Annotated in this window: 56 protein-coding genes and 1 tRNA gene (2 of these 57 cut by a window edge); 35 read left to right on the top strand and 22 right to left on the bottom strand. The window is 54.5% G+C overall.

All coding sequences use genetic code 11. The annotated features are described in order from the left end of the window. The 7 genes from uvrA to Q8O73_RS07505 form a co-directional block, all read right to left on the bottom strand. Nucleotides 1-1,050, bottom strand: the 5' end (the start) of a protein-coding gene (gene uvrA, locus Q8O73_RS07535) for an excinuclease ABC subunit UvrA (protein WP_305557044.1). The gene continues 1,779 nt to the left of window position 1, outside the view; only the first 1,050 of its 2,829 coding nucleotides appear in the window; it begins with the start codon at nt 1,048-1,050; its stop codon lies beyond the left edge, outside the window. Between the two features lie 200 nt (nt 1,051-1,250). After that, a complete protein-coding gene (gene fbaA / locus Q8O73_RS07530) occupies nt 1,251-2,330 on the bottom strand; it encodes a class II fructose-bisphosphate aldolase (RefSeq protein ID WP_305557043.1) in 1,080 nt (359 codons plus the stop codon). A gap of 20 nt (nt 2,331-2,350) precedes the next feature. After that, nucleotides 2,351-3,421: a Gfo/Idh/MocA family protein gene (locus tag Q8O73_RS07525; protein WP_305557042.1), complete on the bottom strand. Its 1,071-nt coding sequence runs from the start codon at nt 3,419-3,421 to the stop codon at nt 2,351-2,353. A gap of 42 nt (nt 3,422-3,463) precedes the next feature. After that, nucleotides 3,464-4,600, bottom strand: coding sequence for an N-acetylglucosamine-6-phosphate deacetylase (gene nagA, locus Q8O73_RS07520; RefSeq protein ID WP_305557041.1), 1,137 nt, complete (start codon nt 4,598-4,600; stop codon nt 3,464-3,466). Beyond that, on the bottom strand, nt 4,600-5,643 hold the full coding sequence (locus Q8O73_RS07515) for an SIS domain-containing protein (RefSeq protein WP_305557040.1): 1,044 nt from the start codon (nt 5,641-5,643) through the stop codon (nt 4,600-4,602). Before Q8O73_RS07515 ends, nagA begins: the two co-directional genes overlap by 1 nt. A 23-nt stretch (nt 5,644-5,666) precedes the next feature. Then, nucleotides 5,667-6,428 (bottom strand): GntR family transcriptional regulator, encoded by a 762-nt coding sequence (locus Q8O73_RS07510; RefSeq protein ID WP_305557039.1) that lies wholly within the window; start codon nt 6,426-6,428, stop codon nt 5,667-5,669. Further along, on the bottom strand, nt 6,425-7,315 hold the full coding sequence (locus Q8O73_RS07505; protein WP_305557038.1) for a BadF/BadG/BcrA/BcrD ATPase family protein: 891 nt from the start codon (nt 7,313-7,315) through the stop codon (nt 6,425-6,427). The genes Q8O73_RS07510 and Q8O73_RS07505 overlap by 4 nt, the downstream gene beginning before the upstream one ends. A 266-nt stretch (nt 7,316-7,581) precedes the next feature. On the opposite strand from Q8O73_RS07505, the gene Q8O73_RS07500 reads away from it, so the two are divergent. The 16 genes from Q8O73_RS07500 to Q8O73_RS07425 all read left to right on the top strand — a co-directional run bounded on the left by Q8O73_RS07500 (nt 7,582) and on the right by Q8O73_RS07425 (nt 23,994). After that, a complete protein-coding gene (locus Q8O73_RS07500; RefSeq protein WP_305557037.1) occupies nt 7,582-8,469 on the top strand; it encodes an N-acetylmuramic acid 6-phosphate etherase in 888 nt (295 codons plus the stop codon). Nucleotides 8,470-8,513: 44 nt separating this feature from the next. After that, on the top strand, nt 8,514-9,776 hold the full coding sequence (locus Q8O73_RS07495) for an ABC transporter substrate-binding protein (RefSeq protein WP_305557036.1): 1,263 nt from the start codon (nt 8,514-8,516) through the stop codon (nt 9,774-9,776). Between the two features lie 99 nt (nt 9,777-9,875). Then, nucleotides 9,876-10,817, top strand: coding sequence for a carbohydrate ABC transporter permease (locus tag Q8O73_RS07490; RefSeq protein ID WP_305557035.1), 942 nt, complete (start codon nt 9,876-9,878; stop codon nt 10,815-10,817). Between the two features lie 10 nt (nt 10,818-10,827). After that, nucleotides 10,828-11,673 carry a carbohydrate ABC transporter permease gene (locus Q8O73_RS07485; RefSeq protein WP_305557033.1) on the top strand — a complete coding sequence of 282 codons (846 nt, stop codon included), beginning with the start codon at nt 10,828-10,830 and terminating at the stop codon, nt 11,671-11,673. 25 nt (nt 11,674-11,698) lie between these two features. Further along, nucleotides 11,699-12,817, top strand: coding sequence for an ABC transporter ATP-binding protein (locus Q8O73_RS07480; RefSeq protein ID WP_305557032.1), 1,119 nt, complete (start codon nt 11,699-11,701; stop codon nt 12,815-12,817). A gap of 292 nt (nt 12,818-13,109) precedes the next feature. Beyond that, on the top strand, nt 13,110-14,192 hold the full coding sequence (locus Q8O73_RS07475) for an extracellular solute-binding protein (RefSeq protein WP_305557031.1): 1,083 nt from the start codon (nt 13,110-13,112) through the stop codon (nt 14,190-14,192). An 86-nt stretch (nt 14,193-14,278) separates the two neighbouring features. Next, complete coding sequence (locus tag Q8O73_RS07470; RefSeq protein ID WP_305557014.1) at nt 14,279-15,418, top strand: ABC transporter ATP-binding protein; 1,140 nt, start codon at nt 14,279-14,281, stop codon at nt 15,416-15,418. Further along, the gene (locus tag Q8O73_RS07465; RefSeq protein ID WP_305557012.1) at nt 15,415-16,296 is read left to right on the top strand and encodes an ABC transporter permease; all 882 of its coding nucleotides are present in this window, start codon (nt 15,415-15,417) and stop codon (nt 16,294-16,296) included. Before Q8O73_RS07470 ends, Q8O73_RS07465 begins: the two co-directional genes overlap by 4 nt. 15 nt (nt 16,297-16,311) lie before the next feature. Beyond that, entirely contained in the window at nt 16,312-17,178 is an 867-nt protein-coding gene (locus Q8O73_RS07460; RefSeq protein WP_305557010.1) for an ABC transporter permease, read from the top strand. Nucleotides 17,179-17,574: 396 nt separating this feature from the next. Continuing rightward, complete coding sequence (gene ugpB, locus Q8O73_RS07455) at nt 17,575-18,873, top strand: sn-glycerol-3-phosphate ABC transporter substrate-binding protein UgpB (RefSeq protein WP_305557008.1); 1,299 nt, start codon at nt 17,575-17,577, stop codon at nt 18,871-18,873. Between the two features lie 80 nt (nt 18,874-18,953). Next, nucleotides 18,954-19,832: an ABC transporter permease subunit gene (locus tag Q8O73_RS07450; protein ID WP_305557006.1), complete on the top strand. Its 879-nt coding sequence runs from the start codon at nt 18,954-18,956 to the stop codon at nt 19,830-19,832. A 12-nt stretch (nt 19,833-19,844) separates the two neighbouring features. Then, nucleotides 19,845-20,699: an ABC transporter permease subunit gene (locus tag Q8O73_RS07445; RefSeq protein ID WP_305557004.1), complete on the top strand. Its 855-nt coding sequence runs from the start codon at nt 19,845-19,847 to the stop codon at nt 20,697-20,699. A gap of 49 nt (nt 20,700-20,748) precedes the next feature. Continuing rightward, nucleotides 20,749-21,819 carry a sn-glycerol-3-phosphate import ATP-binding protein UgpC gene (locus tag Q8O73_RS07440; protein WP_305557001.1) on the top strand — a complete coding sequence of 357 codons (1,071 nt, stop codon included), beginning with the start codon at nt 20,749-20,751 and terminating at the stop codon, nt 21,817-21,819. A 153-nt stretch (nt 21,820-21,972) separates the two neighbouring features. After that, the gene (locus Q8O73_RS07435; RefSeq protein WP_305556998.1) at nt 21,973-22,449 is read left to right on the top strand and encodes a GAF domain-containing protein; all 477 of its coding nucleotides are present in this window, start codon (nt 21,973-21,975) and stop codon (nt 22,447-22,449) included. 56 nt (nt 22,450-22,505) lie between these two features. Then, nucleotides 22,506-23,036 (top strand): single-stranded DNA-binding protein, encoded by a 531-nt coding sequence (gene ssb / locus Q8O73_RS07430; protein WP_305556996.1) that lies wholly within the window; start codon nt 22,506-22,508, stop codon nt 23,034-23,036. Between the two features lie 82 nt (nt 23,037-23,118). Continuing rightward, on the top strand, nt 23,119-23,994 hold the full coding sequence (locus Q8O73_RS07425; protein ID WP_305556994.1) for a hypothetical protein: 876 nt from the start codon (nt 23,119-23,121) through the stop codon (nt 23,992-23,994). A 30-nt stretch (nt 23,995-24,024) separates the two neighbouring features. On the opposite strand, the gene Q8O73_RS07420 is transcribed toward Q8O73_RS07425, so the two are convergent. Both Q8O73_RS07420 and Q8O73_RS07415 read right to left on the bottom strand, forming a co-directional pair. After that, a complete protein-coding gene (locus Q8O73_RS07420) occupies nt 24,025-25,008 on the bottom strand; it encodes a hypothetical protein (RefSeq protein WP_305556992.1) in 984 nt (327 codons plus the stop codon). A 161-nt stretch (nt 25,009-25,169) separates the two neighbouring features. Beyond that, nucleotides 25,170-25,658, bottom strand: coding sequence for a YchJ family protein (locus Q8O73_RS07415; protein WP_305556990.1), 489 nt, complete (start codon nt 25,656-25,658; stop codon nt 25,170-25,172). A gap of 604 nt (nt 25,659-26,262) precedes the next feature. Here Q8O73_RS07415 and rpoH point away from each other — a divergent pair. Continuing rightward, on the top strand, nt 26,263-27,132 hold the full coding sequence (gene rpoH / locus Q8O73_RS07410; RefSeq protein ID WP_305556987.1) for an RNA polymerase sigma factor RpoH: 870 nt from the start codon (nt 26,263-26,265) through the stop codon (nt 27,130-27,132). 52 nt (nt 27,133-27,184) lie between these two features. Here rpoH and Q8O73_RS07405 read toward each other — a convergent pair whose 3' ends face one another. Beyond that, complete coding sequence (locus Q8O73_RS07405) at nt 27,185-27,634, bottom strand: NUDIX hydrolase (protein ID WP_305556985.1); 450 nt, start codon at nt 27,632-27,634, stop codon at nt 27,185-27,187. A 16-nt stretch (nt 27,635-27,650) separates the two neighbouring features. Then, a complete protein-coding gene (locus Q8O73_RS07400) occupies nt 27,651-27,914 on the bottom strand; it encodes a hypothetical protein (protein ID WP_305556983.1) in 264 nt (87 codons plus the stop codon). A 157-nt stretch (nt 27,915-28,071) separates the two neighbouring features. On the opposite strand from Q8O73_RS07400, the gene Q8O73_RS07395 reads away from it, so the two are divergent. Next, nucleotides 28,072-28,893 carry a DUF502 domain-containing protein gene (locus Q8O73_RS07395; protein ID WP_305556981.1) on the top strand — a complete coding sequence of 274 codons (822 nt, stop codon included), beginning with the start codon at nt 28,072-28,074 and terminating at the stop codon, nt 28,891-28,893. Here Q8O73_RS07395 and recG read toward each other — a convergent pair. Beyond that, nucleotides 28,890-30,977, bottom strand: a complete 2,088-nt coding sequence (gene recG, locus Q8O73_RS07390; RefSeq protein ID WP_305556979.1) for an ATP-dependent DNA helicase RecG — start codon at nt 30,975-30,977, stop codon at nt 28,890-28,892. The two genes, Q8O73_RS07395 and recG, sit on opposite strands and share 4 nt — an antisense overlap. A gap of 234 nt (nt 30,978-31,211) precedes the next feature. On the opposite strand from recG, the gene Q8O73_RS07385 reads away from it, so the two are divergent. Both Q8O73_RS07385 and mfd read left to right on the top strand, forming a co-directional pair. After that, the gene (locus Q8O73_RS07385) at nt 31,212-31,484 is read left to right on the top strand and encodes a succinate dehydrogenase assembly factor 2 (protein WP_305556977.1); all 273 of its coding nucleotides are present in this window, start codon (nt 31,212-31,214) and stop codon (nt 31,482-31,484) included. A gap of 7 nt (nt 31,485-31,491) precedes the next feature. Beyond that, complete coding sequence (gene mfd / locus Q8O73_RS07380) at nt 31,492-34,989, top strand: transcription-repair coupling factor (RefSeq protein WP_305556975.1); 3,498 nt, start codon at nt 31,492-31,494, stop codon at nt 34,987-34,989. 22 nt (nt 34,990-35,011) lie between these two features. Here the strand turns inward: mfd and Q8O73_RS07375 are convergent, their stop codons facing one another. The 8 genes from Q8O73_RS07375 to Q8O73_RS07340 all read right to left on the bottom strand — a co-directional run bounded on the left by Q8O73_RS07375 (nt 35,012) and on the right by Q8O73_RS07340 (nt 41,884). Beyond that, the gene (locus tag Q8O73_RS07375; RefSeq protein ID WP_305556972.1) at nt 35,012-35,674 is read right to left on the bottom strand and encodes a DsbA family oxidoreductase; all 663 of its coding nucleotides are present in this window, start codon (nt 35,672-35,674) and stop codon (nt 35,012-35,014) included. A gap of 27 nt (nt 35,675-35,701) precedes the next feature. After that, nucleotides 35,702-36,925, bottom strand: a complete 1,224-nt coding sequence (locus Q8O73_RS07370; RefSeq protein WP_305556969.1) for a phosphopentomutase — start codon at nt 36,923-36,925, stop codon at nt 35,702-35,704. A gap of 80 nt (nt 36,926-37,005) precedes the next feature. Then, nucleotides 37,006-38,148, bottom strand: coding sequence for a succinylglutamate desuccinylase/aspartoacylase family protein (locus tag Q8O73_RS07365; RefSeq protein WP_305556966.1), 1,143 nt, complete (start codon nt 38,146-38,148; stop codon nt 37,006-37,008). A 90-nt stretch (nt 38,149-38,238) separates the two neighbouring features. Then, nucleotides 38,239-38,985, bottom strand: a complete 747-nt coding sequence (locus Q8O73_RS07360) for an ABC transporter permease (protein WP_305556964.1) — start codon at nt 38,983-38,985, stop codon at nt 38,239-38,241. Nucleotides 38,986-38,988: 3 nt separating this feature from the next. Next, nucleotides 38,989-39,681, bottom strand: a complete 693-nt coding sequence (locus Q8O73_RS07355; RefSeq protein ID WP_305556962.1) for an ABC transporter permease — start codon at nt 39,679-39,681, stop codon at nt 38,989-38,991. Nucleotides 39,682-39,768: 87 nt separating this feature from the next. After that, nucleotides 39,769-40,566 carry a transporter substrate-binding domain-containing protein gene (locus Q8O73_RS07350; protein WP_305556960.1) on the bottom strand — a complete coding sequence of 266 codons (798 nt, stop codon included), beginning with the start codon at nt 40,564-40,566 and terminating at the stop codon, nt 39,769-39,771. 85 nt (nt 40,567-40,651) lie between these two features. Further along, nucleotides 40,652-41,413 (bottom strand): ABC transporter ATP-binding protein, encoded by a 762-nt coding sequence (locus Q8O73_RS07345; protein ID WP_371135069.1) that lies wholly within the window; start codon nt 41,411-41,413, stop codon nt 40,652-40,654. 381 nt (nt 41,414-41,794) lie between these two features. Further along, nucleotides 41,795-41,884, bottom strand: a tRNA-Ser gene (locus tag Q8O73_RS07340). 84 nt (nt 41,885-41,968) lie between these two features. On the opposite strand from Q8O73_RS07340, the gene Q8O73_RS07335 reads away from it, so the two are divergent. From Q8O73_RS07335 to Q8O73_RS07290, 10 genes are all read left to right on the top strand, one after another. Beyond that, a complete protein-coding gene (locus Q8O73_RS07335) occupies nt 41,969-42,142 on the top strand; it encodes a hypothetical protein (protein WP_305556956.1) in 174 nt (57 codons plus the stop codon). Next, complete coding sequence (locus tag Q8O73_RS07330) at nt 42,139-43,146, top strand: lytic transglycosylase domain-containing protein (RefSeq protein ID WP_305556954.1); 1,008 nt, start codon at nt 42,139-42,141, stop codon at nt 43,144-43,146. The genes Q8O73_RS07335 and Q8O73_RS07330 overlap by 4 nt, the downstream gene beginning before the upstream one ends. A gap of 42 nt (nt 43,147-43,188) precedes the next feature. Continuing rightward, nucleotides 43,189-44,226, top strand: coding sequence for a septal ring lytic transglycosylase RlpA family protein (locus Q8O73_RS07325; protein ID WP_305556951.1), 1,038 nt, complete (start codon nt 43,189-43,191; stop codon nt 44,224-44,226). A gap of 66 nt (nt 44,227-44,292) precedes the next feature. Next, nucleotides 44,293-45,465, top strand: coding sequence for a D-alanyl-D-alanine carboxypeptidase family protein (locus tag Q8O73_RS07320; RefSeq protein WP_305556949.1), 1,173 nt, complete (start codon nt 44,293-44,295; stop codon nt 45,463-45,465). Beyond that, nucleotides 45,462-46,124, top strand: a complete 663-nt coding sequence (gene tmk, locus Q8O73_RS07315) for a dTMP kinase (RefSeq protein WP_305556947.1) — start codon at nt 45,462-45,464, stop codon at nt 46,122-46,124. Before Q8O73_RS07320 ends, tmk begins: the two co-directional genes overlap by 4 nt. Next, the gene (locus tag Q8O73_RS07310) at nt 46,121-47,227 is read left to right on the top strand and encodes a DNA polymerase III subunit delta' (protein ID WP_305556945.1); all 1,107 of its coding nucleotides are present in this window, start codon (nt 46,121-46,123) and stop codon (nt 47,225-47,227) included. Before tmk ends, Q8O73_RS07310 begins: the two co-directional genes overlap by 4 nt. Nucleotides 47,228-47,310: 83 nt before the next feature. Further along, nucleotides 47,311-48,876 carry a methionine--tRNA ligase gene (gene metG / locus Q8O73_RS07305; RefSeq protein ID WP_305556943.1) on the top strand — a complete coding sequence of 522 codons (1,566 nt, stop codon included), beginning with the start codon at nt 47,311-47,313 and terminating at the stop codon, nt 48,874-48,876. Next, nucleotides 48,873-49,688, top strand: a complete 816-nt coding sequence (locus Q8O73_RS07300) for a TatD family hydrolase (protein WP_305556941.1) — start codon at nt 48,873-48,875, stop codon at nt 49,686-49,688. Before metG ends, Q8O73_RS07300 begins: the two co-directional genes overlap by 4 nt. Beyond that, a complete protein-coding gene (locus Q8O73_RS07295; protein WP_305556939.1) occupies nt 49,685-50,458 on the top strand; it encodes an MBL fold metallo-hydrolase in 774 nt (257 codons plus the stop codon). Before Q8O73_RS07300 ends, Q8O73_RS07295 begins: the two co-directional genes overlap by 4 nt. Nucleotides 50,459-50,684: 226 nt before the next feature. Then, nucleotides 50,685-51,518, top strand: a complete 834-nt coding sequence (locus tag Q8O73_RS07290; protein ID WP_305556937.1) for a cytochrome c — start codon at nt 50,685-50,687, stop codon at nt 51,516-51,518. A gap of 39 nt (nt 51,519-51,557) precedes the next feature. Here Q8O73_RS07290 and Q8O73_RS07285 read toward each other — a convergent pair whose 3' ends face one another. Further along, the gene (locus Q8O73_RS07285; protein ID WP_305556935.1) at nt 51,558-52,052 is read right to left on the bottom strand and encodes a MarR family winged helix-turn-helix transcriptional regulator; all 495 of its coding nucleotides are present in this window, start codon (nt 52,050-52,052) and stop codon (nt 51,558-51,560) included. 312 nt (nt 52,053-52,364) lie between these two features. Here Q8O73_RS07285 and ectA point away from each other — a divergent pair, with 312 nt between their 5' ends. From ectA to mazG, 5 genes are all read left to right on the top strand, one after another. Next, on the top strand, nt 52,365-52,913 hold the full coding sequence (ectA, locus tag Q8O73_RS07280; RefSeq protein ID WP_305556933.1) for a diaminobutyrate acetyltransferase: 549 nt from the start codon (nt 52,365-52,367) through the stop codon (nt 52,911-52,913). A gap of 116 nt (nt 52,914-53,029) precedes the next feature. Beyond that, a complete protein-coding gene (gene ectB / locus Q8O73_RS07275; protein WP_305556931.1) occupies nt 53,030-54,313 on the top strand; it encodes a diaminobutyrate--2-oxoglutarate transaminase in 1,284 nt (427 codons plus the stop codon). A gap of 48 nt (nt 54,314-54,361) precedes the next feature. Further along, nucleotides 54,362-54,763, top strand: coding sequence for an ectoine synthase (locus tag Q8O73_RS07270; RefSeq protein WP_305556929.1), 402 nt, complete (start codon nt 54,362-54,364; stop codon nt 54,761-54,763). A 92-nt stretch (nt 54,764-54,855) separates the two neighbouring features. Beyond that, on the top strand, nt 54,856-56,352 hold the full coding sequence (locus Q8O73_RS07265; protein ID WP_305556928.1) for an aspartate kinase: 1,497 nt from the start codon (nt 54,856-54,858) through the stop codon (nt 56,350-56,352). Nucleotides 56,353-56,427: 75 nt separating this feature from the next. After that, entirely contained in the window at nt 56,428-57,252 is an 825-nt protein-coding gene (gene mazG, locus Q8O73_RS07260; RefSeq protein WP_305556927.1) for a nucleoside triphosphate pyrophosphohydrolase, read from the top strand. Nucleotides 57,253-57,265: 13 nt separating this feature from the next. On the opposite strand, the gene Q8O73_RS07255 is transcribed toward mazG, so the two are convergent. Continuing rightward, a protein-coding gene (locus tag Q8O73_RS07255) for an inositol monophosphatase (protein WP_305556925.1) crosses the window boundary here: on the bottom strand, nt 57,266-57,671 show its end. The gene runs 416 nt beyond the window's last position; the window shows 406 of its 822 coding nt (coding positions 417-822); its start codon lies beyond the right edge, outside the window — the gene reads right to left on this strand; the stop codon is at nt 57,266-57,268.

Genomic DNA, 57,671 nt, shown 5'->3' with positions numbered 1-57,671 from the left:
CCCGTGCAAAATAATGTCCCGCGCCGATTGCGGCAGTTTTTCCCACGCCACATTGGTTTTAAAGCCAAAATGCTTGGCGACCGAGCGCAGGGTTTGCAGATAATATTTCGATGTGCTGCTGGCCCAGGGTGCAACGGCACCATCATCCAGCGATTTGCCTTCGTCGGGGATGATCAGTTCGGCGTCAAATTCCATCTTGGTGCCCAGACCATCACAGGCCGGGCAGGCGCCAAACGGATTGTTGAACGAAAACAGGCGCGGTTCGATTTCCTCGATGGTGAAACCCGAAACCGGGCAGGCGAATTTGGCGGAAAAAACCGTGGTTTCGCCGGTTTTGGCGTCTTCGGCCAGAACAATACCATCGGTCAGTTCAAGGGCGGTTTCAAAACTGTCGGCAAGGCGGGTTCCCAGACCGGGTTTGACAACCAGCCGGTCCACCACCACTGAAATATCGTGTTTCAGTTTTTTATTCAGATCAGGCGCATCATCGATGTCATACATTTCGCCATCGATCTTGACCCGCTGAAACCCCCGCGTGCGCAGGTCTTTCAGTTCCTTTTTATATTCGCCCTTGCGACCGCGCACAAACGGGGCCAGCAAATACAGCCTTGTGCCTTCTTCCATTTCCATCACCCGGTCCACCATCTGGGAGACCGTCTGACTGACAATCGGAAGACCGGTGGCCGGGGAATAGGGAGTGCCGACCCGCGCCCAGAGCAGACGCATATAGTCGTAAATTTCGGTGACAGTCCCCACCGTGGAGCGCGGATTACGCGAGGTGGTTTTCTGTTCAATCGAAATTGCCGGGGACAGCCCGTCGATATATTCGACATCGGGCTTTTGCATAAGTTCGAGAAACTGCCGCGCATAGGCCGACAGGCTTTCGACATAGCGGCGCTGGCCTTCGGCATAAATCGTGTCAAACGCCAGCGAACTTTTGCCTGATCCCGACAGGCCGGTAATAACCACCAGTGCGTCGCGGGGCAGTTCGACATCAATGTTTTGAAGATTGTGTTCCTTGGCACCGCGAACGGAAATTTTTGTCAGCATGACCGGCCTTTTGTTCCTGTATTGTTCGGAAGATGTATAGAGGAGGCATTGTCTGTACGCAAGCATCCCCCTGACAGTTCCTGTCAGGATGTGTCAGGAGAGTGCCGGACGCGCAAGCCCCGGGGCTGTTTTATCCGTCTGCCGCATAAAAAACCCGCCGGGCAGGAGGCGCGGCGGGTTTGGATATTGGTTTGGCGCGATCAGCCTTTGGTGACCGTCCGACCGGTGGCCCCCAAATCCCTGAAGGCTTCTTCGAGGCGGGCGGCCATCGACAGTTCGGCCTCACGGACCCAGACGCGCGGGTCGTAGTATTTTTTGTAGGGCGCATCTGTCTGGGGATCGACCTGATATTTAAAAGCCTTGTCATGGGCTTCGACGTATTTGCCAACCGCTGTTGCATAGGCAAATTGCGTGTCGGTATCGATGTTCATTTTGAACACACCATACCCGACGGCTTCTTCGATCTTTTCCTTTTCCGAACCCGAACCGCCATGGAACACGAAATCAAGCGGACGGTCGCCAAGGCCATGTTTTTCGGAAACATATTTCTGCGATTCCCGGAGAATTTCGGGGCGCAGACGGACATTGCCCGGCTTGTAAACGCCATGAACGTTGCCAAAGGATGCCGCCACCGAAAAATGGCCCAGCGGGGCCAGACGGCGATAGGCTTCCTCGACGTCTTCGGGGCGGGTGTAAAGGCGGGAATCGATTTCGGTGCTGCTGGTATCAAGCTCCGATCCGATGCCGTCTTCTTCACCGCCGGTAACGCCCAGTTCGATTTCCAGGCTCATCTCGACGGCGGCAAGGCGTTTGAGGAATTCCTCGCAGGTGGCGATATTGTCTTCCAGCGGTTCTTCTGAAAGATCAAGCATGTGCGAGCTATAAAGCGGCGAGCCGGTTTCCTTGAACGATTTCTCGCTCCATTTCAGCATTTCGTCCACCCAAGGCACAAATTTGCGGTTGGCATGGTCGGTATGCATGACAACGGCGACGCCATAATACTCAGCCATCAGCTGGGCATGACGGGCCGCGGAAACAGCGCCAATAACACGGGCTGCTGCGGCATCCTTGATGCCTTTGCCGGCATAGAACTGCGCACCACCATTCGAAAGCTGGATGATGATGTCAGAACCGGCATTGGCGGCGGCCTCAAGGGCGGCATTCATCGTGCTGGAAGAGGTAATATTAACAGCGGGAAGGGCATAGCCGTCGTGCTTGCAGGCAGCGACCAGATCCCGATAGGCCGATCCGGTAACAACACCGGGTTTAACGGAAGGCATGTGGGTACTCCTCCTGGGGGTCAGAGTAGTTTAATGGTTTCCCCCGTGCGCACCGCCTGGTCCGCAGCAAGGGCAATCCGTAAGGAGCCCAATGCATCTTCCATATGCTGCGCAAGGTCAAGATTTTCTCGTATAGACTTTAGGAAAAACTGCTGTTCGCGCAGGCATAATTCATCATGGTCGGGCTCGTCGTCGGTCCGGATGATTTCATCCAATTGTGTGAATTTTCCGGTCGCATCTGTGGCAGCATGATGAAGTTTCAAGGCATTCGTTTTGGTGTGGGTATCGATATCGGCCGATTTCGATCCTTTTTCCTCGACATCGACAATCGAAACGCAGCCTTTCGGCCCAATCACATCCTTGATGAAAAAGGCGGTTTCGCTGATCATCGGGCCCCAGCCCGCCTCGTACCAACCGACCGATCCGTCATCGAAACGCACCTGCAATTGCCCGTAATTATACATATCGGGCGCAACGTCATCGGACAGGCGCACGCCAATCGCACTGACCGAGACCGGTTTGGCGCGGGTCATCAGGCACATCATATCGAGATAATGCACACCGCAATCGACAATCGGCGACACGCTGTTGAGCAACCGTTTGTGGGTTTCCCAAAAGGCACCGCTGCTTTGCTGGTTCAAATTCATCCGCATCACCAACGGTTTGCCCAGCGTTCCGGCCAGTTCGACAAACCGGGCCCAGGACGGATGATGGCGCAGGATATAGCCGATCACCAGTTTGCGGTCATGGCGGATTGCGGCATCGACAACGCGCTGTGCATCTTCGGCGGTTGCGGCCAGCGGTTTTTCAACAAAGACATGCGCCCCGGCTTCAAAGGCGGCGACCGCATAATCGGCGTGGGTTTCGGTATAGGTGCAAATCGACACGGCATCGGGCCGGGTCGCTGCCAGTGCGATATCATAATCATCAAAGGCCGGGTAGGCGGCAAAGCCATCGGGCAGCGTGTCGGCAGAGGGCATTGACCGGGCACACAACCCGACAATTTCGAAACCGTCCAGCCCGTGATAGGCCTTGGCATGGGACATCCCCATATTGCCAAGACCGACGACCAGAATGCGAACCGGTTTCATGTTGTGCCTCCGTTATGTTTTTTAAAGTTCTGTTTTAACTGATTATTCTACGCCGTTGATCCATGTGCGCATCACGGTATAGGCCGCGTCAAACAGCACCAGATCGGCGTTATAGCCCGGTGCAATGCGGCCCATCTGATGGTCAAGGCGCAGAAATTCTGCCGGGTAAAGCGATGCCATCCGCAAGGCTTCGCCCAGATCGACCCCGGCCATGGCGACGGTATTTTTGACCGCAGACATCATATCCAGGTCCGATCCGGCCAGGGTGCCATCGGGAAGCGCACAGCGACCTTCGCTGGCGATGATTTTCTCGCCACCAAGGACAAAGCTTTTATCCGTGGCCCCGACGGTTGGCATGGCATCGGTGACCAGCATGATCTTGCCGCGTGCCTTGGCACGAACGGCGATTTTGACCACGGCCGGATGGACGTGATATCCATCGACAATCAGCCCGCACCAGCTTTGATCATCGGCGATTGCCGCCCCGGCAACGCCCGGTTCGCGGTGTGCCAGCGGGCTCATGGCGTTAAACAGATGGGTAAAGCCCCGCAATCCTTCGCCAAGGGCGGCCTGAATATCGTCATAGGTGCCCGCCGTATGCCCGGCACAGACCAGAACGCCACGTTCTGTCAGTTTTGCAATTGTGCCTTTGGCGGCTTTTTCCGGGGCCATCGTGACCAGAATGCGGCCATTGGGCAGGCGCGATAACAATTCAATCGCGTCATCTTCCATCGGGCGGATGATGTTGGCATCATGCACGCCCTTGCGGGCCGGGTTCAGATAGGGGCCTTCGAGATGAATGCCGACAATGCCCGGCACCTGTTGCGTTATGGCATCGGTTACGGCCGCAATTGCCTGTTCCATCTTTTCCCGATGGTCGGTGATCAGGGTCGGCAGCATGGCCGTGGTGCCATATTGGCGATGGGCGGCCATCATCGCCCGGATACCCGCCACCGATGTCTGATCATTCAGCAAGACACCGCCGCCGCCATTGACCTGAATATCGATAAAGCCGGGGGCCAGAATTTGCCCGCCGCCATCAATGGTCCGGGTATTGGCGGGGATATCGTCACGGGCGCACAGCCCGGTGATTTTACCGCCCCCGATCAGGACAGCCTTGCCATCCTGAAAGATTTCCCCGTCAAAAATGCGGGCATTGGCAATGGCGAAATCGTGCATTAACGGGTCTCCGTAACTTTGGACAGGTGGGGCGGTGCATCCGGATTGCAGCCCCGCGCCAGGGCGACTGATTCCGCCAGGGTATAGAAACTCTGGATCATCGTAATCGGAGCCAGCAGCGGGTGGATATCCTCGACAACCGGCAAATGCCCCCGGATATCGCGATGGCCGGTTTCGGCGGCAAAAACATGGTCGGTCTTGGCACGCATTTCGGTCAGGAAAGTTTCGACACTGTCGCGCGACGCATCCTGTTGCGAAAACACCAGCATCGGGAATTCCCGCGTCACCAGTGCCATCGGCCCGTGTTTGACCTCGGCGGCACTGAAGGCTTCGGCATGCAGGCTGGCGGTTTCCTTGAATTTCAGGGCGGCTTCCTGTGCAATGGCAAAGGCCGGGCCGCGCCCGATGACATACAGGCTTTGCGATGCGGCAATCACATCGACGGCATCCTGCCAGTCCATATCAAGGGCGGCCTGCAAAAGACTGGGCAGGCGGTCAATCCCGGCATTCAATTTTGCATCGCCCGTCCATGCCCCCACCAGTTGCGCAATTGCCGACAGGGTGGCGATATAGGATTTGGTCGCCGCCACACTGGTTTCAGGCCCGGCCATCAGGGGAATGACATGATCGACCATATCGGCCAGCGGGGAATCTGTGACATTGACCATCGCAACCGTGCGCGCCCCGGAATTTTTTGCGGCCTCGGCGCTGCGGACCAGATCGGGGCTTTTGCCCGATTGCGATACCGCCAAAAACAGCGCCCCCCTGACCGCCAGCGACTTGCCATAAATCGAAATGATCGACGGGGCGGCCGATACCACCGGAATGCCCAGCTGGCTTTCAATCAGATATTTGGCATACAGGGTGGCATGGTCCGAACTGCCGCGCCCGCAGGTGACAACAAAGCGGGGCGGTTCGGCGCGCAGGGTGGCGACCAGTTCCGCAATGGCGGCATGGTTTGTGGCCAGTTGTCCTTTTACGACGGACGGGGCCTGGGCAAGTTCGCGTCCCATCTGGGTCTTGGGGCTCCAACGTGTCGTCATGTCATGTCTTTCCCTGATATCGATCAGCGGGCATCCACCTGCATCTCGGCGATAAAATCATAGCTGTCACCACGGTAATAGGATCGGGTGAATTCAACCGGCGTCCCGTTTGCCAAAAACGACCGCCGTTCGATGTAAAGGGCCGCACTGCCTTCGGGGACGCCCAGAATTTTGGCGGTTTCGGCATCAAAAAGTTCGGCGCGCAGCCGTTGCAGGGCGCGATCCGGCTTTTTGCCATGCCGGGCAAGGGCATCATAAAGCGATTTGTCGACGTCTTCGGGGCTGGGCAAAAAGGCCCGGGGCAAAACCGCAAATTCCAGCGCCATCGGTTTGTCATTGGCGGTCCGCAAGCGGCGCAAGCGGCTGACCTCGGTGCCGGGTGACAGGTTCAGCGCCATGGCTTCTTCGGGCGAGGCATGGCCGACCGATTTTTCCAGCCAGATTGCGCCCGGTTGCAAACCGCGTGTTGTCATATCCTCGGTAAAGGAGGTCAGGCGCGACAGGGCCTGTTCGACACGGGGGGCAACAAAGGTGCCGGCACCATGACGCTGTACCAGTACGCCGTCTTCGACCAGGGCGCGGACCGCATTTCGGACCGTGACCCGTGAAATATTGAGTTCGGTTGCCAGATCCCGTTCGCTGGGCAGGGCATCCTGAACCTTGAGAACCCCATCATCAATGATCGCTTTCAGGGCGACCTGCAAACGCCGGTAAAGCGGGCCGTGGCCGGTATTTTCAATATCGCGGGCCCGCAGGCTGGCAATCACATCGGCAGCATTGATCATGATCCGTTCCCCCTGTGGCGTTTCGCCAGCAAAATCGCCCCGTCCAGCGCGTCGCCCGTCGCCGGAACCAGCAAATCGCGCATATTGGCACTGATCAAAGCTGCCATGCGGTCGGCCAGCCCGCCCATCAGGGTCAGGCGTTGCGCGCCAAAGGCATTCAGGCGGCGCAGGATCGTATCATTGGCTGTTGCAGCGCGATGAATGATGGCGGCTGCAACCGGGTCCCTGGCATCGGCGGCGTCAAACACCAGCGGGCAGAATGCGCCATAATCCGCGGGGCGGGCCTTTTCGGCAAAAATCACGATGTTTTCGGGATTGTTGTCAAACTGCGTCATCAGGGCGGCGGTCAGATCGCTGGACGGTGATAATCCTTCGTGGGCGAGCAGGGCCTGTTCAATCGCGCGTTTGCCAATGCGAGCGCCGCTGCCGATATCGGAAATCTCGAATCCCCAACCGCCCAGTGACAATTGCCGGTCGCCAAGAATCGCCTGTCCGCAAGTTCCGGTGCCGATAATCAGGATCGCGCCATCCTTGCCCGCATGTGCGCCCAGACAGGCAGTATAGGCATCGGTTTCAAATGTCGCGCTGGCAAAAGGATGGGGGTGGGTGCGGGCAAGGTCGCGTTCGCGTTGCAACGGCAATCCGGCAAGGCCCAGCCCGGCATGCAATTGCGCAATGGTTTCGGCGGGTAAACCGGCCTTTGACAGGGCTTCGCGGGTGGCATCAATGATTTCGTGGAAAACAGAATCCAGCCCCAGGCGGGTATTGGCACCGCCCCGAACGGCTTCGCCAAGGATTGCGCCCGCCGCATCGCTGATTCGCACGCGGCAGCGCGTGCCACCGCCGTCAACGCCCAAAAAAAGCTGATTTTCTTGTCTGTTTTTCATTATTGACCATCCCTAGCTGCGATGATCATAGCAGAGTGGTATCTTAAAAATCAATACCAATATAAATCCACTTGTCACGCCTATGGTCTGGCTTTGGACTCATTGTATCTGATTGTTATGCAGAGGGATATCGTGAAAATACAAAGATAATATGCTGATTTAAAATAATAATTATGGTGATTTGGTGTGGTGATGTTGATGCTTTGATCAAACGGCTTGCGTTGCTGGTATCATAATGGTATTTAATTGGTGAGGGAGATTGGAAAATGGCATCAAGCACCGAAGAATTTGATTTGCGCTTTGCCGGGTTGGACCAGTGGTCTGACGCCGATTTCCTGACAGCATTATGGGAAGGCCAGATGCGGGCCGTGGCCGCCGTCGGCCCGGCGATTGAGGCGATTGCCCTTGCCGCAGACGGGGTGGCGCGGTGTCTTGCCGGGGGCGGACGTCTTGTTTATGTCGGGGCAGGAACATCGGGTACGGTGGCGTGGCAGGATGCCAAGGAACTGGCGGGTACTTTTGGCTGGCCCGAAGATTTGACCCTTGTTTTGCTGGCCGGTGGTCTTGACAGTGCGTCCGGCGTATTTGGGTCAGCCGAGGATGATATTGACGCCGTAGCCGCCGAAATACGTCGCCATAATATTGGCGCAGGCGATGCGGTGATTGCCGTCGCCGCCAGCGGATCAACCCCCTATACCCTTAAAGCCGTCGAACTGGCCCGTGCCAATGGAGCCTTTTGCGTTGGTCTGTGCAACAATATGGATGGCAAGCTGTTAAGTGTCGCCGAATGCGGGATTTATCTGGCCAGTGCGCCCGAAGTCATTGCCGGTTCAACCCGCATGGGGGCCGGAACGGCGCAAAAGGCGGCCATCAATATGTTGTCGTCGCTGGTGATGAACAAGCTGGGACGGTTGTATGACAATCTGATGGTTGGCATGCGGGCGGAAAACATCAAATTGCAGGGGCGGGCGACCCGCATCGTGCAATATGTTGCCAATTGCGATGCCGCGCAGGCCGGATCGGCCCTGACGGCAACCGGTTTTGATATTCGCCGTGCCGTTTTGGTCGTGCACGGCCATTCTGTTGAAAAATCACAAGAAATTCTTGAGGCGGTGAACGGAAATCTCCGGGCTGCTCTCAAGCATATGGGTTGATATCTGTGATATCCGCCCGCCGACATTGATCAGAGGAGGCATAAATGTCGAAAAAAGTGTTAGCAAAAGGCTTTGCCGGAATCCTGGCGGCTGGTGTCGCTCTGGTTCCGATGATGGCATCGGCTGGCGAACTGGTGATCGAAAGCTGGCGCAACGATGACAGCGATATCTGGAATGAGAAAATCATTCCGGCTTTCAACGAAAAACACCCCGATATCAAGGTGATGTTCAAGCCGATTCCGCCAACCGAATATAATGCCAGCCTGAATGCAAAGCTGGCCGGTGGCACCGCAGGCGACCTGATCACCTGCCGTCCGTTTGATGCCTCGCTTGAACTTTACAAACAGGGTGATCTTGCCGCCCTTGATGATTTGCCGGGCATGGACAGTTTCTCGGACGTTGCCAAATCGGCATGGCAGACCGATGATGGATCGGCCACGTTCTGCGTGCCGATGGCGTCCGTTATTCACGGTTATATCTATAACAAAGATGCCTTTGAAGAAGTCGGTGTCGAAGTGCCGAAAACATCGGCTGAATTCTATGCCGCCCTTGATAAATTCAAGGAAGATGGCAGCTATATCCCGATGGCAATGGGAACGGCGGATCAGTGGGAAGCCGCGACCATGGGCTTTCAGAATATCGGCCCGAATTACTGGAAAGGTGAAGAAGGCCGCAAAGCTTTGATTGATGGCAGCCAGAAATTCACCGATGCCCCCTATGTCGCGACCTTTACCGAACTGGCAAGCTGGGCGCAATATTTGCCCGATGGGTTCGAGGCGATTTCCTATCCGGATGCCCAGAACCTGTTCAGCCTTGGCCGTGCGGCCATTTATCCGGCGGGTTCGTGGGATATTTCCCTGTTTAACAGCCAGGCCGATTTTGCCTTTGGCGGTTTCCCGCCGCCCCCGGCTGCTGCCGGTGATACCTGCTATATCAGTGATCACACCGATATTGCCCTTGGTCTGAACACCGCATCAGAAAACGCCGAAGAAGCCCGGATTTTCCTTGAATGGATGACCGGTTCTGAATTCGCCACCCTGTATTCAAACGCCTTGCCGGGGTTCTTCTCGCTTTCGAGCCATGCAGTTGAAATCGCAGACCCGGTTGCCAACGAATTTGTCAGCTGGCGTCAGGATTGCGAGTCAACCATTCGCAATTCCTATCAGATTCTGTCACGCGGGACCCCGAACCTTGAAAACGAACTGTGGAACCTTTCCGCGCAGGTGATCAATGGCACGATAACCGCCGAAGAAGCCGCCAAAACGGCAGAAGACGGTCTGAAACAGTGGTATGCACCGCACCAGTAAGCCTGATATCAAAGGCAGGCGTAGCTTTATACGCCTGCCTTTTTCTGTAGTGACGGGGCAGGCCCCGAAACCGAAATCATCAAAAAGACAGGACAGGGTATGGCGCATTCCACCAGGCCCATGACCGATTGGCGCAAGGCAAAACTGCCTGTGTTCGCCTTTCTGGCTCCCGCGACGATCATTTACACCGTCTTTATGATCTATCCGTTGCTGGATTCGATCCGGCTGAGTTTTTATACCTCGGTCAGTGGCGGCGACCTGACATTTGTCGGGCTGGATAATTACCGGACCATTCTGGGTGATCCCGGCTGGTCGGCGACGTTCTGGAATGCCTTCTGGAACAATATGAAATTTTTCGCTGTTCATATGCTGGTGCAAAATCCGATCGGCATTGCGCTGGCAGCGGTTCTCAGCCTGCCGCAACTGAAATTGCGCAATACCTATCGCACCCTGATTTTCATGCCGACCATGTTGTCGGTGGTGGTTGTCGGGTTCATCTGGCAATTGATCCTTAGCCCGGTCTGGGGTGTGGGGCCGGAAATTCTTGATATTTTCGGGTTGAAATCACTGTTTGGGCCGTGGCTTGGCAAGGAAGGCAGCGCGTTGATTACACTGGCGCTGATTTCGGTCTGGCAGTGGGTTGGTATTCCGATGATGCTGATTTACGCGGCCTTGCTGGCGATCCCCGAAGATCTGGTTGATGCCGCCGTGGTTGATGGTGCCAGCCATTTTGAAGTGTTTCTGCACATCAAACTGCCGCTGGTTTTACCGACCATTGCGATGGTATCGATCCTGACCTTTGTCAGCAATTTCAATGCATTTGACCTGATTTATTCGGTAAAGGGTGCGCTGGCCGGGCCTAATTTTTCGACCGATATCATGGGGACGCTGTTTTACCGGACCTTCTTTGGGTATCAGTTGCAGCTTGGCAGTCCGACCCTTGGCGCGACCGTGGCGTCGTTGATGTTCATCATCATTCTGGTTGGCGTGCTGTTTTATCTGTTTGTCGTGCAGCGCCGCCTGTCGCGCTATCAGTTGTAAGGGGCGGAACATGTATAAAAATATCCGCAAGGATGATGCGTCCCGTGCTGTGATCGTGCATGCGGTGTTGCTGAGCTATACCTTGCTGGCGCTTTATCCGGTCTTTTTGATCGTGATTAACGCTTTCAAGACCCGCAAAGGGATTTTTAGCGATCCGATGGGGCTTCCGGGGCCGAAAACCTTCAGTCTTGAAGGGTTTACCAAGGTTCTCGCCAAGTCTGATTTTGAAGTTTATTTCTTTAACAGCATCTCGGTGACGGTGATCACGATTGGTATTGTCCTGTTGCTGGCCGCGATGGCGGCATGGGCGATTTCCGAATATGAATTTCCCGGCAATACGGTTCTGGCGCTGTATCTGGCGATTGGCATCATGGTGCCGATCCGTCTGGGGTCGGTGTCCATTTTGGGCCTGATTGTCGATCTGGGGTTGGTCAATACCCTGACGGCGCTGGTGCTGGTGTATGTGGCGCAAGGATTGCCCTTGGCGATTTTCATCCTGACCGAATTCATGCACCAGATCCCCAAGGATTTGAAAGAAGCCGCCCGGTGTGACGGGGTGGGGGAATTTACCATTTTCTTTGCCATCATCCTGCCGCTGATCCGCCCGGCGGTGGCGACGGTGGCGGTCTTTACCATGATCCCGATCTGGAATGATTTGTGGTTCCCGCTGATTTTGGCACCGGGCGATGGCAAACAGACCATCACGCTGGGGGTTCAGCAATTCATCGGGCAATATGTCACCGACTGGAACGCCGTTCTGGCGTCGCTGACACTCGCCATCATTCCGATCCTGATCCTTTATCTGATTTTCTCACGGCAACTTATTCGCGGCCTGACGTCTGGCGCGGTGAAATAAGTGCAGGTGCTTGGGAGCATACCAAATGGCTGATTTGAAACTGGACCAGATCCGCAAAAGCTATGGCGCGGTTGATGTGCTGCATGGCGTTGATCTGGACGTGAAGGACGGGGAATTTGTGGTGTTTGTCGGCCCGTCGGGCTGTGGCAAATCAACCCTGTTGCGGATCATTGCCGGTCTGGAAGACATTACCGGCGGCGATTTGATGATTGATGGTGACATCGTCAATACCAAAAGCCCGCGGGATCGCGGCATTGCGATGGTGTTTCAGTCCTATGCGCTGTATCCGCATATGAGTGTTTATAAGAACATGGCCTTTGGCCTGAAACTGGCAAAAACCAACAAGGCAGAACTTGATGAACGGGTCCGCAATGCGGCAAAAATCCTTCAGCTTGATGCTCTTTTGGATCGTCGCCCGGCGGAATTGTCCGGCGGACAGCGCCAGCGTGTGGCGATTGGCCGCGCCATTGTCCGCCAGCCCAAGGTTTTCCTGTTTGACGAACCGCTGTCAAATCTTGATGCGGCCTTGCGGGTTCAGACCCGCATTGAAATCGCCAAACTGCACCAGAAACTGAAATCGACGATCATTTACGTCACCCATGACCAGATCGAAGCCATGACACTGGCCGACAAGATTGTCGTGCTGAATGCCGGGAATGTCGAACAGGTCGGATCGCCGATGGAACTGTATCATCATCCGAAAACCCGGTTTGTTGCCGGGTTTATCGGGTCGCCTGCGATGAATTTTACCCGCGTGACCATCACCGCAGTTGAACCGGGGCGTGTGACGGTCCAAACACCGGGTGGGAAATCTGCGGTTTTGCCGTTTGAAGTTACCACCGATCATATCGGGACCGAAGTCGAACTGGGCATACGCCCCGAACATATGGGGCTGGACCGTGCCGGGGAACTGGGGGTCGATGGCGAGGTCGAGGTTGTCGAAAAACTGGGCGACTCCGTTTATCTGTATGTTCGGCTTGCCAATGGGGACCGGGTGACATTGCGTGCACCGGGTCATTGCCGGATCAAAATTGGCGAAGCCGTTTCGGCGCGGGCCGATGCGGCGGCGGCGCATTTGTTTGACCGCAATGGCCAGGCCTTTGCCAAACTCGATTGCCCCGAAGAATATAGCGCAATGGAATAACACCCGATTTACAAGGCTTCAAACCACGGGGGGCGATCTGATGGATCGCCCCCTGGTGTTTTTGTCAACGGCGATAATCCAAATTGTTGCAGAACTTTAACTTGCCGTTTGTGTCTTTTCGTGGCGATTCTTGTAACGAAAAGTTCAATAGAAAACGAAATTGTTGTTTTTGGTTTCGTTTCAACAAAACTTTTTGCGATAATGTCATCAGACGGTCAGAGGGGCGCGGCATGAACGTCCCGGCACCGCTCACCGCCAAGGTGACGTCACGTCAACAGAGAGGTTATTGAAAATGGCTAGGAAGAATGGCGCAGTTCGGGCATCCATGCTGGGTGTGACGGCAATCGCAGGGATGATGATGCTGGGCGCGGCGGCACAGGCCGCAGAATTGCGCCTGCTGACCTGGGGCGGTTATGCACCGGATGAAGTGATCGATTTGTTTGAAAAGGAAACCGGCATTGATGTTCAGGTGACCTTGTCGAACAACGAAGACATGATTTCCAAATTGCGGGCAACCGGTGGTGGCGGATTTGATCTGGCGCAGCCTTCGCAGGATCGTATTGCCGGGCCGCAACAGGAATATGGCATCTACAAGCCGCTGGATCTGTCGAAAATCGACGGTGCCCAGTTCATTGCGTCGATGTTTGAAGCCACCAAGGCCAACACCACGGTTGATGGTGCCGTTTACGGCGTGCCGCATGTCTGGGGCACCGATGGTCTGGTTCTTGATACCAGCAAGGCCCCGAATGTGAAGGATTACCTTGATCTGTGCAGCGACGAAGTTGCCGGCAAGGTTTCCTATCGTCTGCGTCGTCCGACCCTGATTGCCTTTGCCTTCTCGATGGGTCTTGACCCGTTTGCCGCCTATGGCGACGAAGCCAAATATCAGGAAATTCTGGATGCCGTCGAAGCCAAGCTGATCGAATGCAAACCCAATGTCAAAACCTATTGGGAAGGTTCGGACGGGCTGGTGAATTTGCTTTTGTCGGGCGAAATTGTGGCCGCAATGGCATGGGATACCGGCGGATGGCGTTTGAATAACGATAATCCGGCCATGAATTTTGTGGCCCCGACATCGGGCGCGCTGGGCTGGATCGATACCTTTGCCATGCCGGCCAAGGCCGACAATGAAGATGAAGCCTATCAGTGGATCAATTTTGTCATGAAGCCGGAAATTGCGGCAATGATTACGGCAAGTGCGGGCAACTTCACCGCATCGAAGGGGGCAGATGCCTTTGCCGAAGACAAGCTGAAAGAACAGTTCCAGGCAAGTTTCCCGCAGGAAGCCCTTGATAACATTAACTGGTATCCGCCGGTCCCGGCCGGTCTGGAAACGCTGGAAGGCAAAACCCTTGATCGTATCAAGGCAAACTGACCAGACGTAAATACCGTTGATACCGTCCCCGGTGCAGAAACCGGGGACGCTGTTTTACATAAATATAATGCCGGTGCAGGGGTGTAATGGCGGATCAGTTTGACCTTGAATGTCGGAATGTTGGCAAGAATTTCGACCGCTTTGTCGCGGTTGATAATGTATCGTTGACCATTCCGAAAGGATCGTTTTTTTCCATTCTTGGCCCCAGCGGCTGTGGCAAGACAACGCTTTTGCGGATGCTGGCCGGGTTTCAGGAACCGACATCGGGCGATATCCTGATCAAGGGGAAATCGGTGCTGGGAGTTCCGCCCAACCGGCGACCAGTCAATATGGTGTTTCAGCATCTGGCGCTGTTTCCGATGATGAATGTTGCCGACAATGTTGCCTATGGCCTGCGCCGTCGCGGTGTGGACAAGGCGACGATCAACCGCAAGGTTGCCGAAACACTGGCGCGGGTGGGATTGCCTGATTCAGGTCCCAAACAAATCAGCCAGCTTTCGGGCGGGCAGAAACAGCGCATTGCGATTGCGCGTTGTCTGGTGCTGGAACCGGCTGTGTTGTTGCTCGATGAACCGTTGGGCGCACTGGACCTTAAGCTACGCGAACATATGAAGGTTGAACTGAAACAGCTTCAACATGAAATCGGCACCACCTTTGTCTATATCACTCATGACCAGTCCGAAGCCCTGGTGATGTCTGATCAGGTGGCGGTGATGAATGCCGGAAAGTTTGAACAGGTCGGCACACCGCAGGATTTGTATTACAACCCGCAAACCGCCTTTGTCGCCAGCTTTGTCGGCGAAAGCAACCGCTGGCGCGGCACTGTTGGTGAAACGACCGGCGATTATGTGGCGATCAATCTGGACAAGGGCGGGGTGATCCTTGCTGACAAGGCCGCCCATGCCAGTTTGCCGACCGGGCAGGATGTTGAAATTTTCGTGCGACCCGAAGCCATTGCGATTGGCCGCAGCGATGCCGCCCCTGATCCTGTTCCGGGCAACAACAGCCTGACCGGTACGGTGGAAAATGTTCTGTTTAATGGTGCGGCCAGCAGTGTGCAAATCCGCGAAACAGCCACCGGCCATGAAATGAGCGTGGCCTTGCCGCAAACCGGTGCTTTTGCCAATTTGCGGGCCGGGGATGTGATCAATCTGGCATGGCATGCCAGCCAGACCAGATGTTTTGCCGGTGTGCTTCCTTCGGGGATTGAGGGGGGGCAGTCATGACGGCGGCATCTTCGACCGGGCAGGGCAATGGCGTGCGTCTTGGGGTTGTCTTGCTGGCGACGCCCTTGCTGTTATGGCTGTTGGTGCTGGTGATCCTGCCGCATGTCGATTTGTTGCTGGTATCGTTGCGTGAACGGATCGCCTTTCGCCAGTATGAATTCAGCTTTGCCAACTATATCGCGTTTTTTGTCGAGCCGCTTTATTGGAACACCTATGTCCGTACTGCGGTCATGTCGATCATGGCGACCGTTCTGACCCTGATCATCGGGTTTCCGGTTTCCTATTACATCGCCAAAATCATGCGTGGGCGCGGCAAGAATGTTTTGTTCATGATGTGCCTGATTCCGTTTTGGGTCAGTGAACTGGTCCGGACATTCGGCTGGATGATCCTGCTGCGCGAAAGTGGCGTGATCAGCAGTTTTCTGCAATGGGCCGGGCTGGTCGATGGGCCGGTTGAAATGCTGTATAACGATGTCACCATCATGGTCGGGCTGGTTTATACATCGATGCTGTTTATGGTGGTGCCGCTGGTCTCGGTTCTTGACAGTCTGGACGACAGCCTGATCGAAGCCGGATATGACCTTGGCGGCAATGCCTTTACCGTGACACGCGATATTGTCATCCCCCATGCCATGCCGGGCATTGCATCGGGCTGTATTGTGGTTTTCATGCTGACCCTTGGCAATTACCTGACGCCGAACCTTTTGGGTGGCAAGGACAGCCTGTGGTTTACCGAACAGATTTATACCCAGTTTATCACCCGCTTTAACTGGGAATCCGGTTCGGCCTTTGGCTTTTTGCTGCTGGTGCTGTCATCGCTGATTGTCTGGATCGGGCTTAAACTCAGCCGTCAGACTCTTGCCGATACGGTCAGGTAAAGGAAGGGCACAGACATGATCCCCAGCATTCCCCAGCCGCGTTTTTACAAGGGTCTTTATACAGCCTATGTCGCGGTGTTTTTTGTCTATCTGGCGGCCCCGCTGATTGTGGTGGGCGTTTTTGCCTTTAATGACAGCCAGTTTCCCTCGATGCCGTGGAACGGGGCCACCCTGAAATGGTTTTTTGGCGATACCCGCCCGGCGATTGGTATTTTTAATGACCGGCAATTGTTACGCAGTATCGGCACATCGGGGTTTGTGGCGATCTGGGTGACGGCGCTTGCGGTGTTTGTCGGCACCTGCAATGCCTTTTTGTTTGAACGCACCCATTTTCCCGGCAAGAATCTGCTGTATGTCGTGGCCCTGTCGCCGCTGGTGATTCCCGGCGTTATTCTGGGCATTTCGATTTTGGTGTTCTCCAACGCCATTGCCAATAATGTCGAGGAAACCTTTGGCTGGGATCTCGCATTTTTGCGGCCGGGGCTGTTTCTGGTGATTATCGGACAGTTCGCCTTTGTTACCACGATCACGACCCTGGTGATTTCAGCACGCTTGAGGAAATTTGATTTCAGCCTTGAAGAAGCCGCCCTTAACCTTGGCGCGACACGGGCGGCGGCCATTCGGACCATCACGATCCCGTTTCTGAAACCGGCCCTGATCGGGGCGTCGATTATCGCCTTTTTGATGTCGTTTGAAAATTTCAACACGACCCTGATGCTGGTCGGGTCGGATGCGCCGCTGACCATCACCATGTTCGATCGCCTCAAACAGGGATCAACACCGGCGCTGAATGCCCTGTCGCTGATGCTGATGGTGGTATCAGGTGCGTTGGCGTTGCTGGCGGTCTTTGCGCAGCGGGGCGGGCAGGGCGACAAGACCTGATTTGAGAGAATGTTCATTTGCGAATGCACAAAAGGCGATCTGAAGGGATCGCCTTTTGTGTGTCGTCATGATGGTTGTTGCTGTTTGATGGTGATGAAATATTTTTGTAACAATTTGATTTCAAGTAATTATTCTCGACAATCAGGAGTCGTTCAAATGTGATTTTTCGCAAAGAGAGGGTGATTAAATTGATTAAATGATCATAATTTTTTGTTTGTTTGATCATCCATCGGGATGAAAACGGCTGATTTATGTATCGTTTCGCGCATCAAAAGTAGATTTCCGAAAACTGTAACTTGAGGAAATGTGATCCCCACAGGAAAAGCAACCCGTTGAGCTTCGCCGTTAACAGGGTGGCGAACGCAGACAAGTTTTTCTTTGGGAGATAGAGTTATCATGTTTCGCAAAACGTTAATGGCTGCGGCCGCTTTGCTGGCGATGGCGCATTCCGCCCATGCCCAGACCGAAATTACCTGGTGGCATGCCATGGATGGCGCGCTGGGCGGTGTCGTGGACCAGATTGCCGAAGATTTCAATGCCAGCCAGTCGGAATACAAGGTTATTGCGATCAACAAGGGTGGCTATGAAGACACCATGACGGCCGGGATTGCGGCTTTTCGCGCCAAGAACCAGCCCCATATCATCCAGATTTTTGATGCCGGTGCCGCCACCATCATCAATGCCAAGGGCGCGGTTTTCCCGGTCGAAGACCTTTTGAACAAACATGGTGTCGGTTTTGACATCAATGATTACATCCCGGGCGTTCGGTATTTCTATGCCGATTCCGACGACAAGATGATCGGCATGCCGTTCAACAGTTCGACCCCGCTTTTGTATTTCAACAAGGATGCCTTTGCCAAAGCCGGTATCACGGCAGCCCCGAAAACCTGGCAGGAATTTGAAGCAATCGCGCCGAAGCTGAAAGAAGCCGGTTACGAAGGTTTCGCCCATTCGCACGGCCCCTGGATTTTCTTTGAAAACTTCATGTCACGCCACAATCTTCAGATGGCGACCGCCAATAACGGTTACGACAGCACCGATGCCAAGTTGCTTTACAATAATGACGAGTTGAAAGCCCATTGGCAGAAAATGAAGGAATGGAAGGACGCCGGTTATCATGGCTATTATGGCCGTGCATGGGGTGCCAACCAGGATGCCTTCCTGCAACAGAAAGTCGCCATGTGGATCGGTTCGAGCGGATCGTTCGGTGGCCTGCGCCAGTCCGCCCAGTTTGATTTCGGTACATCGACCCTGCCTTATTGGGAAGGCGTGGGCGAAGCCCCGAAAAGCACCTTTATCGGTGGCGGTTCGCTGTTTGCCTTTGCCGGTCACAAGGATGAAGAATATGCCGGTGTTGCAAAGTTCTTTGAATTCCTGACCAAACCGGAAACCCAGTTTTACTGGCACAAGGAAACCGGCTATGTGCCGATTACCAATGCGGCTTATGAACTGGCGAAGAAAGAAGGCTATTATAAGGAAAGCCCGGATGCGGAAATCGGTATCCAGCAGCTTTCGGAAGAAGGCGGCGACTGGACCAAGGGCTATCGTCTTGGGTTCTATGTCCAGATACGTGAAGTGATTTATCGCGAAATCGACCGCATGATGAATGGCGAAGCCACGATTGATCAGGCTTTCGATACCATTGAATCAGAAGGTAATGATTTGCTGGTGCGTTTCCACGACACCTATAAATAAACCCTTCGTCTGGTACAGGGCGACCCGTATTTCGGGTCGCCCTGTCGCCATTTTGATGATCTTCAAGGCAGGCTTTGGCAATGAAGCGCGTACAATTCGGGCATAGCCCGGTGCCATATCTGTTTGTGGCACCCCAGATTCTGATCATCCTGATCTTCTTTTTATGGCCGGCCGGGCAGGCGGTCTATCAGTCATTTTTGCTGGAAGACGCCTTTGGCCTGTCTTCGCAATTTGTCTGGTTCCGCAATTTTGAAGATGTGCTGTCGAGCGATAGCTGGGCGAAATCGGCAGTTTTCACCATTGTTTTTTCTTTTATCGTGGCCTTTCTGTCGATTGCGATTTCGCTGTTTCTGGCGGTGCGCGCCGACGAGATCATTCGCGGTGCCAAAAGTTATAAAACCCTTCTGATGTGGGGCTATGCCATTGCGCCGCCGGTCGCAGGCCTTTTGGGCAGCATGCTGTTTAACCCGCTGATGGGGGATCTTTATATCCTGCTGAACAGCATGGGGTTCGAGTTCAATCACATCCAGAACGGCAATGACGCCGCCTTTGTCGTTATCCTGATTGCCGTCTGGAAACAGATCAGCGTCAATTTCATCTTTTTCCTGTCGGGCCTGCAAGGCATCCCCAAATCGGTGACCGAGGCGGCGACCCTTGATTGCAAAAGTGCCGAACGCCGGTTCTGGACCATTACATTTCCGCTGCTGGCCCCGACCACGTTTTTCCTGATGGTGATCAATCTGACCTATGCGTTTTTTGAAACTTTCGGGATCATCGATGTTTCGACCAAGGGATCGCCGGGCGGTACGACGGCGACACTGGTTTACAAGGTCTATGTCGATGGATTTCTGGGGGCGGATATGGGCAGCAGTGCCGCCCAGTCGGTCATTCTGATGTTTATGGTCAGTATCCTGACGATTTTCCAATTCCGCTTTATCGAACGCAAAGTCCATTATTAGGGAGGGATCAGGATGTATCAGTCCAAATTACGTATCATTACCAATCACCTGATCCTCATTCTTGGATCGGCTTTCATGATTGCCCCGGTCTGGATCGCGTTGGCATCTTCGACCCATACCCGTGAATATCTGTTTCAGAACGGGCTGCAAATGTGGTTCGGCGGGCATTTTCTTGAAAATTACGGGGCCATCCTGTTTGATCCGGCGGCGACCAAGGGGCGCGTTACCGCCCTTGAAATGCTGTTTAACAGCATGGTTCTGGGCTTGGGTTTTGCCATTGGCAAAGTGGTGATTTCGATGATGGCGGCCTATGCCATTGTCTATTTCCGGTTCAAACTGGCGGTGCCGCTATTCTGGGTGATTTTCGCCACCCTGTTGCTGCCGCTTGAAGTGCGCATAGTGCCGTCTTACGAAGTGGTTTCAAGCCTGGGCCTGCTCAATACCTATACCGGCCTGATTTTGCCGCTGATTGCATCGGCCACCGGGACATTCTTTTTCCGGCAGTTTTACCGTTCCGTCCCCGATGAATTGCTGGAAGCTGCCCGTCTTGACGGAGCGGGACCCTTGCGGTTTTTCGTCGATATTCTGGTGCCGCTTTCGGTCACCATGATTGCTGCAATCTTCATCATCATGTTTGTGGTGGGCTGGAACCAGTATCTGTGGCCGCTTTTGATGACCACCGATGATCAGCTTTATACCATCGTGATCGGTATCAAGCAGGTCTACAACTCGCTGTATGAAGGCGGTCAGATCCCGCAATTCCCCAAGGCATTTGCCCTGACCATCATGGCGACCATTCCGCCGGTTCTGGTCGTGGTGATTTTCCAGCGCATGTTCATCAAGGGGCTGGTGGAAACCGAAAAATAACGGTCCCGGTCCCGACATAAACACACTGATCCGCAAACAGGATACCAAAATGGCAACACTGAGTTTAAGGCAGACCGAAAAAACCTATGAAAACGGGTTCAAGGCGCTGCATGGCATCAATCTGGAAATTGCCGATGGCGAACTGGCCGTTCTGGTCGGGCCATCGGGATGTGGCAAATCAACGCTTTTGCGGATGATTGCCGGTCTGGAAACCATCACCGGTGGCGAGATTATGATCGGTGATACGGTGGTCAATAAAATTGCCCCGGCCGACCGTGACATTGCGATGGTGTTTCAGAATTATGCGCTTTATCCGCATATGACCAATTATGCCAATATGGCCTATGGCCTTAAAAATCGCGGTTACAGCAAGGCCGAAATTGATGCCCGCGTGCGCGAGGCCGCAGCCATCCTGCAATTGAATGACCATCTGGACCGCAAACCCCGGCAATTATCGGGCGGGCAGCGCCAGCGTGTGGCAATGGGCCGCGCCATTGTACGCGAACCCAAGGTGTTTTTGTTTGACGAACCGCTGTCAAACCTTGATGCCAAATTGCGTGTTGATATGCGTCTTGAAATCAAGAACCTGCAACAGCGCCTTGGCACCACATCGGTCTATGTCACCCATGATCAGGTGGAGGCCATGACGCTGGCCGACCGCCTGATTGTAATGAATGGCGGGGTGGCGGAGCAGGTGGGCAGCCCGATTGAAATTTATGAAAAACCGGCGACCCTGTTTGTCGCCGGTTTCATCGGGTCACCATCGATGAATTTCCTGCCGGGCCGGGTGGCCGATGATCGTAGCCATGCGATGTTTTCGGATGGTACCTGTCTGGCGCTGGATCATGATGTCGAGGCCGGGCGTGATGTGATTGTCGGCATTCGCCCGGAACATTTCACCTTGCAGCAGGATGGCAATGGCCCGTTAAAGGCCAAGGTCCGCATGGTCGAATCGCTGGGGGCGGAAACGCTGGTTTATCTGGATTTCGGGATAATCGGCGAAAATGTCACCTTGCGCCTGCAAGGGACGCATCAATTTGCCCGTGATCAGGAACTGACCCTTTCGACCATCGCCAACCAGTTGCATCTGTTTGACCGGGAAACTGGGAAACGCATCTGAACCTTGATATCAGCAAGACAGGAAATGCCCCGGAGGATAAAAGCCGGGGCATTTTTGTATCTGCCTTGTCTCGATAAAGGCTGTTTTGCGGTTGTTTCAAAACATCGAAACCGATAGGGTCCGCCCGACAGAATCAAAGCGCAGGAGACATGATTGGACGCCGCCCAAAAACAGGCCCTGTATCTTGAGGCCCAAAAAGAACTGATCAGTATCACCGACGGCGAGCGCAACCAGACCGCCCTGATGGCGACGGTTTGCTGCATTCTGGCGCAAAAGTTTGACTATTACTTCTGGACCGGGTTTTATCTGGTTGATCCGGAAAAGAAAAACGAACTGGTGGTCGGGCCGTATCAGGGGACTTTGGGCTGTTTGCGCATCCCGTTTGGACGGGGTGTTTGCGGGACTGCGGCGGCAACGCGCGAAACGCAAATTGTGCAGGATGTCCATGAATTCCCCGGCCATATCGCCTGTGACAGCCGGTCCAATTCGGAAATTGTCGTGCCGGTGATCGATGGCAATGGCGACCTGATTGCGGTGTTTGATGTCGATAGTGTGGCCTATGGCTCATTCGATTTGATTGATCGCGACGGACTTGAAACTATAATGCGGCATGTTTTTGCACGCGCATAATTCATCTGGCCTGATACAACAGGGCAACGGACAACAACAAACTTTGGAAGAAAACCATGGCTGGCAGTGTCAACAAAGTCATTCTCGTCGGTAATCTGGGCCGCGACCCGGAAATCCGCTTTACCCAGGCGGGCAAAAAGATCGCAAATTTCAGCATTGCGACGTCGGAACAATGGAAAGACCGTCAGTCAGGTGAGCGCCGCGAACGCACCGAATGGCACCGCATCGTGGTCTTCAGTGATGCGCTGGCCGATGTGGTTGAAAAATACGTCAAAAAAGGCAGCAAACTTTATATCGAGGGCCAGCTTCGCACCCGCAAATGGCAGGGGCAGGACGGCAAGGAAAACTACACCACCGAAATCGTCCTTGAAGGTTTTAACAGCGTTTTGACCATGCTGGACAGTCGTGGGGGTGACGGCGGTTCATCGGGTGGTTCTGGTGGCGGCAATTATGGCGGCGATTACGGCGATAGCAATGGCGGTTCAGATGCCGGATGGGGCAATTCTTCGGGCGGCGGTTCATCGCGCAGCGGCGGCGGATCGGTCCCGGCGGGTGCGCCCGATCTGGATGACGAAATTCCGTTCTGATGCAGATATAGCAGACAGAATACCCATATTCCCCCCATGCCCCCGGTATGGGGGGATATGTTTATCAAAAGGGTGGAAACCCATGTCACAAATGTCCCCTGCCTTTCTTGCGGAGCAAGCCAATCAGGAAGCGCCGGTTCGCCCGGATGCAAAGCAGGTCAAGTTGTCCCGGTTGCTGATTGTCCCGCATCTTGCGACACTTGAGGCTGATTTGTGGCGATTGCGTGCCGAATATGATGAACAGTTCGCAGCATCGGATCACCCTCGCAAGGCAGAATATCCGGTTGGTTTCTGTCTTGAAATCAGCAAGGGTGTGTTCGCGTTGCTTCAGCGCGAAATTGCAGCACCGCGTTCAGCCGGGATGATGGCCTTGCGGGAATTTTGTCGGCAGGGTGGGCTGGCAAAACGGATATGGGGCAATTTGCGGGACCGGTATTTTCAGAATGCCTTTCAAATCGGCAATCTGTATGTTGATGTCGCGAATGATACGGTTGATCCGGCCAAACCAAAGATTGAAATTCTGCCTTTGGCAAAATCGGGATTCAAGATGCTTGACGATTTTGGCACCTATGCCCGCATTGCCGAAAAATACTGGAAGGCGACGGCCTATGCGAACCGGTATTTAGCCGACCTGGCCCCGATGTTCCCGGTTTTGCTGGTCACACCGCAAGGCCGGATTGAACTGCACGCCCAGTATCAGACGATCCTTTACCGCAATATGTATCATGATTTTGTTGATGCGGAGCGGTTCTTGCTGAATGACGAAATTCGCGACCGGGCATTGCCCGATGAGATGATCCGGATGCTGAGTGACAGGGCAGGATTAAGTTGCGAGCCGATCGAAGATGATCAGATCAAAAATCTGTTTCGTGCGGCGCGAACCAGTCAGTTGCGGCTTGATCCCCAAAGATCCCAGGCATTGCTGGATCGTGCGATTGCGATATCCCGCACGGCATGAAAATTTATTTTGGTTTACGGGGCGGCCCGATCAGGACGGCTTGCCAGGGGACACATCCTGAATGAATCGATTCAAAATATCCTTCAGCCCGTCGCGTTTGATTGCCTCGACAGCAGCGGCGCCCCCGTACCATTTGCGGGTGCGAAAGCTTTCTTCCCATTGTTTTTCAGGCAAAAGGCGGTCTACCGGCATGGCGAAAACCTCGACCGTGCAGGAAGCACCCCATTTGTCATATTCATAGCGGCCAATCGGGATTGGCGCAGGCGTGCCTATGGCGCCGGCTTCTTCAAGGGCTTCCTTGGCGGCACTTTCCGAAGCATTCATGCCCGGTTCAATTGCGCCTTTGGGAATCACCAGATTTTTGCCGCTGCCTGACATCACCAGCAGGATTTCAATCTTGCCATTTTTACCGATGCGATACGGAATAACCGAGGATTGCCGGTAAAAATAATCAGGCCTTTCGCGGCGTTCCGTCCCCTTGTTATCGGGCCACGGGAAATCCTGGGGCAATTGCCGGGCATCCTTTAATTGCACCACCCGGCCAGCCCCGGCGGCCAGGTCACGCCAGGGACCATCCCCCTCGATAATGGCCAGCGATGCCGGTGCCAAAGAGGGGAAAATCCGTTTTGCCCGCAAATCCTGCCCGGCGATCTGGTTGATCAGGCTGGTCAGGCCGGGATTATGCCCGATAATCATCACATGGTGCGTATCGTCAGATTGTTGTGCCACGATATCGGTCAGGGTTTCCAACGGAGCATTATAAAGGGCCGGATTGATGATGAAGGCCGGTTTGCGATCCGGCAGCATCGATTTATGCATTTTTTCGGCGGTCGAAACGGTGCGGATTGCCGACGAAACCTCGATCCGGTCCGGATAAAGTTCCGATTGCCCCAGAAAGGCACCCACCCTAAAGGCGTCCAGTTTTCCCTTTTCTGTCAATTGCCGGGCGGCATCGCCGCCGGGATTATAGGTTTCGGCCTCGCCATGCCGTAAAATGGTCAAAATACGCTTCATCCGTAATCCTTTGGCGGGCTTCGATCATAAATAAGGGAATAGCCGGATGCTGTGACGGAGATCCGAAAACAGACATGAATGGCATATGGGGCGCTGTATCGCACAGAAAATCGACGATTGTAATGAAATATTTGTGACGTGGCCTGTTGGGCGCATTGTCTTTATTTTCCGCAACATTTCTTGTGTTTCAGTCCCGACCCGCACGGGCAGGGATCATTACGGCCAATCCGGGATGTTGCACGGGCCGGTGCCGTGTTTACGTCATAATCACCATCGACATAAAACCAGACGCCATCGCGTTTTTCAAACCGGGATGTTTCATGATGGGTCACATCCATGCCGTTTTGGCGATAGCGGGCAACAAATTCCACCGTGCCGGTGTTGTCATCCTTTCTGCCCGCGACAATATCGCGTACCTCAAGCCCCAGCCACTGCGTTGCCGGGTCGTTCACACTGTCAGGGTCAAAGGTCGTTGCCTTTTCCACCGCCAGCGTTTGGTGCAAATAACGTCCGTTGTGGCGGACAAAGGCGCTATAGCGCGACCGCATCAGGGCAATCGCGGTCTCCGGACGGGCCATTCCGGCCAGATAGGGCGCACAGCAGGCCGGAAAGGGATAGCCCGAACCGCAAGGACAGTCAGTAAATGTCATGGGACCTGTTCTGGTTGTCGATATGGATGTGAAAGCAGTGCGGGATATAGGTTTTTTGATGAACCCTTGCCAGACATAAACCGGTTTGGGGGGGCTGCGCACATTTTTGTGACCGGAGCGAGAGCCGATATGCCTTTTTTTTGCCTTGTGATCCTTTTAAGTTTGATCAGGTGTCTTGCGGATAATCCCGAGCGATTGAATCGGGTATTATTTTCAATGCATTGAAATTGCTTGATAAAATATCAAACCAAATCACCAAGTTTATCTTGACGAAATTCGCGGGATTTGGATATATTAATCAAAGCGGGTGGGGGCCCAGGTAAAGGCACCGCCGGATTAATGTCCGGCCTATTGGCGGACGCAAATTGTCGATTTGCTTCAATGTAAGGATGAGACAGATGAAACAGACCAACCTTTGCTCGAATTGTCCTCTCTCATAGCGATATGAGACCGGGAAGGCCTGCTGCCTTCACCAAAGTGCAGCATAAAAGGCCTTCAAAGTGATTTTTGTCACGTTTGATTGTGTTTGCGCGTCATCTGAAATCGGTTTGGAACCGTAGAAAGTTCAGATCGGAAGGGCGCAAACCTCTCTGGAGGACTTGAAATGAGCAGTATCAAATTGCCTGCCGTACCACAGGACGATGGATTTTCCGGTTACCTGAGACAGGTCTGGAAGTTTCCAATGTTGACCCATGACGAAGAATATATGCTGGCCCGCCGGTATCAGGAACATCAGGATACCGATGCCGCCCACAAACTTGTCACCAGCCATTTGCGTCTGGTTGCCAAGATTGCCTTTGGCTATCGCGGTTATGGCCTGTCGATGCCCGATCTGGTGGCAGAAGGCAATACCGGCCTGATGCGTGCCGTTCAGAAATTCGATCCGGAACGCGGTTTCCGGCTTTCGACCTATGCCATGTGGTGGATCCGCGCTGCGGTAACCGAATACATCCTGCATAGCTGGTCGATGGTCAAGCTGGGCACGATGGCCGCGCAGAAAAAGCTGTTTTTCAGCCTGCGCAAGGCCAAGAAACAGCTTGATATCTATGACAATGGTGAATTGTCACCGGATCAGGCCTTGCAGGTGGCGGAAAAGCTGGGTGTCACCCAGAAAGAAGCCCTTGATATGAACCGCCGTCTGGCGGCACGGGATTTCTCGCTGAATACTCCGATGCCCAAAGACGATGGCATGGAATATCTTGATGCCCTGGCTTCCGAAGCACCGAGCCCGGAAATGCTGGTTGGCGATGCCGAGGAACGTGATCTGCACAATGGCATGTTGAAAAATGCCCTTGGCGAATTGCCGGATCGTGAACGCGAAATCATTCAGGCCCGTTTCCTGAGTGACGATCCGATCACGCTGGAAAAACTTGGTGAACGCTTTGGCGTCAGTCGTGAACGGGTTCGTCAACTTGAAGCACGCGCCTTCAAGAAATTGCAGGAATCCGTGCTGAGCCAGCATGCCACGGCATAAGGCCCGTTAGACCTGATCCCTTGCACAAGGCGGCATTTTCGGATGCCGCCTTTTATTTTTGAGCGAGGACAGTGCGAGATTTTTCTATGATTTCCAGTGTCTTGCTCCACAAATCATAATGTGGAAGGTCAATCGGGTTGACCCAACGGGCATCACTGGCATCACCACCGGCCTGCAAATCCCCGGCAAGGGCGCGGGCGGTAAAATCAATCAGGGTGTAATGATATTCGATCTTGCCATTGCGGGGCGGGGTGATCATATCGACCACATCGATCAGGGCCAGGTCGGCAATGTCGATCCCGGCTTCTTCGCGGACTTCGCGGATGACGGCTTGCTGGATGGTTTCGCCCAGTTCCTGTGCGCCGCCCGGCAGGCTCCATTGCCCGGCTTTCGGGGGATTGCCCCGCCGGATCAGCAAGACAGCATTGTCACGCCAGACAACTGCCCCGACACCCACAATCGGGCGGCGGGGAAATGTGCGGATATCGGATGGTTGGGACATTGGTTATGCCATGACCTTAACTGTCATCTTCATCGATATCATCATCCGGATCGGGAACATCAGACACGGTTCGGCCCGCCATTTCATGGGCCCGAACCGTTACCTGTTCCAGAAACTGATCATCGGACTGCGGATAAAGCGACATGACAAAGTCGCCAGCAGGCGCATCGCCAAGGGCGAAGCCACGTGCGGTGTCATAATCCGGGGCGTTGATTTTTGCTGTTCTGACCCGGGTGACGCCCGCATCATCATAGATAAATTCGACAATCCAGACCTGCAAAACGCCTCCTTTACCTTTTTGTCATGCTACGATGGTTGCGTGCGGCCTTCCGATCCTGATATCACATTGATCACAATGTCGCAGCTTTGCCATATTCTTTCGGGCAAATATCAATTGCAAGCATTTGCAAAGCCGTGCAACCGATAACAGGTAAAATATGAACGCCAAACGCGACGATCACCCGGGATCAGATGACGACGATCTTAAACCCCATTTGCCATCCATTGGTTTGGGGGCAAGGTTGCGGGCCTATTTTCTGACCGGGGTGCTGGTGACAGCGCCGCTGGCGATTACTTTTGGCCTGGCATGGTGGTTTGTTGATTTTGTCGATGGCAAGGTCATGCCGCTGATTCCGGAGCATTATAATCCGGTTTCCTACCTGCCGTTTGAATATCGCGATTACGGCATACCGGGGCTGGGCGTTCTGGTGATTGTATTGGTCGTGATTTTTGTCGGCTGGTTTACCACCAATTTTGCCGGACGGGCGTTGATCCGGCTATATGAAAAGATTTTGGGCCGGATTCCGGCAGTACGCAGCATCTATGGCGCGGTCAAACAAATCCTTGAAACCGTTCTGGCCAATCAGTCCAATGCCTTTCGTCAGGCGGTTCTGATCGAATACCCGCGGCGCGGCCTGTGGTGCATCGGGTTTATCACCGGGCAAACCAAGGGCGAGATTCAGCACCTGACCGAAGACACCGTGATCAATATCTTTCTACCGACGACACCCAATCCGACGTCGGGATTTTTGCTGTTTGTACCCAAAAGCGACATGGTCATTCTGAATATGGGTGTCGAAGAAGCGATCAAAATGGTGATGTCGGGCGGTATCGTCACACCGCCGGATCGCCGGTCACAGGAATTGCAGGACCAACCGGTTGTTTCGGCCAAAACCTATGAGGATGTTGATATTCTGCGTGAACGGGAAAATACGCCGGTTCTGGTGTCACGACCGCAGGATACCAAAGAGGACGCTTAACCAGACCGGAAATAACGCACCGCCTCGTCGCGTTCAAACAGATACAGCAACAAACGCAACGCTTCACCGCGTTGCGTTTTCAAATCCGGATCCCGCCCCAAAATCAGTTTGGCATCATCGCGTGCAATCGCCAGAAGATCGCCATGCAGATCAAGGCTGGCAAGTCGATAGGCCTGCAAACCACTTTGCCGGGTGCCCAGAACTTCCCCGGCACCGCGCAGGCGCAGATCTTCTTCGGCGATGATAAAACCGTCCTCGGTTTCGCGCATGATTTTAAGCCGGGCGGTTGAAATCTGCCCCAGCGGGGCGGCATAGAGCAACAAACAGGTCGATGCGGCATCGCCGCGCCCGATCCGGCCGCGCAACTGATGAAGCTGCGCCAGACCAAACCGTTCGGCATGTTCGATCACCATTACGGTAGCCGCAGGCACATTGACGCCGACCTCGATTACGGTGGTTGCAACAAGGATCGACAGATCGCCGTGGGCAAAGCGCTCCATCACCGCGTCCTTGTCCTTGCCTTTCATCTTGCCATGGATAAGCCCGACCCGGTCCGCGCCAAAAATATCGGCCAGAATGCGATGACGTTCTTCGGCGGCCTGCAAATCGAGAACCTCGGAGTCCTCAACCAGCGGGCAGACCCAGTAAATCTTGGCTCCCTTGCGCATGGCGCGGCCAATGCCTGATATCACGTCTTCGACCTTGTCCGCCGGTAACACCCGTGTATCCACCGGCTTGCGCCCCGGTGGTTTTTCATCCAGCCGTGATACTTCCATATCGCCAAAGGCCGTCAGGGTCAGAGTGCGCGGGATCGGGGTTGCCGTCATCACCAATACATCAACCGCCGTGCCCTTTGCCGCCAGCATCAGCCGTTGATGCACGCCAAAGCGATGCTGTTCATCGACGACGGCAAAGGCCAGGTCCTGAAACGCCACCGCCTCCTGAAACAGGGCATGGGTGCCAACGGCAACAGCAAAATCACCGTTCGCCAAGCCGTCCAGAACGGCCTGTCGCGCCTTGCCCTTGTCACGCCCGGTCAAAAGGGTGCAGGTCACCCCGATTTTTTCCAGCATGGGAGCGATGGTTTCGTAATGTTGCCGGGCGAGAATTTCGGTCGGAGCCATCAGGACGGCCTGCCGTCCGGTTTCCACCGCATTGAGCATGGCCATCAGGGCAACCACCGTCTTGCCGGACCCGACATCGCCCTGTAACAGCCGCAACATCCGCCCGGAACCCTGCATATCGGCATAAATATCGCCAAGGGCGCGGTTCTGGGCATTGGTCAGGGCAAAGGGCAAATGATGCGTCAGTTGGGCGCGCAGCCGTCCATCCCCGGCAATCGACCGCCCGCCAAGGGTTCGCATCTTTGCCCGGATCAGGGCCAGCGCCAGTTGATTGGCCAGCAATTCATCATAGGCCAGTCTGCGACGGGCAGGGTGATCGGGCGACAAATCGCCTTCATCCTGCGGATGATGAATTTGATACAGGGCGGTTCTGATATCGGGCCATTGATGGCGTTTTTGCAAGGCGGCATCATGCCATTCCGGCAGATCGGGAAGATGATCCAGTGCCGCTGCAATCGCCTTGATCAGGGTTTTGCCTGTCACCCCGGCCGACATGGGATAAACCGGTTCCACGGTCTGAATCTGGGCGCGTTCGGCCTCGGTACCGATGCGGTCGGGGTGGGTGATCTGATATTCGCCGCGAAAATGGTCGATCTTGCCCGAAACAATCCGTTTTTCGCCGACCGGCAACATATCGCCCAGATATTTTGGCCGGGCATTGAAAAACGCCAGAACCAGAAAACCGCTATCGGTCCGGCAAATCACGCGATAGGGGCGACGGCGGTCCGATGACGGTTCGTGGCGTTCGACAATGACATCCTGTGTGACAATCGATCCGTCGATGGTTTCGGACAAAGGCGGAGAAAATCGCCGGTCAATCAGGCTTGAGGGTAAATGCCATAACAGATCGGCCACATGTTCGCCGCCAATCAGCCGTACCACAAGAGGCTTCAGCCTGGGGCCAATGCCCGGCAGGCTGTCGATTTCAGCAAAAAGCGGGAACAGAATTTCCGGGCGCATGTGAGTTTATATTGATCTTTGGTGAAAGAACATTCATAGAACAAAGGGTGCTATCGATCCGGTATACAACATATTTCCGTTCCGGCAACCTATCAGATGTGATGGGCGGACCAAACATTGCTTGACGGCATGGACCAATCGCCCAAATTGCCGTACAAACCATGCCTGCCGAAAACGACCCGACCACAGTGCCACAAAACAGCACTGCTGCAAATCGCCACAGGAGAGAGCCCCATGAGCGACACCAGCCATGATCTGGAAATGCGCCGTAAAAAATTGCTGTTTCGCGGCGCGCATCGCGGCACCAAGGAAAACGATATTCTGATGTGCCGTTTCATGGATACCCATCTGGCCAGCCTGAATGCGGCGCAGCTTGATGCGTTTGAAGCCCTGATCAATGATGTGCCGGATGCCGATTTTTTTCTGTGGGCAACCAAAAAAGTACCGGCCCCGGCCCCTTATGACACCGATGTCCTGCATATGATTCAGAACCTTAGCAACGCCTGAGAAGACATTGACAAAAATACAGGAAATCATTGCGTCTCGCGGGCGCAAACGCCTTGGCGGAGTGCCCGAAGGTTATGACGCGCTGCTTTTGCGCGAACTGATTGATGCTGCGGGTGGCAATGCGACCATCCTGCATATTGCGCTTGATGACAAACGCATGGCCCAACTGGCCGAAGCCTTGCGGTTTTTTGCCGGTGAGGTAGAGGTTCTGACACTGCCGGCGTGGGATTGCCTGCCTTATGACCGGGTATCGCCGATTGCCGAAGTCACAGCGCGACGGGTGGAAACCCTGACCGCGCTGGCCGAAGGGACACAACCGCGCAATGGCATGGGCCGTATTGTTCTGACAACAGCAGCGGCGGCCCTGCAACGGGTGCCAACCCTTGAGGTGATGAAACGCGGTCGCATGGCCCTGAAAATCGGCGAGGAACATTCCCGTCCAGACCTGACCACTTATTTTGAGCGCATGGGCTATAACCGCGCCGAACAGGTGATGGAGCCAGGCGATTATGCGGTGCGCGGCGATATTGTTGATATTTTTGCGCCGGGCATGACGGAGCCGGTGCGCCTTGATTTCTTTGGCGACGAACTGGAAAGCATCCGGCGTTTTGACGTGGAAAGCCAGCGCACCGTGGGACGGGCCGACAGCATCACGATGTTGCCGGTCGGCGAGGTTTATCTTGATCCCGATTCCATTTCCCGGTTTCGCAGCAATTACCGCGAATTGTTTGGCGTGGTCGCGCAAGCCGATCCGCTTTATGAATCAATCAGTTCCGGCCTGAAATATGGCGGTATGGAACATTGGTTGCCGCTGTTTCATGACGGGCTGGACACGATCTTTGCCTTTGTACCGGATGTGATGGTGTCGCTGGATCACCAGATTGACGATGTGATCGGCAATCGTCTTGAAATGATTGATGATTATTATCAGGCCCGCCTGAACATCAAGGGCGGCGGGCTGGGCGGTGATAATATTTACAAACCGGTTCCGCCCGAACGTCTTTATCTGGACCGGGCGGAATTTGACCGCATGTTGTCGGACCGGGTTGTTCTGGAATTTTCGCCCTATGTCGAAGAAGAAAGTGCCGAACGCGGCAGTTTTGACATGGGGGCACGGGCCGGGCGCGATTTTGGCGATGCCCGGGCGCGTGCCGATCTTAATCTTTATGACGAATTGCGCGACTTCATTTCGGCCCAGCGCGGCAAGAACAATCAGGTGGTAATCGCGGCCTATTCCGACGGATCGCGGGACCGTATGGTGTCGGTTCTGCGTGAACATGGTGTCGGCAAGGTGGTTCTGGCGGAATGCTGGGAAGACATCACCGACGACCTGACGCCAGACCAGTTGGCCGTGGTTATCCTTGATCTGGAACGCGGTTTTCGCCGAGACGGGCTTTGGTTTCTGTCTGAACAGGATATTCTGGGCGACCGCATGAGCCGCCCCGGCGGGCGCAAGCGCAAGGCGGAAAACTTCCTGCGCGAGGCATCGGAAATTTCCGAAGGCGATCTGGTTGTCCATCTGGAACACGGTATCGGGCGTTATCTTGGCCTGAAAACCGTGACCGCAGGCGGCGCGCCCCATGATTGTCTGGAACTGGAATATGACGGCGGCGACAAATTGTTTGTGCCGGTCGAAAATATCGAAGTTCTGTCGCGCTATGGCTCGGACGAAGGGTTGTCGATTCTGGACCGGCTGGGCGGTGTCGCCTGGCAGGCGCGCAAGGCGAAATTGCGCGAACGCATCCGCGATATGGCGGAAAAGCTGATCAAGATTGCCGCAGCCCGGCATATCCGCAAAGGGGAGGCAATCATCGTGCCCGAAGGGGCCTATGACGAATTTTGCGCCCGCTTTCCCTTTGCCGAGACCGAGGATCAGGCGCGCGCCATTCGCGATACACTCGATGACCTTGCGGCAGGCAAACCGATGGACCGGCTGGTGTGTGGCGATGTCGGTTTTGGCAAGACCGAAGTCGCCCTGCGGGCCGCCTTTGCTGCCGTGATGGCCGGGAAACAGGTGGCGATTGTTGCCCCGACGACCCTTTTATGCCGTCAGCATCACATCACATTCCGGCAACGGTTTGATGGCCTGCCGGTGCGGGTAGAGCAATTATCGCGTCTGGTTACCGGCAAAAATGCCAAGCTGATCAAGGATAACCTTGCCAGCGGGCATGTCGATATTGTTTGTGGCACCCATGCGTTGCTGAGCGACGGGGTGAAATTCAAGGATCTGGGCCTGCTGATCATCGACGAGGAACAGCATTTCGGGGTGCGCCACAAGGAACGCCTCAAGGAACTGAAAGCCGATGTGCATGTCCTGACCCTGACGGCAACGCCAATCCCGCGCACCTTGCAAATGGCCCTGACCGGGGTCAAGGAACTGTCGGTTATCGCAACCCCGCCCATCGACCGGCTGGCGGTGCGGACCTATATCACGCCCTATGATCCGGTGGTGGTACGCGAGGCAATCCTGCGCGAACGCCATCGCGGCGGGCAGATTTTCTATGTCTGCCCACGGGTTTCGGAACTGGGCCGGATTGCCAAGGAACTGGAAACCCTGGTGCCGGAAATCCGGTTTGACGTGGCGCACGGACAAATGGGGGCCCGCGACCTTGAACAGGTGATGACCGATTTCACCGACCGCAAATTTGATCTGTTGCTGGCGACCAATATCATTGAATCGGGCATTGATGTTCCCAATGCCAATACCATGATCATTCATCGTGCCGATATGTTTGGTCTGGCGCAGCTTTATCAGTTGCGCGGACGTATTGGCCGTTCCAAACAGCGGGCCTATGCCTATCTGACCCTGCCGCATGGCAAACGCCTGACGGCAACCGCGCTGAAACGCCTTGAAGTTATGCAAACCCTTGACAGTCTGGGGGCCGGTTTTAATCTTGCCAGCCACGATCTGGACATTCGCGGGGCCGGGAACCTTTTGGGCGAAGAACAATCGGGCCATATCAAGGAAGTCGGCATCGAGCTGTATCAGCAAATGATCGAAGAAGCGGTCGCCGAGGCCAAGGGTGAAATTGACGCCACCGAAACCGGTTTTGTCCCGCAAATCAATGTCGGCATGCCGGTTTTGATCCCGGATCGTTATGTGCCTGATCTGGGTGTGCGGCTGGGTCTGTATCGGCGGTTGTCGGAATTGCGCACGCGCGAGGAAGTCGATCAGTTTGCCGCCGAGATGATCGACCGGTTCGGCAAATTACCCAAGGAAGTCGAAAACCTTCTGGATGTCGTCACCATCAAACAATGGTGTCGTACCGCCAATGTTGAAAAGCTTGATGCCGGACCAAAGGGCGCGCTGATTACCTTGCGCAATAACGAGTTCCCCAATCCGGCCGGGCTGATCGGCTTTATCCAGCAACAGGTCGGGACGGCCCGTTTGCGTCCCGATCACAAGATCGTCTATGCGGCGGGTTGGGATGGCCCGACCGACCGGCTTGACGGAGTCAAACGCCTGATGCGACGTCTGTCTGATATCGCAGAAAAAGCAACCTGATCCGGAAAAGCAGCTTGCATGATCACGGCAGTGCGTCTTCCTGACGCGCCAGCCGGATCATGCGTTGCAGGATATCGGGTTCCTGTGCGCCGGAAAGGGCATGGCGGCCATTGAACAGAAAACACGGAACACCGCTGACTCCCAGTTGATGGGCAGTGCGGTTTTCACGCATGACAAACTCGCGGTCCATATCGCTATCCAGATAATCAAGGATTTCTGCACGGTCTTCGCCATGACGGACTGCAATTTCTGCCAGAAGGTCGTGATCACCAATATCCTGACCGTTCAGGAAATAGGCGGCAAAAAGATCTTCGATCAGATCATTGCCGGTTTCGGGACGTTCGGCGCAGATTTTATAGATCATGCGATGCGAATCTGTTGAATCAGGGGTGAGCCTTATGCCGCTGAAATTAAAGGAAATACCAATGCCCGCACCTGCCGCGGCAATCGCGTTATAAACGCGACTGGCACTTTCGCTGCCGCCAAATTTGGTGGACAGATACAGATGCCGATCCATACCCCCGGCGGGCATATCCGGGTTCAGCAGGAATGGACGCCAGACCACGGGAAACCCTTCCAGGCCTTCGCGCTTTAACGCTTCTTCCAGCCGTTTTTTGCCGATATAGCACCACGGGCAAATCGTATCGACGATAGCTTCGACCTTGAGCGCAAAGGGGGATTGCATGTTGTTATTCCGTTTATGGGATGACGGCTAACCGTGCAGGAATGACGTTCCAGTGGCCAAGGGTGCAATGCCAAGATGATCGGCAATAGTTTGTCCGATATCGGCAAAGGTGTCGCGCATACCAACCGGGCCGGGCGCAATTGCCGGACCAAAGGCCATGATGGGCACGAATTCGCGGGTATGGTCATTGCCGCGCCATGTCGGATCGCAGCCATGATCGGCGGTAATGATCACCAGATCGCCGGGTTTAAGGGCGGCGCGCAATTCCGGCAGTCGGGCATCAAATTCTTCCAGCGCATTGGCATAGCCCGGTACATCGCGGCGATGGCCAAATTCCATATCGAAATCAACCAGATTGGTGAAAACGATGCTGTTATCAGGGGCCAGATCTATTTCGGTCATCATGGCGTCAAACAGTGCCATATTACCCGATGCCTTGACTTTCTTGCTAATGCCGCGATGGGCATAAATATCGGCAATCTTGCCCACCGAAATCACATGTCCACCCGTTGCGCTGAACAGATCCAGCAGGGTCGGGGCGGGCGGCGGCACGGCAATATCACGGCGGTTCGATGTGCGCTTGAAATCATCCGGGCTGCTGCCGACAAAAGGCCGGGCAATCACCCGCCCGATATTATAGGGTTCCACCAGTTCAAAGGCGATTTCGCAAATCTCATACAGGCGATCCAGCCCGAAATGTTCCTCATGCGCGGCAATCTGAAAAACACTGTCGGCAGAGGTATAGCAAATCGGCATGCCGGTTTTGAGATGTTCTTCACCCAGCCGGGCGATGATTTCGGTGCCCGACGCATGGCAATTGCCCAGAATACCGGGTAATCCTGCTTTTTCGATCAGCGCCTCGGTCAGTTCTGCCGGAAAGGTCGGGACGGTCAGCGGGAAATAGCCCCAGTCAAAGGTCACCGGCACCCCGGCGATTTCCCAATGACCACTGGGCGTATCCTTGCCCAGAGAAATTTCCTGCGCAATACCATAAGCCCCGATGATCGCGCCGCCATGTTCCAGCCCGTCGGGGATGCGCCCGGTGGCTTCGCGGGCGGCTTCGCCAAGGCCAAGGGCGGTCATGTTGGGCAGGCGTAATGGTCCTTTACGTTTGTCGTTGTCGCCCATGCCTTTGGCACAGCTTTCGGCGATATGGCCAAGGGTATCGGACCCGACATCGCCAAAACGGGCGGCATCCGGGGCTGCGCCAATGCCAAAGCTGTCTGCGACGATGATAATGGCGCGTGCCATAATGCGTTCCTCAAGATGTTATGGGGCATGTAGGGATCAGATAATCACATTTACGGACAGGTGCCAGCCCCAAGACAAAACTAGCGGGCGGTCAAAAGATTGCCGACCCGGCCCGGCAACGGCTCCGGCCCGGCGACCGAACATAAAAGCCCGCCCGGCACCACAAGCCGCCCGCCGACCCGAGCATAGAGGAAACCGCTGGTTCGGCTGAAAAAGGGCGTTTTGTCACCGGTTTCAACATCCAGAACATATCCCAGTTCCTGCCCGGCGGTAACGTAGCATCCGGCATCGACGGCAAAAACAATCATGCCGCCATGCGTTGCGGTTACCCGGTCCACCCCCGAAAGCGGTGTGGCATCGCATTTGGCGGCGGGCAGGGGGCCGGGATCACCGGCAATGATGCCCCGACGCTGTAAAAACCGGAACATATTGGCGGCGTCTTCGATGGCGTAATGATCATAAACATCCTGTTCGCCGCGCAATTCGATGGTGGTGGCAAGGGTCGCCATCGGAATCGGAAACCGGTCGCCCAATTCACGGCGCAACACCACCCACGGCAGACTGAAGGCTTCGTCAAACGGATTGTCGCCGGATTCTTCGGCAATCAGGGCGGCTTCACAGCCGATCTGGGCCGACAGATCGGCGGCATCGGGCCAGCTTGAATCGCTGGTGTAAAGATGCATGGCGGCTTGCCAGTCGCAATGCAGGTCCAAAACCAGATCGGCATCAATGGCCAGTTCAGCCAGTTTGAACCGCAAATCCTGCAAATCGGTTAGTGACCCGGTATTTTCGCGACGCTCCGCAATCAGGCGGCGCAGTTCGGCCCGGATGATTTTGACATTCTGCCCGGCGTCATTCCCCAGCTTGTCGGCAACGGTCTTGACCAGATCGTCCGATAAATCCGGGTAATGGCGATTGAAATTCTGCCCGGTGCGCATGTCAAACCGGCCCAGCGGTTTCATATCGACATATTGGGTAAAGCCGATTGGATTGGCAAAAGGCACAATCACGACTTCACCTGTCAGATCGCCCTTTTCCTCGGCCATCAGCAACAGTTTTTCCAGATGATGCAACACCAGAACACCGGGCAGTTCATCGGCATGCAGGGCCGCCTGAAAATAAGCCTTGGGGCCAGTCCCCGGTTTGCCATAACGGCGCACGGTCAAGGCGCGGCGGGTCCCCATTTGCGGACGGATAAGGTCAATCTGTTGTTGCTGCATCATGTTCCTGTGGCGTTGTGGAGCGAAACGCCGGTCCGACCAACACAAAAGGCGGGTCGGACCGGCGGTTTATCAGGGGGAATGGTGTTATTCTCAGCCCGGAATACCGTCCGGTACAACTGACTTTTTGGATGTTTCGCGGGTTTCATTGCGGCGCAGATATTTTTCAACACCCTTAAAGCCGAATGTCAGGACATAAACAATGATCAAATAAATCACCCCGGCTGAAATGAACGCCTCATAGGGCAGGGCGGTGCGGGCAACGATCTTGCGAGCCGCGCCGGTCAGTTCCATCAGGGTGACGGTCGAGGCCAGCGACGTTGCTTTCAGGGTGAAAATTACATCATTGGTGTAGGCAGGCCAGATGATTTGCCACATGCGCGGGAAAATGATCCGGCGGTAAATGATCGGCTGTGACATGCCGCAGGCCCGCGCCGCCTCGACCTCGCCATTGGGCACATTCTGAATGCCACCACGCATGATTTCAGCGACATAGGCCGCCGTATTCAACACAAAGGTGAAAAGACAATACCAGTAAGGATCGCGCAAATAGGCCCACATCCAGCTTTCGCGGATGCCGTCGATTTCGGAAATGACCTGTCCCAGACCGTAATAGGCCAGAAAAAGTTGCGCAATCAGCGGGGTGCCGCGAAACAGATAGATAAAGCCGAATGGCACGGCCTGTATCCAGATGCTTTTCGAGACCCGGCCGATGGCAAGCGGAATTGCCAGCAAGGTGCCAAATATGATCGAAACCAGCAATAATTGCAGGGTCAGCAAAAATCCCTGCCATAGCCACATGTGATAGCGCGACAAGACATAAATCAGGTCTTCAATCATGGATCATGCCCTCACAATGCCGCGCGAGGCCCGTTTTTCAAGCCGGTTAAACACAATCAGCGAGACCGTGGTAAAGGCGAGGAACATCAGCATCGCCACCAGATAAAAGGTAAAGGGCGCCTTTTCCGTACCCGCGCCAATCGCGGCCATGCGCAGGATTTCTTCGACCCCCACCACTGAAATCAGGGCGGTATCCTTGATCAGAACCTGAAACAGGTTATTGAGACCGGGCAGGGCAAAGCGCCACATCTGCGGCAGCTTGATGCGCAGGAAAATTTGCAACGGCGTCATGCCGCAGGCCGTTGCTGCCTCGATCTGTCCAACCGGAATAGCCTGAATCGCCGCCCGGAAGACTTCGGAGGCAAAAGCGCCTTGTACCAGAGCCAATGCCGCAACCCCGGACCAGAAAGCCGGAATATCGACACGAACATCTTCGCCGCCAAAGACCTCGGCAAGGCGCTGTACGGCAATGGTGCCGCCAAAATAAATCAGTAAAATAACCAGAAGTTCGGGGATACCCCGGATAATGACCGTGTAGCTTTCGCCAATCGCCCGCAATGCCCGGAATCGCGATAATTTCGCAAGCGCCCCCAGCAGGCCCAGTAAAATCATAAACGGCAATACGCTGAGGCAAAGCTGGATTGTGACCAACCCACCTTCAAACATCTGCCAGCCGCGGCCATATAAATCAAACATGATGTCTCCCGATCGCCTTGATGCCGGGTTGTTTTTCCCGCCAATAAGGGCAGGGCGGCACAATCATGCCGCCCTGTTTTGAAACAATCACCGCGGATGCAGGTTGATGGTCGGGAAATATTTTTTGTTGATTTCGGCGTAGGATCCGTTGGCCAGCATTTCGGCCAGAGCCTTGTTGAGGATTTCCTTTAAATCCTGGTCTTCCTTGCGCAGGCCGATCCCGGCCCCTTCGCCAAAAAATTCAACCGGGGCAAAGGTTTCGGAGACAAAGCTGTAACCGGCACCGGCATCGGATTCGACCCAATCCAGCAATACACCGGAATCCGCCAGCGTCACGTCAATGCGGCCTGCGGTCAGATCCAGCAGGGCATTATCCTGGGTGTCATACATGCGGATTTCAACAGACGGGAAATTGTCTTCGAGGAAGTTTGAATGCGTGGTTGAACGCTGAACGCCGACGACAAGACCATCCAGCGCATCTTCGACAACCGCATCATCTTTCCACGCGGTTACTTCCATGCCGTCCTTGCCAACAAAAACAGCCGGGGTGACGCTGTAATAATCGCTGAAATCAATCGACCGCTTGCGTTCTTCGGTAATCGACATCTGGGCGATGATCGCATCATATTTTTTGGCCAGCAGGCCCGGAATGATCCCGTCCCAGTCCTGGGCAACGATTTCGCATTCAATTCCGGCGGTTTCACACAGCTTGACGGCGAAATCGACGTCAAATCCTTCGAGATTTCCGTCTTTATCCACGGAATTGAACGGGGGATAGGCGCCCTCGGTCGCAATCACAACCTTTTCCCATGCCGCCTGTGCCGCCGATGCACTGATGGCAAAACCAACAGCCGCAACTGCGGCAACCTTGATCCAGTTCTTCATTTAAAAAGTCTCCCTTGTTGTTGAGAACAGCATATCCTGATGCTGCCCTTGTCAACCGGTGCCTTTGGCACCCGGTTTCTCCGGCTCAGAAATCGCGCTGAAGAAATTGCTTCATGCGCTCTGATTTTGGATTCTCGAATACGTCTTTCGGATGGCCAAATTCCTCGACCAACCCCTGATGCAGATACATCACATGGCTTGATACGCCTTTGGCAAAGCCCATTTCATGGGTCACCACCAGCATGGTGCGACCTTCTTGCGCCAGATCTGTCATGACCTTGAGAACTTCGCCGACCAGTTCGGGGTCCAGCGCCGATGTCGGTTCGTCAAACAGCAGAACTTCGGGTTCTATTGCCAGTGCCCGGGCGATGGCCGCGCGTTGTTGCTGGCCGCCGGAAATATGCCCCGGATAATAATCGCGCCGTTCATACATACCGACTTTTTGCAAAAGCGCGTCGGCGCGTTCAACCGCCTGTTTTTTCGGGATTCCCAGAACATGTACCGGGGCTTCGATCACATTTTCAAGGATCGTCAGGTGGCTCCACAGATTAAAGCCCTGAAACACCATCGCCAGTTTGGTGCGGATGCGCTGAAGCTGCTTTTTATCAGCCGGTTCCTGCGTACCATCCTTGTGGGCACGCATTTTGATCAATTCACCATGAACATGAACCTGTCCGGCGTTTGGCGTTTCCAAAAGGTTGATGCATCTCAGAAAGGTGCTTTTGCCGGACCCGGATGATCCGATGATCGAAATGACATCGCCCGTGTGGGCTGTCAGATCAATGCCTTTGAGAACTTCTGTATCCCCAAAGCTTTTATACATTCCTGCGACATCAAGAGCCGGTATTGTTGTGCTCATATCGGGAAAAGAGCCCCCTGTTTGCATTATCACGTCTTTTGGCGACGTTTCGGTTCCGTGGGTTTTGTGCCTGCTATGGCCCTTGCGGAACGTCAAATTAATCTCCCGGTCGAATGATTGCCTGTCCGGGACCCGTATTTCTACTTATTTTTTACTGATCTATGAATAAATTGAGTCAATCCACACGATCACGCCCCACACTATGCCCACTTTGGTAAATATTCTGCGGGGATCAGGGATTTTACGCAATAAATTAATCGCAAGTCGTTTTTGCCGATGGGGCAGGATGAAAAAGCATGACAAGATTCGACCCGCACCCGGCAATTCGGATTGCGCAATGAAGATCATGATCTTTAAGCAGGAAAAGGGTGGCGGAGAGACAGGGATTCGAACCCTGGGTACCCGTAAAGGCACGCCGGTTTTCAAGACCGGTGCATTCAACCACTCTGCCATCTCTCCGCAATGTGGTTGTCGTGACAACGGCGCTTTGAATAAGGCCCGGAAAGGGCGCTGTCAATATCCGTGATCGGGATTTTGCGGTCTGTGCTGCAAGTTGGTTATTTAGCAGATGTTAACGCCTCGGGCGCTATCACAAAATCAGGATGGTTTTTAAAGAAACTGACTTTGGCAAAATGCGCCATTTTTCTGACACCGGCGCAGGTCAAAGGAACGGGAATGTACCCGCAGATAAAAACGGAACAAGGCGAGCAGATATGAAAATCCGGACGATTGCCACTGTAGCGAGCCTTCTGGGCGCCCTGATCATGGCGGCCCCTGCATTTGCGCAGGATGGCAAGGAAGAACTGCCCGCCTTTACCACCGAAGGATTTGATGTCTGGCTGGAGGCTTTCAAGGCCGATGCCCTGGCCGAAGGGATTTCGCAATCCATGCTTGATACCGCTTTTGCCAAAACGCAGCCGATTCCGCGTGTCATCGAACTGGATCGCAGCCAACCGGAATTCAAACTGACATTCGAGGAATATTTGCAGCGCGTCGTGCCGCAATCGCGTATTGACGAAGGACGGCGCAAATATGCCGAGAACCGCGCGGTGATTGATGCTGCGGCCAAAAAATATGGCGTGCCGGGGCATTATCTGGCGGCATTTTGGGGCATTGAAACCGGGTTTGGTCGCCATACCGGCGGATTTTCGGTGATTGATTCGCTGGCGACCCTGGCCTTTGAAGGCCGCCGGGCAGAATATTTCCGCACAGAACTGATGAATGCGCTGAAAATTCTGGATGCCGGGCATATTGCGCCCGATGCCATGTCAGGTTCATGGGCCGGGGCAATGGGGCAGGCGCAATTCATGCCGTCAACCTTCCTTGCCTACGCCACTGATGGCAATGATGATGGCAAGATTGATCTTTGGGGCACCAAGGACGATGTTTTTGCCTCTGCCGCCAATTATTTGTCCAGCGTGGGCTGGAAAGAAGACGAGCGTTGGGGCCGGAAAATTGCGATGCCTGACGGATTCGATGTCGCCCTGACCGGGCGCGAGATCAAAAAGCCGGTTTCGGAATGGCAGGAACTGGGAATCCGGATGCCGGGCGGCGGGAATTTGCCTGTTACCGATATGGAGGCATCGATTGTTGTTGTAAATGACGGTGCCGGACCTGCCTATATGGTTTATAACAATTTCCATACCATCATGCACTGGAACCGCTCGACCTATTTTGCGATTGCGGTTGGAACGCTTGCCGATGCCATCGCCGGTCGTTGATGACATTTCGATATGTGGGTAACGGATATAAGGAATAACGTTATGCCTGCTTTCACCAACCCGGCCCCCCTGCGATCCCGGCGCAAAAGCCATCTGATGCTGGGGGCACTGGCATTATCGGTTTTTCTGGCAGGCTGTGCAGAAACGCAACTGGCCATGCATGGCGTCAAGCGTATGGGAAATTCGCAAGGCACGGCAGCACCGGGAGAGGTCGGTGCCTATAAAATCGGCACACCCTATGAAATCGCCGGGCAATGGTATTATCCAGCGGTTGATTACGAATATCAGGAAACCGGTATTGCGTCGTGGTATGGGCCGAAATTCCACGGCAAACGGACCGCCAATGGCGAATTGTTTGACCAGAATGTCGTTTCCGGTGCCCATCGCACCTTGCCGTTGCCCAGTATCGTGCGCGTGACCAATCTTGAAAATGGTCGTTCGATCAAGGTGCGCATTAATGATCGCGGACCGTTTTCGCATGGCCGCATCATTGATATGTCGCGCAAGGCGGCAGAACTTCTGGGTTTTGAGAAAAAAGGCACGGCAAAGGTTCGTGTTGAAATCCTGCCCGAAGAAAGCCAGCAAATCGCCCGTCTGGCGCAAGGCGAGCAAAATATAGCACAGGTCAGTGCCGATGAGAAAACCACGGTTACCGCTGCCCCACGCGATGCGGTTGAAGCCATGTCCCTTGATGGCCCGATCACCGATAGCGGTGCGCCGACAACATCTACGGTGCGGCGGACACCATCCCGGCCGGTCGATACAATGACCATGACGGAAATAAACCCGGATATCCGGATTGATCAGGTAGTGCCTTCGGAAATTTATGTTCAGGCAGGGGCTTTTTCGGTCTATGACAACGCCATGAATTTGCGGAATCGCCTTTATGCATTGGCACCCAGCAAGATCGAACCGATTGATGTCAAGGGTACAACCTTTTACCGGGTTCGTCTTGGTCCACTAAATACCGTACCCGAAGCTGATATTCTGCTTGAACGGGTGATTGCATCAGGGCAAAACGGGGCAAAGGTTGTGGTCGAATGCGCAGATGGCGCAAATGGTGTGGTTTCCGGGTGCTGAGCACAGAAACAGCCTTTTGCCGGTGTCATTAGTTTTCGTGTCTAAAATCAACAGGATATCGACGTTATGAATTTACTGCCGCGTGTTGCGTTCAAGACCGGTCTGACGGGGATGATAACGGGTGTCATGTTGGCCGGAACGGTCATGTCGGCATCGATCGTTCATGCCCAGGGACTGGATACCATCGCCCGCGAGGCCTATCTGATTGACTATCAGACCGGTACGGTTCTGTTTGAAAAAAATGGCTATTCCCTGACCGAACCGGCATCGATGACCAAGATGATGACGGTCTATATGCTGTTTGACCGCCTGAAAAACGGCAGCCTGTCGATGACCGACACTTTTCACGTCAGTGAAAATGCGTGGCGCAAGGGCGGCTCCAAGATGTTTGTCGAGGTTAATTCCAATGTGACCGTCGATGACATTTTGCATGGCATTATCGTTCAGTCCGGCAATGATGCAGCCATTGTTGTGGCCGAGGCCCTGAATGGCACGGAAGAAGCCTTTGCCGTTGAAATGACCAAAAAAGCCCGTGAAATCGGCATGGGTGATGCCGTTTTCAAAAATGCGACCGGGTGGCCTGACCCTGAACATCTGGTGACGGCACATGATCTGGCAATTCTTGCCCAGCGCACCATTTCTGATTTCCCGGAACTTTATAAACTCTATGCCGAACCGGTTTTCACCTATAACGGCATTCGTCAGCCCAATCGCAATCCTCTTTTGGGGACCAGTGCCGGTGTTGACGGCCTGAAAACCGGCCATACGGAATCGGCCGGTTATGGTCTGACGGCATCGGCTGAACGGGATGGCCGCCGTTTGATCCTTGTGGTCAATGGATTGCCGTCCATGCGAGATCGTCGTACCGAATCCCAGAAGCTTCTGGATTGGGGATTCCGCGAATTTGACAATTATAACCTGTTTGCCAAGGGTGAGGCGGCCAGTGCGGCCGATGTCTGGCTGGGCGACGAAGCACGGGTCGATCTGGTTACCGATCAGGATATCATCCTGACCCTGCCGCGCCGGGACCGTTCGGACATGAAGGTTTCCGTCATTTATGAAGGACCGATTCCGGCCCCGATTACCGAGGGGCAGCAACTGGCGACCCTCAAGGTCGAAATCCCCGGTCTCGAAAACCATGAATTCCCGCTTTATGCCGCCAAGGCCGTTGATCGTCTGGGATTCTTTGGCCGGATTGGCGCGGCCATCCAGTATTTGCTGTGGGGAGCAAACGGGTGACCGCTCGCCCCGGTTTATTCATCAGTTTTGAAGGTGGCGAAGGCAGCGGCAAATCGACACAGATACGCCTGCTGGAACAATGGTTTCGCAAACGCGGCGATGATGTTGTTATCACCCGTGAGCCCGGTGGATCGCCGGGGGCGGAGGAAATACGCACCTTGCTTTTGACCGGAGATCCCGGTCGCTGGGATGCGGTGACCGAAGCCCTGTTGATGTTTGCATCGCGCCGCGATCATGTCGAACGCACCATACGCCCGGCATTGGCGCAGGGCAGGGTGGTGTTGTGCGACCGTTTTGCCGATTCCTCGGTCGCCTATCAGGGATACGGGCATGGTCTGGGACCTGATTATATCCGGCAGCTTTGGCAGATTGCGATTGGCGATTTCAAACCCGACCTGACCTTGCTGTTTGACTTGCCGATTGAAACCGGTCTGGATCGGGCACGGCAACGTTTCGGTACTGTCAGTGCAGCCGAAGACCGGTTTGAGCGCATGGGTATGGAGTTTCATCGCCGCCTGCAACAGGGGTTTCGCGCCATTGCAACGGCCGAACCCGAGCGCTGCAAGATGATTGATGCCGATGGTGACATTGATGTTGTGACCGCCCGCGTGACCGATGCCGTCACGCTGTTCCTTAAGTCACGGGGCATTCCGGCATGAGCAAGGATGATCTTCCGGAGGATGACGGCCCTTATCCGTCGCCGCGCAAAAATGATTATTTTATCGGCCATGACAGTGCCGAACAGGTCATTCTGAATGCCTGGAACAGCAAACGCATGCATCATGCGTGGCTGTTATGCGGGCCACGGGGGATCGGTAAGGCGACTTTGGCCTATCGCATGGCGCGCTTTGTCCTGTCGCAGGGCGGTGATGACGGTGGTGGTTTGTTTGGTGATCAGCCAACCAGCCTGTCGATCAGTGCGGAAAACCCGGTTTTTCGGCGTATTGCCGGGGGCGGACATGGTGATCTGAAGGTCATCGAACGCCAATATGATGACAAGAAAAAACGCCTTCAGGGCGAAATTGTTGTTGATAATGTGCGGACTGCCGGAAGTTTCATGTCAAAAACGGCGGCCGAAGGCGGCTGGCGGATTGTGATTGTCGATGCGGCAGATGAATTGAACCGCAATGCGGCCAATGCGATCCTCAAGGTTCTGGAAGAACCGCCTGCCAATGCAATGATGATCCTGATCGCCCATCAACCGGGCCGCCTGCTGCCAACCATCCGGTCGCGGTGCCGCAAGCTTGACCTCGGGGCGCTGTCTGATGAAACGGTGGTTCGTTTGCTGGGCCGTTATTGTCCTGATCTGGCCGATGAAGACCGTCTGTCGCTGTGCGGTCTGTCGGATGGCAGTATTGGCCGGGCACTGGAACTGCACGAGGTTGGCGGGCTGCAACTTTATACCGATCTGGTTGGGTTGCTATCGCAGCTTCCGTCTTGTGAAACCCTTGCACTGCATCAATTTGCCGACCGGTTTTCCGGGGCAGGGCGCGAGGATGAGTTTCATACCGTTACCGAACTTCTGATCTGGTGGCTGGCCCGCATGATCCGTTTCGGCGCCACCGGAACGGCACCGGTCGAGGTGGTCGGCGGTGAATTGCCTGCGATGAAGCGCATGGTTGCTGCGCAACCGCTTGATCAATGGCTGGAGGTATGGGAAAAGATCAGCGAATTGATGGCGGCGACCCGCGGGCTGCATCTTGATCGCAAGCAGGCGCTTTTGAACGCCTTTTTCATGCTTGAAGAACGGATGCGCGGCTAGCGTTATCCCGTCTGTCTGACCATATCCATCACGGCCCGTTCGGGGCCGTTGTGTTTTATATATTGTCTCGAAGGATTGCGACCATGACCGGGCCAAAACAGCCCTATTATATCACCACGCCGATTTATTACGTCAATGACAAGCCGCATATTGGCCACGCCTATACGTCGCTTTCCTGTGACGTGCTGGCGCGGTTCAAGCGTCTGGATGGTTATGATGTGATGTTTCTGACCGGCACCGACGAACATGGCCAAAAGGTCGATCAGTCGGCGGCGGCCCGTGGGATTGATCCGCAAACCTTCACCGATCAGATTTCGCAGAATTTCCGCGATCTGGCCGCGCATATGAATTATTCCAACGATGATTTCATCCGCACCACCGAAAACCGACACAAAAAGGCCTGTCAGGCCTTGTGGAAAACCTTGCTGGATCGGGATGAAATTTATCTGGGGTCCTATGATGGCTGGTATTCGGTCCGGGACGAGGCGTTCTATGGTGAAAAAGAACTGATTGTTAAGGACGGTGTCAAACTGGCCCCGACCGGCGCGCCGGTTGAATGGGTGTCCGAGCCCAGCTATTTCTTTCGCCTGTCGGCATGGGCGGACCGTCTGCTGAAATTTTATGACGACAATCCCGATTTCATTGCGCCGTCATCGCGTCGCAACGAAGTGCTGAGTTTCGTCAAAGGCGGGTTGCGTGACCTGTCAGTATCGCGCACCAGTTTCAAATGGGGCGTGCCGGTGCCAGGCGACGAAGATCATGTGATGTATGTCTGGCTTGATGCCCTGACCAATTACCTGACGGCGGTCGGTTATCCGGATGCCGATCCGGAAAAACTGGCGACATACTGGCCGGCTGACCTTCACATGGTGGGCAAGGATATCCTGCGCTTTCATGCGGTTTACTGGCCCGCTTTCCTGATGGCCGCCGATATTGCGCCGCCCAAACGGGTGTTTGCGCATGGCTGGTGGACCAATGAAGGGCAGAAAATCTCGAAATCATTGGGCAATGTCATTGATCCCTACGATCTGACCGCGCGTTATGGTCTGGATCAGACGCGCTATTTCCTGTTGCGTGAAGTACCGTTCGGCAATGATGGCGATTTCGCCCATCAATCGATGGTCAATCGCATGAACAGCGAACTGGCCAATGATTATGGCAATCTGTGCCAGCGCGTCCTGTCGATGATTGGCAAGAATTGCGACGGCAAGGTTCCGGCGCATGGCGATTTTACCGATGCCGATATGACCATCCTTAACAAGGCTTATGGTTTGCTGGATGTTGTGCGCGGTCAATTCGATGCGCAGGCCTTTAACAGGGCGATTGATGCCATCTGGGCACTGATTGGCGATGCCAACCGTTATGTCGATGAAATGGCCCCGTGGGGCCTCAAGAAAACCGATCCGACGCGGATGGAAACGGTTCTGTATGTTCTGGCCGAAATCATCCGTCATGCCGGTATTTTGACGCAACCATTGATGCCTGATTCCTCGGCAAAAATCCTTGATCAGTTGTCGCTGGGCGAGGGGGATCGTGGTTTTGCCTGCCTTGGCCCGGATCATGCCCTGGTTTCGGGGACGGAATTGCCAAAACCGTCCGGGGTTTTCCCGCGCTATGTTGAACCGGAAGGTGAAGGAGAAACGGCATGAATGTCGCCCTTGTCGACAGCCATTGCCATCTGGATTATCCGGAATTTGCCGAAGACTGGACGGGCGTGATGTCACGCGCCCGCACCGCCGGGGTTGGCATGATGGTCAGTATCGGTGTGAAATTATCGACCTTTGATCAGGTGCGCGATGTTGCCGGGCGGGCGGACAATATTTATTGTACCATCGGTGTGCATCCGCACGAGGCGGGCAACGAAGGCCTGTCATCGCCCGATATCCTGATTGCCAAATCAGACGACCCGAAAATTATCGGCATTGGCGAAAGCGGGCTGGATTATTTTTACGACAATGCCCCGCGCGAGGCGCAGCAGCAAAGTTTTCGCGCCCATATTGCCGCCTGTCGCGCCACCGGCCTGCCTTTGGTGGTGCATACCCGCGATGCCGATGCTGATACGATGGACATTCTGGAAGAAGAATATGCCAAAGGTGCCTTTCCCGGACTAATTCATTGTTTCAGTTCATCAGCCGAATTGGCGCAGCGTGCCCTTAAAATCGGATTTTACATTTCCTGTTCGGGCATTATCACCTTTAATTCTGCCAAGGCGATCCGCGATGCCCTGATTGATGTGCCACTGGACCGGTTGTTGCTGGAAACCGATGCGCCGTATCTGGCACCGATCCCCAAACGCGGCAAACCCAATGAACCGGGTTATGTCTCATTCACGGCGGCGAAACTGGCGGAGATCAAGGGTGTGAGTGCCGATGATATCGCCCGGATCACCACAGATAATTTTTTTACGCTGTTTTCGCGGGCGGATCGGAGCAACCTTGATATTGGGAATGCCGGATCGTGACGAAGATTACCATATTGGGTTGCGGGTCTTCCAATGGTGTGCCGTCGGTCGGGCTGGGCTGGGGCGAATGCAACCCGGATAATCCTAAAAACCGCCGTCTGCGCAGCTCGATCCTGATTGAAACCGGCGGCAAGACCATTCTGGTTGATGTGACGCCGGACTTCCGCGAACAGGCATTGCGCCACGATATCAAACATCTTGATGCCGTGCTGTTTACTCATGCCCATGCCGATCATGTGCATGGTATTGATGATCTGCGCTGGATCAATGTCGCGATGCACCAGCCGATTGATATTTTTGCCTCATCAGACACGCTGGACGACATCCATAAACGGTTTGGCTATGTGTTTGATCCGCTGGCCGAAGGGGCCGGATTTTATTATAAACCGGTCCTGAATCCCCATGTGATTGCGCCGGGCGCGTTCCAGGCGGCCGGTGTGCCGCTAACGGCATTTTCCCAGGATCACGGCTATGCCGAAACGCTGGGTTTTCGCATTGGCAATTTTGCCTATTCGCCGGATGTCGTGCGGTTTCCCGAAAGTGCGCGGCAACATCTTCATGGGCTTGATGTCTGGGTGGTTGATTGCCTGCGCGAAAAGCCGCACGCAACGCACGCCCATTTACAACAGGCGTTGGAGTGGGTCGCGGAATTCAAACCCAAGCAGGTTTATTTCACCCATATGAGCATCCTGCTGGATTATGACGTTGCCAATGCGCTGACACCTGATCATGTTTCACCAGCGCATGACGGACTGGTGATTGAGCTTTAGGGCAGGCTTGGATATCCATCTTGCACAGGCCGGTATAATCAAGGTTACAAGCCAAAGCTTTGTTATTCCACAAATTCCCATATCTAAAAATTTGTCATAATATAAATTATAGAACAATTTGATGTACGGAGAAGCAAGGCTCTGCCTTCTGTTCTTGCCCCCTTTTTGATGGTATCTTCTTTCCGGGACAAATGGGATGCGCCGCATTCGGTATCGGGGTTAAGAAATGGCGACCACATTTCGGGATGTCATGATTGGTGTTGTAGCGATGGCAACGCTTGGCGGGTCGATCAACGCAGCCGAACTGACAATCACCGCGGCAGATGGTTCAATCCGCACGCATGATACAGAACAATTTCTTTCATCTCCGGCTCTGCAAACCATCGTGATCGAAAATGATATTGGTTATGGTCGGATCATGACCTATCAGGCGGTGCCGCTGGTCTCCCTGATCCCGGATCATGATGCTGTGGATGACCAGACCGGGCTGCAAGTCCTCGCCACAGATGGGTATGCAGCCAACCTGCCCTTGCCTTTGGTGATTCAGGATGGTGATGACGGTGCGCGGGCATGGCTGGCGATTGAACCGCAAGATGCCAAATGGCCGAACCTGCCGGGCAAAGATGTCAGCGCCGGGCCGTTTTCTGTGGTCTGGAGCAATCAGGCCGCATTCGGCATCATGCCGCAACAATGGCCCTATCAGGTTGCAAGCCTTTCCTATGCCCCGTTTCCGGCCACACGCTGGCCGCAGCTTGCCCTTGCCGATGGCGTTACAGATGCGGCCCGGCGCGGGCAAACGGTTTTTGTCGACCAATGCCTTGTCTGTCATCGCATGAATGTTGCCGGTCTTGCTGCATTGGGGCCGGATTTGAACATCCCGATGAATCCAACGCAGTATTTTCAGCCCGCTGCCCTGGCACTGCTGATCCGTGATCCGGCGCAGGTTCGCCAATGGCCTGACATGCAAATGCATGGTTTTGATCCGGTTGATTTATCCGATAGCGATATTGACGATGTTGTTGCCTATCTGGCGGCAATGGCTGAAACCGTGCCGGAATGACAATGCAACATACTTGATGTTTTCCATTAAAAGAAAATCTTAAGCATCCACCTGATCAGGCTCTTTTTCATAAAGAACTTCATGATCCAAAAGCGGCGCAACATCGATGTCGCTGGCATCCATCATCCCGGCCACCCGTTGCAGGGCGGCAATCAAAAAGCTTTGTTCCCAGTTTTCCAGATTGCGAAAGCGGTCGGAAAAGCGGTCATGCAGCGCCATCGGGGCACGGCCCAGAACTTCCCTGCCCTTGCCGGTCAGTCGGACATAGACCTTGCGTTTGTCGGTATCGCCGCGCGCGCGCAGCACCAGGTCCATGCTTTGCAGCCGGTCTACCAGTGCAGTTGCCGATGCCTGTGCCAGATTGACCTTGGCTGCAATATCGCCCACCGTCATTTCGCCAGCCTCGACAAGAGATTGCAGCACCAGCAATTGCGACGTTTTTAGCCCGGCGACCTTGCCCAGCTTTTTGGCGTGAATATCGCTGGCGCGCAGAATCTGGCGAATTGAAATCAGGGCTTCGTGCAATTTATCCATCAGGAAGGTTCCGCAGATTGATATCAAGGGTCTTTCATAGCGCCAAAACCCGCACCTGACAACGCTTTGCGCATCACATCCATCGAATTTCGAAATTATTTTACTTAGAAGTAATATTGCAGTTCATGATGAATAAATTTCAATTTCGATAAAATTTCAAAATCCAAAATCGACTTAATATCCCTTTAAATCAGCTATTTTATGTATTTTATGTGAATATATCGGCTCTTTGGGTTGACCATTTTGCATCGATAATCTATACAAATGACCGATAAGATAAATCGATTACTGAAATAACTGGCAGATAACCCGATGAAAATCGATACGAGCCTCATCCGAACCAACAAGAAACCGAACCTTGTCATCCGCAAACCCAAGGCCACGGACGGTGCCGCCGTCAATGACCTGATTGCGCAATGCAAGCCGCTGGATGAAAACTCCGTCTATTGCAATTTACTGCAATGTTCGCATTTTGCGGCGACCTGTGCGCTGGCGGAACTGGATGGCGAGATTGTCGGCTTTGTCTCTGGCTATATTGTGCCCGAGCATCGCGAACGCCTGTTTGTCTGGCAGGTCGCGGTGTCGCCGAAGGCGCGCGGACTGGGTCTGGGCAAGTCATTGATTCTTGATATTCTTGATCGCCCGATATGCTACAATGTGCGTGAAGTGCAAACCACGATCACCACGTCAAATGCACCCTCGCAAGGGGTGTTTCGGTCCCTCGCCCGCACACTGGAAGCCGATGTCAATCGCAAGGTGCTATTTGAACGCGAGACTCATTTTGATGGCGCCGCCGCCAGTGAAATCCTCTGGCAGATCGGCCCGTTCGAGCGCGCCGATGTCGCCCGTGTGGCTGCCTGATCCTCCTGATTTTTCAGATTTTATCGAACGTCGATATTCCCGGAACAATGCCGGGGCATCGACGTTCGTTTTGACAGAAGAATTGTTTTTGCCTTTCCCAATCACAAGAGGGAATTATGACTGTATTTGATCGCCTTGAATCGGAAGTTCAGAGCTATGCCCGCTCCTTCCCTGTTACCTTTACCAAGGCCGAAGGCGCATGGCTGACCGATGTTGATGGCAATCGCTATCTTGATTTTCTGGCCGGTGCCGGAACCCTGAATTATGGCCACAACAATCCGGACCTTCAGGGCAAACTGGTGGATTATATCACCTCGAACGGCATCACCCACGGCCTGGATATGCATACCGAGGCCAAGGCGGCCTTTTTGACCGCCCTTGAAACCCGAATTTTCAAACCGCGCAACATGTCCTACAAGGTGCAGTTCACCGGTCCGACCGGCACCAATGCCGTCGAAGCAGCCCTGAAACTGGCCCGCCGGGTCAAGGGCCGCGAAACCGTGATTTCCTTTACCAACGGGTTTCATGGCGTTACCCTTGGCGCGCTTGCAGTGACCGGCAACAAGCATCACCGCGATGCGGCCGGTGTGTCGCTTGACAATGCCAATGCCGTACCGTTTGACGGCTATATGGGCAGTGCGATTGATACCACCGACTATCTGGACCGGGTGCTGGGTGACAATTCGAGTGGCATCGCCCTCCCTGCCGCCATCATTGTGGAAACCGTGCAGGGTGAAGGTGGCCTGAATGTTGCGGATTTCGGCTGGTTGAAGAAACTTGAATCCTTGTGCCGCAAATATGACATCCTGCTGATTGTCGATGATATTCAGGCCGGTTGTGGCCGGACCGGTACGTTTTTCAGTTTCGAGCCCGCCGGGATTTCCCCCGACATGATTACTCTGTCAAAATCCCTGTCGGCTTATGGCCTGCCGCTAGCCGTCGTCTTGATCAAACCGGAATATGACCAATGGCATCCGGGTGAACATAACGGGACCTTCCGTGGTAACAATCATGCCTTTGTCACGGCTGCCGCCGCCCTTGATCATTTCTGGTCGGATGACAGCTTTGCTGTCGAAGTCCGTGAAAAATCCGATTTTGTCGGTCGACGTCTTGACGAAATCGCCGCCCGTTATGGGAATGGCAAGATTTACCGCAAGGGCCGCGGCCTGATGCAGGGCATTTGCTTTGAAAGCGGATCACTGGCGTCACAGGTGACGACAGAATGTTTCAAACATAACCTGATCATCGAAACCAGTGGCCCGGACAACGAGGTTGTCAAATGCCTTGTGCCCCTGATTATTTCGATGGACGATCTGGCGCACGGACTGGATATTCTGGAATTGGCGACCGCCAGGACCATGGGCAAGGACGTGGTTTCGACCACGGTTGCCGCAGAATAACTGCCTGTGACTGCATCGACATAGTTAAGACAAATCAAAGAGTTGAAAATGATTGTTCGCACACTGAAAGAATGTGAAGCCTCCGGTCGTCGGGTGGTTTCGGAAAACTGGGAAAGTACGCGCCTGTCGCTGGCCGATGATGGTATGGGCTTTTCGTTCCACATCACCACCATCTATGCCGGAACCGAAACCGAAATTTGTTACGCCAACCATTTCGAGACGGTCTATTGCATTTCCGGCAATGGCGAGGTCGAAACCATTGAAGATGGCAAGAAATACAAGATCGTACCGGGTACGGTTTACATTCTGAACAAACATGATCGGCATTATCTGCGCGGCGGCACCGAGGATATGGTGGTCGCCTGCGCCTTTAACCCGCCGCTGAATGGCCGCGAGGTTCATGATGAAAACGGTGTCTATCCACTGGGCGGCGACGCGCTGGCCAGCTAGGTCTTCCGGTCGGGGCGGTCTGAAAAATCCGCCCCGATCCCTCCCTTACGGTGGAAACTTTCCTGACAAAAACAGCCCCCAAAGGAGGCATCATGCTTTCGTCCCCCCAAGAAACAAAATCCCGGAAAATCAACCCGGCAAAAACGGATGGGCATAGCGTTCACAAGATCGGCGGCACCTCGATGTCGAAGGTCGATGCGGTCATGAACAATATTCTGGTCGGTGATCGTTCCGAACAGGATCTTTACAATCGCATTTTTGTGGTCTCGGCCTATGGCGGCTTCACCGATATGCTGCTGGAAAACAAGAAAACCGGCGAAGCCGGGGTGTATCAGCTGTATGCCGGGTCGGAAACCGATTGGGCGTGGGGCGATGCCCTGTCGGGCGTTGCCGAAAAAATGTGCGCGCTCAATGAAACCATTTTCAGGGATCTGGCCGATCTCAAACTGGCCAATGCCTTTGTCATGGAACGCATCGAAGGCACGCGCAGTTGCCTCATGGATTTGCATCGTCTGTGCAGCTTTGGCCATTTCAAGCTGGAAAAGCATCTTTTGACCGTGCGTGAAATGCTAAGCGCAATTGGGGAAGCCCACAGCGCGCATAACACCATGTTGTTATTGCGCAGCAAGGGTGTAAACGCCGTTTTTGCCGATTTGTCGGGTTGGCGCGAACCCGAAGCCTCGACCCTTGATGAACGAATCAATTCGGTTTTTGCCAATATCGACATCACCATCCAGTTGCCCATCGTCACCGGTTACGCCCAGTGCAGCGAGGGGCTTATGAGCCTTTATGGTCGCGGCTATAGCGAAGTAACCTTTTCGCGCATTGCCTGCCTGACGGGGGCGCGTGAAGCCATCATTCACAAGGAATTCCATCTGAGCAGTGCCGATCCGCGCATTGTCGGGGTGGATGCCGTACGTCCGATTGGCCGGACCAGCTATGACGTAGCCGATCAGTTGTCGAATATGGGCATGGAGGCCATCCACCCGCGCGCGGCCAAGGGCATGCGCAAACATGGCATTCCGCTGCGCATCGCCAATACGTTTGAGCCCGAACATCCCGGCACCGTGATTGACGATCACTGGGACCCCGATGACAGCCGTGTTGAAATCGTCACCGGCGTTCCGACCGCATTCGAGATTGAAGTTTTCAATCAGGATATGGTCGGTGTTCCGGGTGCGGAAGAAGAAGTTCTGGGCGTTCTGAAACGCTACAAGGTGCCGACGGTAACCAAGAATTTGAATGCCAATACCATTACCCATTATGTAACGGCCCCGCTTAAACAAATTCGCCGCTGTGTCGAGGAAATTGGCCGCAATCAGCCCGAAGCAACCATCAAGACCCGCAAGGTGGCGATTGTGTCGGTGATTGGGGCAAATATCAATCAGCCGGGCCTGTTTGCTCGTGCGGTTAGCATTCTGGATCAGGCCGGCGTCGATCTGGTCGCCAGCCATTTTCCCAGCCGCCGGGTTGATTTGCAGTTTGTCGTGACCGAAAGTGATTTCAACAAGGCAATCATCGCCCTGCATCGCGGCCTGATCGAAGGCAAAAAATCCGGCAAACAGGACGATACGGCGATTGCCGCCTGACAGACCGGTATCGATCTTGTTAAAAGGCCTGTGGCTGTTCTTCATCCACAGGCCTTTTTTGTGAGGAAATTCTTTATGGCGCAGAACAAGACAATGGCAATTGCAGAATTATTGACAGTGATGGCACGCCTGCGCGATCCGCAAACCGGTTGCCCGTGGGATGTTGAGCAGACATTCGATACCATCGCCCCCTACACCATCGAAGAGGCCTATGAAGTTGCCGATGCCATCGCCCAAGGCGATATGACCGAACTGCGTGAAGAACTGGGTGATTTGTTATTGCAGGTGGTGTTCCATTCGCAAATGGCGTCCGAAGACGGCCATTTCACCTTTGACGATGTGGCGCGCAGCATTACCGACAAAATGATCGAACGTCACCCGCATGTTTTTGGCGATGCCGCCCCGCGCACCACCGATGGTCAGAATCAAAGCTGGGAACAGCAAAAAGCAGTAGAACGCGCCCGAAAATCAGCGCGTAACGGGGATACCCCTCATAGTGCGCTTGATGGTGTCGCATCGGCCCTACCCGCCCTGATGCGGGCGGAAAAGCTGACCAAACGTGCGGCCCGTGTTGGCTTTGACTGGCCGAATATCGAACAGGTTCTAGATAAACTGCGTGAAGAAATTTCAGAATTGCGGGCCGAACTGACAGCCTGCCCCGATCCGGACAGGATCGAGGATGAATTGGGCGATATGTTGTTTGTGATGGCCAATCTGGCACGCAAATTGGGCGTTGACCCCGAAGTCGCCCTGCGCCGCACCAACCGCAAATTTACCACGCGCTTTCAGTTTATCGAAGCCGAACTGGCCCGTGAGGGCCGCAGTGCCACCCAATCCGATCTGACGGAAATGGACGCCCTGTGGAACAAAGCCAAGCAGGCCGAACGCGCCAAAGGCTGAAAATCAGGAAATTTTAACGCCCGAACACCGGCATCAACAGGGTGTTCAGCTCTGCCCATAATTCTTCGGTGGCGGCGCACAGTAATCCTGTGCCGTGGCCATTGGGGTGATAATCCTGTGCGCCTTCGGTCTTGATGTAACGGGCAATGCCGCCTGCTTCGCGGACAATCAGGGTACCGGGTGCATGATCCCACGGTTTGAGGGTGCGATAGGCGCAAAAATCAAACAGGCCGCGCCCGATTTCCTCATATTCCGCACCACAGCAGGAATAATGCGCCACGGTATCGAAAAAATCATGCTGGCCGTAATGCTTGCGCAAACGGTCACGGGCATAGGAAATCAGAAAACCCTTGGCATCAATCGCGGCTGTGATTCTGTCGCGAACCCGCACTGGAGCATTATTATAGCGAGTCCCACTG

The sequence above is a fragment of the Thalassospira sp. genome, from assembly GCF_030690045.1.
In the GTDB taxonomy this organism is placed as follows: Bacteria; Pseudomonadota; Alphaproteobacteria; order Rhodospirillales; family Thalassospiraceae; genus Thalassospira.
Note: the sequence above shows the minus strand (reverse complement) of the source record. Positions and strands in the feature narration are given on the sequence as shown.

Bases quoted from the DNA above. Each gene is read 5' to 3' on its own strand.
- Q8O73_RS07320 (WP_305556949.1), top strand. From the start codon at position 44,293: ATGAATTTACTGCCGCGTGTTGCGTTCAAGACCGGTCTGACGGGGATG.
- Q8O73_RS07465 (WP_305557012.1), top strand. From the start codon at position 15,415: ATGACGGCGGCATCTTCGACCGGGCAGGGCAATGGCGTGCGTCTTGGG.
- rpoH (WP_305556987.1), top strand. From the start codon at position 26,263: ATGAGCAGTATCAAATTGCCTGCCGTACCACAGGACGATGGATTTTCC.
- Q8O73_RS07270 (WP_305556929.1), top strand. From the start codon at position 54,362: ATGATTGTTCGCACACTGAAAGAATGTGAAGCCTCCGGTCGTCGGGTG.
- Q8O73_RS07485 (WP_305557033.1), top strand. From the start codon at position 10,828: ATGTATAAAAATATCCGCAAGGATGATGCGTCCCGTGCTGTGATCGTG.
- Q8O73_RS07490 (WP_305557035.1), top strand. From the start codon at position 9,876: ATGGCGCATTCCACCAGGCCCATGACCGATTGGCGCAAGGCAAAACTG.
- Q8O73_RS07525 (WP_305557042.1), bottom strand. From the start codon at position 3,421: ATGAAACCGGTTCGCATTCTGGTCGTCGGTCTTGGCAATATGGGGATG.
- Q8O73_RS07375 (WP_305556972.1), bottom strand. From the start codon at position 35,674: ATGCAATCCCCCTTTGCGCTCAAGGTCGAAGCTATCGTCGATACGATT.
- Q8O73_RS07500 (WP_305557037.1), top strand. From the start codon at position 7,582: ATGGCATCAAGCACCGAAGAATTTGATTTGCGCTTTGCCGGGTTGGAC.
- metG (WP_305556943.1), top strand. From the start codon at position 47,311: ATGACCGGGCCAAAACAGCCCTATTATATCACCACGCCGATTTATTAC.
- Q8O73_RS07495 (WP_305557036.1), top strand. From the start codon at position 8,514: ATGTCGAAAAAAGTGTTAGCAAAAGGCTTTGCCGGAATCCTGGCGGCT.
- Q8O73_RS07415 (WP_305556990.1), bottom strand. From the start codon at position 25,658: ATGACATTTACTGACTGTCCTTGCGGTTCGGGCTATCCCTTTCCGGCC.
- Q8O73_RS07440 (WP_305557001.1), top strand. From the start codon at position 20,749: ATGGCAACACTGAGTTTAAGGCAGACCGAAAAAACCTATGAAAACGGG.
- Q8O73_RS07265 (WP_305556928.1), top strand. From the start codon at position 54,856: ATGCTTTCGTCCCCCCAAGAAACAAAATCCCGGAAAATCAACCCGGCA.
- Q8O73_RS07475 (WP_305557031.1), top strand. From the start codon at position 13,110: ATGGCTAGGAAGAATGGCGCAGTTCGGGCATCCATGCTGGGTGTGACG.
- Q8O73_RS07290 (WP_305556937.1), top strand. From the start codon at position 50,685: ATGGCGACCACATTTCGGGATGTCATGATTGGTGTTGTAGCGATGGCA.
- Q8O73_RS07510 (WP_305557039.1), bottom strand. From the start codon at position 6,428: ATGATCAATGCTGCCGATGTGATTGCCAGCCTGCGGGCCCGCGATATT.
- fbaA (WP_305557043.1), bottom strand. From the start codon at position 2,330: ATGCCTTCCGTTAAACCCGGTGTTGTTACCGGATCGGCCTATCGGGAT.
- Q8O73_RS07460 (WP_305557010.1), top strand. From the start codon at position 16,312: ATGATCCCCAGCATTCCCCAGCCGCGTTTTTACAAGGGTCTTTATACA.
- recG (WP_305556979.1), bottom strand. From the start codon at position 30,977: ATGCGCCCGGAAATTCTGTTCCCGCTTTTTGCTGAAATCGACAGCCTG.
- Q8O73_RS07360 (WP_305556964.1), bottom strand. From the start codon at position 38,985: ATGATTGAAGACCTGATTTATGTCTTGTCGCGCTATCACATGTGGCTA.
- Q8O73_RS07330 (WP_305556954.1), top strand. From the start codon at position 42,139: ATGAAAATCCGGACGATTGCCACTGTAGCGAGCCTTCTGGGCGCCCTG.
- Q8O73_RS07350 (WP_305556960.1), bottom strand. From the start codon at position 40,566: ATGAAGAACTGGATCAAGGTTGCCGCAGTTGCGGCTGTTGGTTTTGCC.
- Q8O73_RS07515 (WP_305557040.1), bottom strand. From the start codon at position 5,643: ATGACGACACGTTGGAGCCCCAAGACCCAGATGGGACGCGAACTTGCC.
- Q8O73_RS07365 (WP_305556966.1), bottom strand. From the start codon at position 38,148: ATGATGCAGCAACAACAGATTGACCTTATCCGTCCGCAAATGGGGACC.
- Q8O73_RS07470 (WP_305557014.1), top strand. From the start codon at position 14,279: ATGGCGGATCAGTTTGACCTTGAATGTCGGAATGTTGGCAAGAATTTC.
- Q8O73_RS07445 (WP_305557004.1), top strand. From the start codon at position 19,845: ATGTATCAGTCCAAATTACGTATCATTACCAATCACCTGATCCTCATT.
- Q8O73_RS07505 (WP_305557038.1), bottom strand. From the start codon at position 7,315: ATGAAAAACAGACAAGAAAATCAGCTTTTTTTGGGCGTTGACGGCGGT.
- Q8O73_RS07425 (WP_305556994.1), top strand. From the start codon at position 23,119: ATGTCACAAATGTCCCCTGCCTTTCTTGCGGAGCAAGCCAATCAGGAA.
- Q8O73_RS07395 (WP_305556981.1), top strand. From the start codon at position 28,072: ATGAACGCCAAACGCGACGATCACCCGGGATCAGATGACGACGATCTT.
- Q8O73_RS07325 (WP_305556951.1), top strand. From the start codon at position 43,189: ATGCCTGCTTTCACCAACCCGGCCCCCCTGCGATCCCGGCGCAAAAGC.
- Q8O73_RS07480 (WP_305557032.1), top strand. From the start codon at position 11,699: ATGGCTGATTTGAAACTGGACCAGATCCGCAAAAGCTATGGCGCGGTT.
- Q8O73_RS07300 (WP_305556941.1), top strand. From the start codon at position 48,873: ATGAATGTCGCCCTTGTCGACAGCCATTGCCATCTGGATTATCCGGAA.
- Q8O73_RS07370 (WP_305556969.1), bottom strand. From the start codon at position 36,925: ATGGCACGCGCCATTATCATCGTCGCAGACAGCTTTGGCATTGGCGCA.
- Q8O73_RS07405 (WP_305556985.1), bottom strand. From the start codon at position 27,634: ATGTCCCAACCATCCGATATCCGCACATTTCCCCGCCGCCCGATTGTG.
- ugpB (WP_305557008.1), top strand. From the start codon at position 17,575: ATGTTTCGCAAAACGTTAATGGCTGCGGCCGCTTTGCTGGCGATGGCG.
- Q8O73_RS07285 (WP_305556935.1), bottom strand. From the start codon at position 52,052: ATGGATAAATTGCACGAAGCCCTGATTTCAATTCGCCAGATTCTGCGC.
- Q8O73_RS07355 (WP_305556962.1), bottom strand. From the start codon at position 39,681: ATGTTTGATTTATATGGCCGCGGCTGGCAGATGTTTGAAGGTGGGTTG.
- Q8O73_RS07420 (WP_305556992.1), bottom strand. From the start codon at position 25,008: ATGAAGCGTATTTTGACCATTTTACGGCATGGCGAGGCCGAAACCTAT.
- ssb (WP_305556996.1), top strand. From the start codon at position 22,506: ATGGCTGGCAGTGTCAACAAAGTCATTCTCGTCGGTAATCTGGGCCGC.
- nagA (WP_305557041.1), bottom strand. From the start codon at position 4,600: ATGCACGATTTCGCCATTGCCAATGCCCGCATTTTTGACGGGGAAATC.
- Q8O73_RS07310 (WP_305556945.1), top strand. From the start codon at position 46,121: ATGAGCAAGGATGATCTTCCGGAGGATGACGGCCCTTATCCGTCGCCG.
- ectA (WP_305556933.1), top strand. From the start codon at position 52,365: ATGAAAATCGATACGAGCCTCATCCGAACCAACAAGAAACCGAACCTT.
- Q8O73_RS07385 (WP_305556977.1), top strand. From the start codon at position 31,212: ATGAGCGACACCAGCCATGATCTGGAAATGCGCCGTAAAAAATTGCTG.
- mazG (WP_305556927.1), top strand. From the start codon at position 56,428: ATGGCGCAGAACAAGACAATGGCAATTGCAGAATTATTGACAGTGATG.
- ectB (WP_305556931.1), top strand. From the start codon at position 53,030: ATGACTGTATTTGATCGCCTTGAATCGGAAGTTCAGAGCTATGCCCGC.
- Q8O73_RS07450 (WP_305557006.1), top strand. From the start codon at position 18,954: ATGAAGCGCGTACAATTCGGGCATAGCCCGGTGCCATATCTGTTTGTG.